Source organism: uncultured Clostridium sp. (assembly GCF_934754925.1).
Taxonomy (GTDB): Bacteria; Bacillota; Clostridia; order Clostridiales; family Clostridiaceae; genus Clostridium.
This window is the reverse complement of the sequence record NZ_CAKVJA010000006.1, coordinates 1-57,671: the sequence shown is the minus strand read 5'-3', so window position 1 is coordinate 57,671 and position 57,671 is coordinate 1. Positions and strand designations below refer to the sequence as shown.

General features: G+C 28.9%; 47 protein-coding genes, 1 tRNA gene and 4 riboswitches (1 of these 52 running past the window's edge). Of the genes, 42 read left to right on the top strand and 6 right to left on the bottom strand.

Annotation, left to right across the window (positions count from 1 at the left end; genetic code table 11):
- Positions 1-569 carry the 3' portion of a mannose-1-phosphate guanylyltransferase gene (locus Q0G30_RS04105; RefSeq protein ID WP_294386894.1) on the top strand. Its footprint begins 502 nt before the window's first position, so 569 of the gene's 1,071 nt are visible here — the last part of the coding sequence; its start codon lies beyond the left edge, outside the window; it ends in the stop codon at positions 567-569.
- A 76-nt stretch (positions 570-645) separates the two neighbouring features.
- Here the strand turns inward: Q0G30_RS04105 and Q0G30_RS04100 are convergent, their stop codons facing one another.
- On the bottom strand, positions 646-2,079 hold the full coding sequence (locus tag Q0G30_RS04100) for a carbon starvation CstA family protein (RefSeq protein ID WP_294386892.1): 1,434 nt from the start codon (positions 2,077-2,079) through the stop codon (positions 646-648).
- A 247-nt stretch (positions 2,080-2,326) separates the two neighbouring features.
- On the opposite strand from Q0G30_RS04100, the gene Q0G30_RS04095 reads away from it, so the two are divergent.
- Both Q0G30_RS04095 and Q0G30_RS04090 read left to right on the top strand, forming a co-directional pair.
- Positions 2,327-4,765, top strand: a complete 2,439-nt coding sequence (locus tag Q0G30_RS04095; protein ID WP_294386889.1) for a heavy metal translocating P-type ATPase — start codon at positions 2,327-2,329, stop codon at positions 4,763-4,765.
- 66 nt (positions 4,766-4,831) lie between these two features.
- Positions 4,832-5,041 (top strand): heavy metal-associated domain-containing protein, encoded by a 210-nt coding sequence (locus Q0G30_RS04090; RefSeq protein WP_294386884.1) that lies wholly within the window; start codon positions 4,832-4,834, stop codon positions 5,039-5,041.
- 48 nt (positions 5,042-5,089) lie between these two features.
- Here the strand turns inward: Q0G30_RS04090 and Q0G30_RS04085 are convergent, their stop codons facing one another.
- Positions 5,090-6,322, bottom strand: a complete 1,233-nt coding sequence (locus Q0G30_RS04085) for a cation:proton antiporter (RefSeq protein ID WP_294386882.1) — start codon at positions 6,320-6,322, stop codon at positions 5,090-5,092.
- Positions 6,323-6,380: 58 nt separating this feature from the next.
- Positions 6,381-6,454, bottom strand: a riboswitch (Fluoride riboswitch).
- Between the two features lie 182 nt (positions 6,455-6,636).
- Between Q0G30_RS04085 and Q0G30_RS04080 the strand changes: the two genes are divergently transcribed.
- The 6 genes from Q0G30_RS04080 to mgtE all read left to right on the top strand — a co-directional run bounded on the left by Q0G30_RS04080 (position 6,637) and on the right by mgtE (position 14,274).
- Positions 6,637-7,821, top strand: a complete 1,185-nt coding sequence (locus Q0G30_RS04080; RefSeq protein ID WP_195469111.1) for a chloride channel protein — start codon at positions 6,637-6,639, stop codon at positions 7,819-7,821.
- 137 nt (positions 7,822-7,958) lie between these two features.
- Positions 7,959-8,489 carry a phosphatase PAP2 family protein gene (locus tag Q0G30_RS04075; RefSeq protein WP_294386880.1) on the top strand — a complete coding sequence of 177 codons (531 nt, stop codon included), beginning with the start codon at positions 7,959-7,961 and terminating at the stop codon, positions 8,487-8,489.
- A gap of 35 nt (positions 8,490-8,524) precedes the next feature.
- Positions 8,525-9,025 (top strand): DedA family protein, encoded by a 501-nt coding sequence (locus Q0G30_RS04070; RefSeq protein WP_294386879.1) that lies wholly within the window; start codon positions 8,525-8,527, stop codon positions 9,023-9,025.
- Between the two features lie 159 nt (positions 9,026-9,184).
- A complete protein-coding gene (locus Q0G30_RS04065; protein ID WP_294386874.1) occupies positions 9,185-11,602 on the top strand; it encodes a L,D-transpeptidase family protein in 2,418 nt (805 codons plus the stop codon).
- 135 nt (positions 11,603-11,737) lie between these two features.
- A riboswitch (purine riboswitch) is annotated at positions 11,738-11,838 on the top strand.
- An 87-nt stretch (positions 11,839-11,925) separates the two neighbouring features.
- The gene (locus tag Q0G30_RS04060) at positions 11,926-12,495 is read left to right on the top strand and encodes a xanthine phosphoribosyltransferase (RefSeq protein ID WP_294386871.1); all 570 of its coding nucleotides are present in this window, start codon (positions 11,926-11,928) and stop codon (positions 12,493-12,495) included.
- A 44-nt stretch (positions 12,496-12,539) separates the two neighbouring features.
- A riboswitch (M-box (ykoK) riboswitch) is annotated at positions 12,540-12,705 on the top strand.
- Between the two features lie 225 nt (positions 12,706-12,930).
- Positions 12,931-14,274 carry a magnesium transporter gene (gene mgtE, locus Q0G30_RS04055; protein ID WP_294386867.1) on the top strand — a complete coding sequence of 448 codons (1,344 nt, stop codon included), beginning with the start codon at positions 12,931-12,933 and terminating at the stop codon, positions 14,272-14,274.
- Positions 14,275-14,384: 110 nt separating this feature from the next.
- Here the strand turns inward: mgtE and Q0G30_RS04050 are convergent, their stop codons facing one another.
- Positions 14,385-14,687 (bottom strand): hypothetical protein, encoded by a 303-nt coding sequence (locus tag Q0G30_RS04050; RefSeq protein ID WP_294386865.1) that lies wholly within the window; start codon positions 14,685-14,687, stop codon positions 14,385-14,387.
- 565 nt (positions 14,688-15,252) lie between these two features.
- Here Q0G30_RS04050 and Q0G30_RS04045 point away from each other — a divergent pair.
- The 19 genes from Q0G30_RS04045 to guaA all read left to right on the top strand — a co-directional run bounded on the left by Q0G30_RS04045 (position 15,253) and on the right by guaA (position 39,109).
- Entirely contained in the window at positions 15,253-17,919 is a 2,667-nt protein-coding gene (locus Q0G30_RS04045; RefSeq protein WP_294386863.1) for a cation-translocating P-type ATPase, read from the top strand.
- A 240-nt stretch (positions 17,920-18,159) separates the two neighbouring features.
- The gene (locus Q0G30_RS04040; protein WP_294386861.1) at positions 18,160-18,528 is read left to right on the top strand and encodes a metalloregulator ArsR/SmtB family transcription factor; all 369 of its coding nucleotides are present in this window, start codon (positions 18,160-18,162) and stop codon (positions 18,526-18,528) included.
- 28 nt (positions 18,529-18,556) lie between these two features.
- Positions 18,557-20,749 carry a heavy metal translocating P-type ATPase gene (locus Q0G30_RS04035; RefSeq protein WP_294386858.1) on the top strand — a complete coding sequence of 731 codons (2,193 nt, stop codon included), beginning with the start codon at positions 18,557-18,559 and terminating at the stop codon, positions 20,747-20,749.
- Positions 20,750-21,150: 401 nt separating this feature from the next.
- Positions 21,151-21,780, top strand: a complete 630-nt coding sequence (locus tag Q0G30_RS04030) for a redox-sensing transcriptional repressor Rex (protein ID WP_294386856.1) — start codon at positions 21,151-21,153, stop codon at positions 21,778-21,780.
- A gap of 312 nt (positions 21,781-22,092) precedes the next feature.
- On the top strand, positions 22,093-22,902 hold the full coding sequence (locus Q0G30_RS04025) for a short-chain-enoyl-CoA hydratase (RefSeq protein WP_294386855.1): 810 nt from the start codon (positions 22,093-22,095) through the stop codon (positions 22,900-22,902).
- 77 nt (positions 22,903-22,979) lie between these two features.
- A complete protein-coding gene (locus Q0G30_RS04020) occupies positions 22,980-24,119 on the top strand; it encodes an acyl-CoA dehydrogenase (protein WP_294386852.1) in 1,140 nt (379 codons plus the stop codon).
- Between the two features lie 15 nt (positions 24,120-24,134).
- Positions 24,135-24,914 carry an electron transfer flavoprotein subunit beta/FixA family protein gene (locus Q0G30_RS04015; protein WP_294386849.1) on the top strand — a complete coding sequence of 260 codons (780 nt, stop codon included), beginning with the start codon at positions 24,135-24,137 and terminating at the stop codon, positions 24,912-24,914.
- A gap of 22 nt (positions 24,915-24,936) precedes the next feature.
- Positions 24,937-25,962, top strand: a complete 1,026-nt coding sequence (locus Q0G30_RS04010; RefSeq protein ID WP_294386847.1) for an electron transfer flavoprotein subunit alpha/FixB family protein — start codon at positions 24,937-24,939, stop codon at positions 25,960-25,962.
- Between the two features lie 133 nt (positions 25,963-26,095).
- Positions 26,096-26,944 carry a 3-hydroxybutyryl-CoA dehydrogenase gene (locus Q0G30_RS04005; RefSeq protein ID WP_294386844.1) on the top strand — a complete coding sequence of 283 codons (849 nt, stop codon included), beginning with the start codon at positions 26,096-26,098 and terminating at the stop codon, positions 26,942-26,944.
- Between the two features lie 220 nt (positions 26,945-27,164).
- Entirely contained in the window at positions 27,165-27,545 is a 381-nt protein-coding gene (locus Q0G30_RS04000) for a PH domain-containing protein (RefSeq protein WP_294386842.1), read from the top strand.
- Positions 27,546-27,582: 37 nt separating this feature from the next.
- Positions 27,583-28,005 carry a C-GCAxxG-C-C family (seleno)protein gene (locus tag Q0G30_RS03995; protein WP_294386841.1) on the top strand — a complete coding sequence of 141 codons (423 nt, stop codon included), beginning with the start codon at positions 27,583-27,585 and terminating at the stop codon, positions 28,003-28,005.
- 295 nt (positions 28,006-28,300) lie between these two features.
- Positions 28,301-29,224 (top strand): DNA glycosylase, encoded by a 924-nt coding sequence (locus Q0G30_RS03990; protein ID WP_294386838.1) that lies wholly within the window; start codon positions 28,301-28,303, stop codon positions 29,222-29,224.
- Positions 29,225-29,411: 187 nt separating this feature from the next.
- A complete protein-coding gene (locus Q0G30_RS03985) occupies positions 29,412-30,479 on the top strand; it encodes a M28 family peptidase (protein WP_294386835.1) in 1,068 nt (355 codons plus the stop codon).
- A 197-nt stretch (positions 30,480-30,676) separates the two neighbouring features.
- Positions 30,677-32,164: a 4Fe-4S dicluster domain-containing protein gene (locus Q0G30_RS03980; protein ID WP_294386832.1), complete on the top strand. Its 1,488-nt coding sequence runs from the start codon at positions 30,677-30,679 to the stop codon at positions 32,162-32,164.
- A gap of 310 nt (positions 32,165-32,474) precedes the next feature.
- Positions 32,475-32,759: a co-chaperone GroES gene (gene groES, locus Q0G30_RS03975; protein WP_294386829.1), complete on the top strand. Its 285-nt coding sequence runs from the start codon at positions 32,475-32,477 to the stop codon at positions 32,757-32,759.
- Between the two features lie 17 nt (positions 32,760-32,776).
- A complete protein-coding gene (gene groL, locus Q0G30_RS03970; protein WP_294386827.1) occupies positions 32,777-34,405 on the top strand; it encodes a chaperonin GroEL in 1,629 nt (542 codons plus the stop codon).
- Between the two features lie 213 nt (positions 34,406-34,618).
- Positions 34,619-35,368: an A24 family peptidase gene (locus tag Q0G30_RS03965; RefSeq protein WP_294386941.1), complete on the top strand. Its 750-nt coding sequence runs from the start codon at positions 34,619-34,621 to the stop codon at positions 35,366-35,368.
- A 313-nt stretch (positions 35,369-35,681) separates the two neighbouring features.
- Positions 35,682-35,779: riboswitch (purine riboswitch) on the top strand.
- A gap of 164 nt (positions 35,780-35,943) precedes the next feature.
- Positions 35,944-37,398, top strand: a complete 1,455-nt coding sequence (gene guaB, locus Q0G30_RS03960) for an IMP dehydrogenase (protein ID WP_294386824.1) — start codon at positions 35,944-35,946, stop codon at positions 37,396-37,398.
- 169 nt (positions 37,399-37,567) lie between these two features.
- On the top strand, positions 37,568-39,109 hold the full coding sequence (guaA, locus tag Q0G30_RS03955) for a glutamine-hydrolyzing GMP synthase (protein ID WP_294386822.1): 1,542 nt from the start codon (positions 37,568-37,570) through the stop codon (positions 39,107-39,109).
- Positions 39,110-39,167: 58 nt separating this feature from the next.
- Here the strand turns inward: guaA and Q0G30_RS03950 are convergent, their stop codons facing one another.
- Positions 39,168-39,365 carry a winged helix-turn-helix transcriptional regulator gene (locus tag Q0G30_RS03950; protein ID WP_366013458.1) on the bottom strand — a complete coding sequence of 66 codons (198 nt, stop codon included), beginning with the start codon at positions 39,363-39,365 and terminating at the stop codon, positions 39,168-39,170.
- A gap of 71 nt (positions 39,366-39,436) precedes the next feature.
- Here Q0G30_RS03950 and Q0G30_RS03945 point away from each other — a divergent pair, with 71 nt between their 5' ends.
- The 9 genes from Q0G30_RS03945 to ligA all read left to right on the top strand — a co-directional run bounded on the left by Q0G30_RS03945 (position 39,437) and on the right by ligA (position 51,694).
- On the top strand, positions 39,437-39,967 hold the full coding sequence (locus Q0G30_RS03945) for a flavodoxin family protein (RefSeq protein WP_294386819.1): 531 nt from the start codon (positions 39,437-39,439) through the stop codon (positions 39,965-39,967).
- A gap of 212 nt (positions 39,968-40,179) precedes the next feature.
- Positions 40,180-41,004, top strand: a complete 825-nt coding sequence (locus Q0G30_RS03940; protein WP_294386816.1) for a M15 family metallopeptidase — start codon at positions 40,180-40,182, stop codon at positions 41,002-41,004.
- A 99-nt stretch (positions 41,005-41,103) separates the two neighbouring features.
- On the top strand, positions 41,104-41,859 hold the full coding sequence (locus Q0G30_RS03935) for a DUF6241 domain-containing protein (protein WP_294386814.1): 756 nt from the start codon (positions 41,104-41,106) through the stop codon (positions 41,857-41,859).
- Positions 41,860-42,067: 208 nt separating this feature from the next.
- Positions 42,068-43,420, top strand: coding sequence for a glucose-6-phosphate isomerase (locus tag Q0G30_RS03930; RefSeq protein WP_294386811.1), 1,353 nt, complete (start codon positions 42,068-42,070; stop codon positions 43,418-43,420).
- Positions 43,421-43,432: 12 nt separating this feature from the next.
- Entirely contained in the window at positions 43,433-43,876 is a 444-nt protein-coding gene (locus tag Q0G30_RS03925; protein ID WP_294386808.1) for a YaiI/YqxD family protein, read from the top strand.
- Positions 43,877-44,028: 152 nt separating this feature from the next.
- Entirely contained in the window at positions 44,029-46,029 is a 2,001-nt protein-coding gene (locus Q0G30_RS03920; RefSeq protein ID WP_294386804.1) for a triple tyrosine motif-containing protein, read from the top strand.
- A gap of 130 nt (positions 46,030-46,159) precedes the next feature.
- The gene (locus Q0G30_RS03915) at positions 46,160-46,876 is read left to right on the top strand and encodes a pseudouridine synthase (protein ID WP_294386802.1); all 717 of its coding nucleotides are present in this window, start codon (positions 46,160-46,162) and stop codon (positions 46,874-46,876) included.
- Between the two features lie 420 nt (positions 46,877-47,296).
- Entirely contained in the window at positions 47,297-49,624 is a 2,328-nt protein-coding gene (gene pcrA, locus Q0G30_RS03910) for a DNA helicase PcrA (protein WP_294386800.1), read from the top strand.
- Positions 49,625-49,708: 84 nt separating this feature from the next.
- Positions 49,709-51,694, top strand: a complete 1,986-nt coding sequence (gene ligA / locus Q0G30_RS03905) for an NAD-dependent DNA ligase LigA (protein WP_294386796.1) — start codon at positions 49,709-49,711, stop codon at positions 51,692-51,694.
- A 52-nt stretch (positions 51,695-51,746) separates the two neighbouring features.
- Here the strand turns inward: ligA and Q0G30_RS03900 are convergent, their stop codons facing one another.
- On the bottom strand, positions 51,747-52,031 hold the full coding sequence (locus Q0G30_RS03900; RefSeq protein ID WP_294386793.1) for a hypothetical protein: 285 nt from the start codon (positions 52,029-52,031) through the stop codon (positions 51,747-51,749).
- Positions 52,032-52,246: 215 nt separating this feature from the next.
- On the opposite strand from Q0G30_RS03900, the gene Q0G30_RS03895 reads away from it, so the two are divergent.
- Positions 52,247-53,740, top strand: coding sequence for an ABC transporter substrate-binding protein (locus Q0G30_RS03895; RefSeq protein WP_294386790.1), 1,494 nt, complete (start codon positions 52,247-52,249; stop codon positions 53,738-53,740).
- 63 nt (positions 53,741-53,803) lie between these two features.
- On the opposite strand, the gene Q0G30_RS03890 is transcribed toward Q0G30_RS03895, so the two are convergent.
- Entirely contained in the window at positions 53,804-55,453 is a 1,650-nt protein-coding gene (locus Q0G30_RS03890) for a hypothetical protein (RefSeq protein WP_294386787.1), read from the bottom strand.
- A 123-nt stretch (positions 55,454-55,576) separates the two neighbouring features.
- On the opposite strand from Q0G30_RS03890, the gene rph reads away from it, so the two are divergent.
- From rph to Q0G30_RS03870, 4 genes are all read left to right on the top strand, one after another.
- Positions 55,577-56,320: a ribonuclease PH gene (rph, locus tag Q0G30_RS03885; protein ID WP_294386785.1), complete on the top strand. Its 744-nt coding sequence runs from the start codon at positions 55,577-55,579 to the stop codon at positions 56,318-56,320.
- Position 56,321: 1 nt separating this feature from the next.
- On the top strand, positions 56,322-56,924 hold the full coding sequence (locus Q0G30_RS03880; protein ID WP_294386780.1) for an XTP/dITP diphosphatase: 603 nt from the start codon (positions 56,322-56,324) through the stop codon (positions 56,922-56,924).
- Between the two features lie 101 nt (positions 56,925-57,025).
- On the top strand, positions 57,026-57,502 hold the full coding sequence (locus tag Q0G30_RS03875; protein WP_294386777.1) for a metallophosphoesterase: 477 nt from the start codon (positions 57,026-57,028) through the stop codon (positions 57,500-57,502).
- Positions 57,503-57,596: 94 nt separating this feature from the next.
- A tRNA-Pro gene (locus tag Q0G30_RS03870) sits at positions 57,597-57,669 on the top strand.
- The last annotated feature ends 2 nt before the right edge of the window (positions 57,670-57,671 follow it).

Below are 57,671 nucleotides of genomic sequence, written 5' to 3'. Positions count from 1 at the left end.
ATAAAATAGCAAGATTCACTGAAAAACCTAATATTGAAGTAGCTAAAGACTTTTTATTAAAGGGGACCTATCTATGGAATTCAGGGATGTTTGTTTTTAGAGCAGATGTTATATTAAGAGAAATTGAAAAGTATTTGCCTAAGATGTATAAGTCATTAATGAATATATATCAACATTTAGGAGAAAATGATGAAGAAGAGGTAATTAGAGAAGAATATGAAAACATCGATGGTATTTCTATAGATTTTGGAGTAATGCAAAGAACTAGGAAAGCATATGTAATTAAAGGAACTTTTCAGTGGGATGACATAGGAAGTTTTACTGCATTAAGCAGATATTTAAGTGAATATAGAAATAACAAGATAAGCAATAATGTCTATATCCAGGATTGTGAAAATTGCTCCATATTTGGAGGAGACGAAAAACTGATTATTGGTTTTGGAGTTAAGGATTTAGTAGTTGTGGATGCAGGTGATGTTATCCTAGTAATGGATAAGGATAAAGATCAGGAAATTAAGCATTTGCTTAATGATATTAATGATAGTCCTGAGTTTGGGGCGTTTATTTAATGAAAAGTTAAAAGTACCAAATTGAGTTTTATATTAAATTCAATTTGGTACCTTTATTTTTTTAGATTATTAATTTTTAATTAGCTTTAGCTTTTATAGCAGGTATAAATGTACGGAATAAGAATAGGCACAAACATATAACTGCAAAAATTATACCTATAGGATATGCAATTCTTGTTGGAAGTTTAAAGCCTTCTTGTGCGTATAAAATATAAGTACAACTTACTGCTGACATAAAGGTTGCAGGAATTACTGCAATTAATGATGAAATTGGTTTATTTATCTTAGCATATTTAGCAAGATATACAGAGCCTGCCCAAAGAACTATCATAGCTAGTGTTTGATTTGACCATGAAAAATATCTCCAAACAACTGAATAATCTATAAGTGAAATTAAATATCCAATTCCAAGTAAAGGAATAGCAAGCATTAATCTCTTAGGAATTTTAGTTTGATCAATTTTAAACCAATCTGATATTGTAAGTCTTGCACTTCTAAAGGCTGTATCTCCTGAAGTAATAGGACATACAATAACACCAAGCATAGCAAGAACTCCACCAACCTTACCTAAAAGGCCAATGGACATATCATATACAGTTGAAGAATTACCTCCACCTGCAGCAAGTAATCCACCAGTTCCCTTATAGAAAGCAATACCAGCAGAAGCCCATATTAGAGCAATTATTCCTTCTGCAACCATAGCACCATAAAATATTTTTCTACCATCTTTTTCAGTTTCTATACATCTTGATATAATAGGTGATTGTGTTGCGTGGAAACCTGAAATAGCACCACAGGCTACTGTAATAAACATTAATGGCCAAATTGGAGCACCATCAGGATGTAGATTTTCAAGTGTAATTTCCATCATTGGATTAGTACCATTATTTAATATTGTTGCACCTGCAATACCTACAGCCATAATAATTAAGCATATACCGAAAATAGGATATAGTTTTCCGATAATCTTATCAATAGGTAATAAAGTAGCAAGAAAATAATAAATTAATACAACAATTGTCCAGAAGGTTACATTCATAAAATTAGGTGTAAGTTTTGCTAATAAACCGGCAGGACCAACCATAAATACAACTCCAACCATAACAAGAAGAATAACTGAAAATACTCTCATTACATTTTTCATTACTTTACCTAGGTAAATACCTACAATTTCAGAGATACTTGCTCCATCATTTCTAACTGATAGCATACCACTTAGAAAATCATGAACGCCACCAGCAAGAAGTGTACCAAAAACAATCCAAAGGTATACTGATGGTCCCCAGATAGCTCCTGATAATGCACCAAATATTGGACCAAGCCCTGCAATATTAAGAAGTTGCACTAAAAATGATCTCCAGGGTTTCATTGGCATATAGTCGACTCCATCCGGATGAACTAATGCAGGTGTCTTTCTGTCAAACTCTGGTCCAAAGATTTTTTCAACAAGTTTGCTATATAGACAATAACCAATTATCAATATAGCTAGACAAACAAAGAAACTGATCATAAAAAGTCCTCCCAAATTAATAAAACGTTTACAATAATTTCTTAATAAATATATATGTAAAAAATACATACTTATGATACGCAATTAAAATAAATATTTTAATTGATAAATAATATCATTAAATAATAAAAAAACTATTGCAAATAATAAAAAAAAGAATATAATAGGTTTATAACCCCACCCAGGGGGGGTGCAACAAATAGTGATAGTATTTAAATAAATATTTTTATTTAAGGGAGTGATAGAGGTGAATAATAAGTTTAAAATAAGCGGTATGACATGTTCTGCTTGTGCTAACAGAATTGAAAAAGTAGTTAGCAAAATGAATGGTGTTAAAGAAGCAAATGTTAATTTTGCAACAGAAACTTTAACAGTTAATTATGATGACCAAGCAGTTACTAAACAAGATATTGAACAAAAGGTTGAAAAAATAGGATATAAAGTAGAAAAAAATATTCAATCACATACTTACAAAATAGAAGGAATGACATGCTCGGCTTGTGCAAATAGAGTTGAAAAAGTTACAAAGAAAATGCCCGGTATTGAAAATGCAGTAGTTAATTTTGCAACAGAAAAACTTTCAGTAAGTTATGATGCAGATGCTGTAAGCTTTGGAGATATAAAAGCAAAGGTTGAGAAGGCAGGATATAAATTAATAAGAGAAGAAGAGCAGAAAATAGAAGAAAAGAAAAAGAACTTAGATGAAAAAGGAAAGTTATTGTGGAGATTAATATTATCATTAATATTTTCAGTACCTCTTTTAACAATAACAATGGGTCATATGGTTGGTATGCCATTACCTAAGATTATTGATCCAATGATGAATCCACTTAATTTTGCAATAATTCAATTAGTGTTAACAATACCAGTTATGATAATTGGATATAAGTTTTACTATATTGGATATAAAAATTTATTTAAATTAAGTCCTAATATGGATTCTTTAATTGCAATAGGAACAAGTGCAGCCTTTATTTATAGTTTATATGGAACATATAAAATTTATACAGGTGATGGTTCTTATGCTATGAGTCTATATTATGAAGCAGCTGTTACAATACTTGCTTTAATAACTTTAGGTAAGTATCTAGAAGCAATTTCTAAGGGAAAAACATCTCAAGCAATTAAAAAGCTTATGGGATTAGCACCAAAGACAGCTACTATTGTAAGAGATGGAAAAGAGTTAGTTATTCCTATAGATGAAGTTATTGTTGGAGATATAGTTATAGTTAAGCCAGGGGAAAAGTTACCTGTTGATGGTGAAGTTATAGAAGGGGCTACTGCTGTTGATGAAGCTATGCTTACAGGTGAAAGTATTCCGGTTGAAAAGACAATTGGAAGCAAGGTAATAGGAGCGAGTATTAATAAAACTGGATTTATTAAATATAAAGCTACTAAGGTTGGTAAAGACACTGCATTATCTCAAATTATTAAGTTAGTTGAAGATGCTCAAGGGTCAAAGGCCCCTATTGCAAAGATGGCAGATATTATTGCATCATACTTTGTGCCAATAGTAATTGGTCTTGCAATACTTGCTAGTATCGGATGGTTAATTGCTGGTGAGAGTGGAGTATTTGCATTAACAATATTTATTTCAGTTTTAGTTATAGCTTGTCCATGTGCTTTAGGGTTAGCAACACCTACAGCAATTATGGTTGGAACAGGAAAAGGCGCAGAATATGGAGTATTAATTAAAGGGGGAGAAGCTTTAGAAGTTACTCACCAAATTGATACTATTGTATTTGATAAGACTGGTACTATTACAGAAGGTAAACCAGTAGTAACAGATATTATTACTAGTACAATATTAGAAGATGAATTACTATCTATAGCAGCAAGTAGTGAAAAAGGTTCAGAGCACCCTTTAGGTGAAGCAATAGTAAAAAGTGCAGAGGAAAGAAATATTCAATTTAAAGAAATATCTAATTTTAAAGCTATTCCAGGCCATGGTATTCAAGTTGAAATAGAAGGTAAGACTATTTTACTTGGAAATAAAAAATTAATGAGTGAAAACTCTATTGAAGTTGGAGAGTTAGGTGTTAAGTCAGATAAATTGGCAAATGAGGGTAAAACACCTATGTATATTGCAATAAATAATAAATTAGAAGGTATTATTGCAGTTGCGGATACAGTTAAACCAAGTAGTAAAGAAGCAATCGAAAATCTTCATAAGATGGGAATAAAGGTTGCTATGATTACGGGAGATAATAAGAAAACTGCTGATGCTATTGCAAAGCAAGTTGGAATAGATATTGTTCTTGCAGAAGTATTACCTGAAGACAAAGCAAATGAAGTTAAAAAGCTTCAAGGGAAGGGTAACAAGGTTGCGATGGTTGGAGATGGAATAAATGATGCTCCAGCATTAGCACAAGCTGATATTGGTATTGCAATTGGAACAGGTACTGATGTAGCTATTGAATCAGCTAATATAGTACTTATGAAAGGTGATTTAAGAGATGTTACTACAGCTATTAAATTAAGTAAAGCAACTATTAGAAATATAAAACAAAATCTATTCTGGGCATTTGGATATAATGTATTAGGTATTCCAGTAGCCATGGGAGTACTTCATATATTTGGAGGACCATTATTAAATCCAATGATAGGTGCAGCTGCAATGAGCTTAAGTTCAGTTTCGGTTTTAACAAATGCATTAAGATTAAGAAAGTTTAATCCCAATAAATAAGTATAAATAGTTATTAATAATATTAAAATAAGGATATCTTGAAGATGATGAAAGTGAGGAGATTTTATGAAAAAGAAAATATTAATTGAAGGAATGAGTTGTAAAAATTGTGTTGCTCATGTAACTGAAGCTTTAGAAGAATTAAATGATGCAACAGGAATTGAAGTTAATTTAGAAGGAAACTATGCTGTTGTAGAAACAAGTGAATCAGATGATTCAATAAAAGAAAAAATTGAAGATATGGGATATGACGTAATTAAAATAGAAAATATATAGAAAAGGAAAAGAACTGATATAGGTTAAATATCAGTTCTTTTTAATTGATTATACAGCTAAATCTTCGTTGATGTTTTCTTGATTTAAAAATCTAGATGATGAAAGTTTAATACCAATAGCACCAATAGGGGCAGTTATTAATACACTTAAAATAGCAATAGCCTGCATTATTTCACCACCAATAACACCCATTTGAAGAGGGATACCAGCTTTAGCGGATTGAACAGTTGCTTTAGGTAAGTAAGCTATAATACAAAAAATTCTTTCTTTAAAAGATAAGTCAGTCCCAATTAAGGAAATAGCAACACCTATTGATCTAATGGTTAAAGATATAATAAGCATTAATATTCCTATCCATAAATATTCTCCAACAAGAGAGGGATTAATAGCCATACCAACAAAGGCGAATAGATAAATTTTTCCGTATTTCCAAACAACATTTATTCCATCTTGAATTTTAAGAGCTAGATCATCTAAAAAGGCTCTTAAGAAAAATCCATAAATCATTATAGTTAATAAAGAATTAAAAGTTTTTAAGTGAAAAGTATTTTCTATTAATCTAATACATAAACAAATTATAAATGTAATAATAACTCTTAAAGCATTAAATTTAATAGATTTTAATAATTTTTTAGTTAAAAATGCAAGTACCCATCCTATAAATATACTACTAATAATAGTAAGAGGAATTGAAAAAAGCTCACTAGCAATAGAAATATATTGTCCGTTATTGCTAGCCATATAAATTCCTAAAAAAGTTGTAAATAAAGTAATTGCAACAGTATCATCTGCAGAAGCACCAACTAAAAGCATTTGAGGAATTGCCTTATCTTGTCCAACTTTTCTTTTAATTAAATCAACCATTGATGGTACTAAAACAGCTGGACTTACAGCAGCTATTATAAATCCTAGTATTGCACCTTGGATAAAAGTAAAATTAAGAAATATCATTGATAAAAAAGCAATTGTTAATCCCTCTAGGGTTGCAGGTATTATACTTAATAAGATAGCAGGCCTACCTATTTGTTTCATTTGATTTATACTTATTCCTAATCCACCTATAAATAATACTGTTACTAAGGCAATGTCTTTGATATATGGAGAGATATTCAAAGTTGATTGTGGAATAAGATTCAAAAATGAAGGACCAACAAACATTCCAAGTAAAATCATACCTATAAGAGATGGTAATTTTATAAGTTCTACTAATTTTCCACTGTAATTAGCTAATATTCCTATTAATATTAAGCTAACTATAATTACTAAAAGTTTAATTAACATAAATAATCCTCCTAAAATAAAGTGACAGTAAAAAAAGCTAATGATTTCTACAACAAAAAAAGTTGTAGAAGTCATTAGCTTATTAAGCGGTTTTGATAAGTATCAAGGGAGTACTTCATTCCCTGTTTTTTGATTTTATCATAAGTAACTATATATTTCAATAAAGCCATTATTGGAAAACGATACAATATGTGTTCCAAAGGGTGAAATTATAATTAATTTTAATGAGTAAAATTTAAAAAGTATTCTATTTATAGGTATTATTTTTGTATTTAGGGAAATTTAATAAGTAATAGGTAAAAGGAGTGATATAGATGAAAAGTAAGACAATACTGAAATTGGTACTGATTTCTATAATAATAGGTAGCATTTCAGGGGTGTTTATAGGGATATTTTTAATACTTTTAGAAAATTCAGTAACTCTTAATTTGAAGTATGGATCTTTGATATTTATACTTCCTTTATCTGGTATGATAATGACTTTTCTTTATAGTAAATATGGTGGTAATTCTCAAAAGGGTAATAATATAATTATTGAAAATATAAATGGAAGCAAAGAAGAAATTAAATTTATTATGGCGCCATTAGTTTTTTTAGGAACTGTATTAACTCATCTTTTTGGTGGATCTGTAGGGAGAGAGGGAACAGGGGTTCAAATAGGAGGAACTATAGGAAATTCATTGTCTAAAGCTTTAAAAACTTCGGAAGAGGAAAAGAAAATATTATTAATAAGTGGTGTAGCTGCTGGATTTTCATCTGTTTTTGGAACACCTCTTACAGGAACAATATTTGCAATAGAAGTTTCAAAAGTAGGTAGTTTAAGCTATAACTCAATGATTCCAGCAATAACATCGGCTATTATAGGAAATTCAGTTGTTAAGCTTTTAGGCGTTAAACATACTCATTATAAAATACCACCAGTAGAGTCTATTAATCTAATTAATACTGCAAAAGTTATTATATTAGCAATTTGTTTTGGATTGGCTAGTAGATTATTTGTGTATATGACACAGTGGTTTAAGGAAAAGCTAATAAAATATTGTAAAAATCAATATTTAAAAATATTTGTAGGTGGTAGTTTGATGGTTATAGCTACATTAATTATAGGAAATAATCTGTATAATAACTTAAGTTTGGGATTGTTAAGTGATGCTTTTGATGGAAATGTGCCTTATTTAGCATTTATTATTAAGCTCATGTTAACCACTTTGTGTTTAGGAGCTGGATATCAAGGAGGAGAAGTTACACCATTATTTGTTATAGGTGCTACATTAGGAGCCACTTTATCACATATACTTGGTTTACCATTTGCATTTTCAGCAGCATTAGGTCTTGTTGGAGTTTTTTCTGGAGCAACAAATGCACCTATTGCGTGTTTTATGATGTATTTAGAGCTTTTTGGAGCAAATAATATTATATTTGCAATGCTTGTTTGTATGATAGCAGTTTTTATCTCAGGACATAAGGGGATTTATACATCGCAATTGTGGAACGAATAAAACACAAACAAATAATTCCAATATCAGTAAATCATACTTAAGATTTACTGATATTTTTTATTGGATGAATAAATGCATATAGCTTATATGTCATGGAAAGAATATAAACAAACTATATTATTGAAGGTGAGTGGGCAATGATAGAGATTTTAAAAAAGATAGATAATACAATTTTAAGGTGGATAAATATAAAATTTAGAAATAAGGCCTTTGATAAGACAATGCCTATTATAACTTCAGTAGGAAATTTGGGGATAATATGGATTGTTATATCTGTTTTATTAATGACAAAAAAGGATTATAGAGTATTAGGGCAAACAATACTTATAGCTCTTGTAATTACTACTATTATAGGTGAAGGGATAATAAAGAATATTATAAAAAGAAAAAGACCATTTTATGATGATGATAAAAAAGAGCTTTTAATATCAAGACCAATTACATATTCATTTCCTTCAGGACATACTGCTTCATCTTTTGCTGTTGCAACTGTTTTTATTAAAACTGATAACGCAGCTTCTTTAGAGATAATGTTATTAGCTTGTTTAATTGCTTTTTCAAGAATATATTTAGGTGTACATTATCCTTCAGATGTTATTGGTGGTGTAATAATAGGAACTTTATGTGGATTAATAACTGTTATGATATTTATGAATAAATTTTATTGAATATAAGTAAATCTATAGAGGAGAGTATAAGATTAGTGGATATAAATAGTATGATTCAATATATAGGTAAGTATGGGTATATATTTTTAGCAATAATAGTTTTTTTAGAATATTTAAATTTACCAGGAATGCCAGCAGGAATAATAATGCCAGCTGCAGGAATATTGGTGAAATCAGATGGATTAAACTTTATATATACTCTTATAATATCAGTAATTGCCGGATTATTGGGAAGTTTTATTTTATATATATTAGGGCATTATTGTGGAAAACCAATTTTAAATAAGTTACAAAATAAATTTCCTAAATTAAAAAAATCTATAGATAAAACATATAAGTATATAGAACGGTATGGAAGCACAGGAATCCTTGTAGCAAGGGTTATACCAGTTGCAAGAACTTTAATATCTTTAATTGCGGGTACATTTAATATTGGATTTATAAAATTTGCTTTATATTCAGTTATAGGAATTACTATATGGAATTTTGCATTTATTTATGCGGGGTATGCTTTTGGATATTTATTCTTAAAATAAAAATAAGTAATAATAAATTTTAAATTTATATATGAAATAACAGATTTTTATGTTAAAATTGTAATAAATTAACAAAAAGATAATATTATAATGAAAGATGCAGAAATAAAAAAGAGTAATGAGTTAACTAATTAGATGTTAATGATATGGGAGGAAAGTATGAACTTTAAGGTATTAAATGGGGATATTTATTTCTCAGATGAATTTGTTAAGCTAAACGATATAAGAGCTGAATTCTTAAAATTAGCTTTTAATTCAGTTTCGACATTTACTGAAGAATGCACTAATAAATTTAATAGTATTGAGCAATTACTAAAAGATGGGGAAAGCTTTGGATATGAGTATTTAAATAGTTATATTTTAAGAGCTATAGATATTCTTAATGAATTTGGAATTAAAGAAATTGATACAGATACATTTAACAAGAAATACTATTTAAATAGTTATTGTACATGGGAAAATACTTTAGAGAAAATAAAGAATGATAATAACAAAGAAGCTATAAATAATAGTGTAGAAGATATAACATATGCTAAGTTAAATATTAATTCTGAGTTAATAAAAAGGCCTTTTAAGTTGAAAGAGAAAAATATAGTTTTAGATAATGAGAAAATTGAAGGCGGTATTTCTATAGAAATAATAGATAAATTAGTTAACTCTATGGTAGAAAGTATATTTAATATTAATTTTGCAGTAATAGATGCTTTAAACTACAATAATATAGATTCTATATCTTCATATAATAATATTAAAGATATAAATAAATCAAATAATTTAATTAAAAAGTTATTAGAAAATAAAATTTCAAAAGATGAAGAAATAAATACTATAAAAGAGATAATAAAGTTAAATCCATATAATGAAAATATATATAAAGCGTTATTGTATAAGTATGGAGATAAGGATAATCAATTAGAAGAATTAGGTGAATTTTTAGGGTATGATAATATTCATGAATATAAACATAAGTTATTAGATAAATATTATAGGGGATTACCTAATTCTACAAAAGAAGATATAAATAAAGCTAAAGAGGGTGTAGTATTATTATCAAATAAACTTGGTATTAAAGAATACTCAGAATATATGGATGAACTTAATAAAATGATGGAAGATCAAGTTAAAATAGAAAATTCTATAAAGGCTAAAGAGATAGATAAAACTGCAGAGATATCAACAGTAGAAGTAAATGAAAAGATTAGAAAGGATAAAAAGGACAATAAAAAGGTTTGGATATCAACAGGAATTATAGTAGGTAGTTTATTAGCAGTATATTTGATAATGACAGTATATTTTAGTAATCATTTTTTCTTTAGAACATATATAAATGGAATTAATGTTACTGGAAGAAGTAATAAATCAGCACAAGAGTTAATGACAGAAAAGGCTAGTGATTATGTTTTAACAATTAATGGAAGATATGATGATACTGAGCAGTTAAATGGAAACGATATTAATTTAAAATATGATTTTAATGATGGAATAAATAAATTATTAGAAGAACAAAATCCATTTACATGGATTAAATCTATATTTTCTAGTAATAAATATACAATAACTGATGGTATTTCATATGATGATGAATTATTAAAGCAGATTTTAGGAAATCTTAATTGTCTTAATGAATCGAATGTAAAAGAACCTATAAATGCATCCATTAATTATACAGGGGATGGATATGAGATTGTAAAAGAGGACAAGGGTAATAAGCTAAATTATGATAAGTTTTATTCAATGGTGTTAACTAATATTCAGAATATAAATGATGTCTTAGATTTAGATAAAGAAGGATGTTATGAAGAGCCTAAGTATACTAGTAAAACAGATGTTGTTGTACAAGCTAAAAATACTATTGATAAATATATGTCATCAAAAATTACCTATAATGTATCAGGAGATGAAATTGTTATAGATTCAAGTTTGATAAACACATGGATTAATATAGATGAAGATTTTAATGTTACACTTAATGAAGATGCTATTAAAGAGTATGTAAATCAACTAGGGGATATTTACGATAATATAGGAAGCACTAGAACATTTACTAGATGGTCAGGTGAAGTTATAAAGGTTAGTACTACACCAGGAATATATTATATAGATAGAGATACAACTATTTCACAAATAGTTGAAGCAATAAGTAATGGTAGTGAAACAACTAAGGATTTATCATTTAAAACACCAACTGCTACAGATGACTATGTGATAAATACTTTTGTTGAAGTTGATTTAACTAATCAAACTGTTGTTTATTATAAAAATGGTAAATTAATTACTCAAGGAAATGTAGTTACAGGAAATGTTAGTGCAGGACATGCAACTCCTTCAGGTGTATATAGATTAGATTGGAAGGCTAAGGATTTTGTGCTAAGAGGGGATGGGTATGCTTCACCAGTTAGTTTTTGGATGCCATTTAATGGTGGAATAGGTCTGCATGATGCAAGTTGGAGAAGTAGCTTTGGAGGAAGTATATATAAAACTAATGGGTCTCATGGATGTGTTAATATGCCATATAGTGTAGCACAGGCAATTTATAATAATATAGAAGATAAGACTACAATAATTTGTAGATATTAATAATAACTTCGCAATACATTTAATAGTGTTATTGCGAAGTTATTATTATTTTAATATGAATAAATATAAAATTAAATTTGGAATATATAAATAAAATATGTATTTACAATATGAATGTTCGTGGTATAATACCAATAAGTGAATTTGTAAAAATCTCGTATAAAATCGGTAATTGGTCCGAAAGTTTCTACCTACTGACCGTAAATCAGTAGACTACGAGGAGTTGAAACTATATATTTTTTTATGTATAAGTAATGTCGGCACCTCAATTTATATGAGGTGTTTATTTTTTTATAGATATGTTTATAAGGGAGAGAAAGATAATGGATATTTTAAAAGAACGTATATTACAAGAGGGTAAAGCATTAAGTGAAACTGTATTAAAGGTGGATTCTTTTTTAAATCATGGTGTAGATGCAAGGTTAATGTATGATATAGGAACTTATTTTAAAGAATATTATAAAAATCATGGAGTAACTAAGATATTTACTATTGAAAGTTCAGGAATAGCACCAACAGTAATGACTGCAATGCAAATGGAATTACCTATGGTTACTTTAAAAAAGCAAAACTCTAAAATCCTAAATGGAGATGTATATCAAACGACAGTACATTCATTTACAAAGGGTTCTGATTATGAATTAACATTATCAAAAAAATATATTTCTCCAGATGATAATATATTAGTAATAGATGATTTTTTAGCTAATGGAGAAGCTGCTTTAGGAGCTATAAGATTAATTGAGGAAGCTGGAGCTAAGGTTGCAGGTGTAGGAATAGTAATAGAAAAATCATTCCAACCAGGAAGAGCTATTTTAGATGAAAAAGGATATGATGTTTATTCTTTAGCTAGAGTTAGTAAATTAGGAAAAGGAATTATAGAATTTATTTAATTGACAAATATTAATTATAAGCATAGTATAATTAATGTGAAAAATAAATAATTTGTTAGGTGAGGCTCCTATAAAGAAAAATGCTGCTGCCCAGAAAAATCTAGAGATTCCAATGGGTCAACAGAAATCATCGCAAAGGTGATTTTTAACGTAGCTGACTATATATATTTAGTCTACGCTTTATAGTGCTAAAGCTCTACAATTTAAGAAGTAAGGTAATAATAGGACTTTTTGTTGTAGAGACAAAAAGTCTTTTTTATTTTTAATTTAATCACAATAAGGAGATGGTATTCGATGGACTCGTATCTGAGTAAAAAATTAATTGGTGAAAAAATTAAATATAAGATATGTAGGAAATTAGTCATTGATACCATTAATTTATTAAGATTTTAATAAAATGACTTTTCCTATGTATATAAAATAGGGGGAAAGGTCATGAAATTAAATATGAGTAAAGAAGAATTAAAAAGGTTCCTATTGCATGCACCACAATCAAGTATAATTAAATATTATGAGAATATACATCCAGTTGATATTCTTGATGTATTACGTGAATATCCAGAAGATAAAAGTGATATTTTATGTAGATTACCAGAGGAATTAATTGCAGATATTATTGATGAAGCTGAAAATAAAGAGAAATATGATATTTTAATGGAGTTTTCTGAAAATAAGCAAAAAAATATTATAGAAGAAATGTCATCAGATGAATTAACAGATTTGCTTGGTATGTTGGATGAAGAACAAGCTAATAAAATATTAGAAAAAATGACAGATGAAGATGCAAGAAAGGTTCGTCAATTATTAAGTTATGATCCCGATACTGCAGCAGGTATAATGGCAACAGAGTTTGTTTCACTTAAAGAAAATATGACAATTGAACAAACATTAAAGTATTTACAAAAATACGGTGAAGAAAATGAAAATATATATGATTTATATGTAGTAGATAATTTTGATAAGCTTAAGGGAGTAGTTTCATTAAAGGAGTTAGTAACAACAAGCTTTGAAACTAGAATTTCAGATATTGTTCATACGAAAGTTGAAGGAATATTGTTTAATACTGACCAAGAAGAAGTTGGACATAGATTTGAGAAATATGGATATTTAACTATGCCAGTAGTTGATAATTCTAATAGATTACTTGGTGTTGTAACAGTAGATGACGCAATGCAAGTTTTAAGAGATGAAACAACAGAAGATATTCATCGTTTAGGAGGAGTAGATGAAGGAGAAAAGGTTGATGGAAAATTAAGTGAATCAGTAAAAAGTAGATTACCTTGGTTAATAGTAAATTTATTTACTGCAATTTTAGCATCAGCAGTTGTTGGAGCATTTGAAGGAACTATTCAAGCCGTTGTATCATTAGCAACATTTATGCCTATTGTTACAGGTATGGGCGGAAATGCTGGTACACAAACTTTAACTATTATAGTTAGAGGATTGGCATTAGGAGAATTGAACTTTAAAAATATGAAAAGGGTATTTTTAAAAGAAGTGGGAGTCGGATTAGTAACTGGAATAGCTATAGGAGCTATAATTGGAGTATTAGGTTTCTTATGGGAGAGAAATTTTGTATTTGGAATAATAATTGGTATAGCGATGATTTTAAATATGATAGTAGCTACAATTACGGGTTATTTAGTACCAGTAGTATTAAAGAAGTTTAAGGTAGATCCAGCTTTAGCATCATCTATATTTGTAACAACATTTACTGATGTTTTAGGATTTTTCTTCTTCTTAGGGTTAGCAACTCTTCTAATACAATATCTTTTATGATGATATTTAAGTCGGTTTTATACCGACTTTATTTATAAGTAAAAACGCAGGGATATCTAAATCCATGCGTTTTTATAAAAATTGAATATACTATAAATTTGTATTTGATATTAATAAATAAAACTATAAATTTTATTGTATCTTTCTAAATTTTCATTTAAAGGAGTTTCAGGTTTAACATTAATAAATCTTTCTACAAGGCAACAAGCTAAATTTTTATCAGCTGTATGAAGTACACCATTAATTTCAACTAAAGGACGATTATATTTATCAAACCCTTTTAAAGAAACGGAAAAACCATTGTCAATTAAGTATTTTAAAACTTTGCCTAGAAATTCATCTGTATCAATTATATTTTTATCGCTTATATATACATCAAAGCAATTATCATTGTGTTTATAAATACCCTCCATATTAACCCCTCGCTTATCCAAATATAAATAAATTTTTAATATATATAAATATATATTTCTATAAGCAGTTAATAATTCCTTTAAACGTTTACTAAAAATAATAAATTTTTTATATAAGTTAAAAAAACAGGAGCACTAGCAGACTACCCCTGTTTTAAACCTATTTTTGCCTGGTAGGTCTATGTATTAATTATACCATAAAAATACAAATAATAAAATAAGGTATATATATGATTTTGAGAAAAATATAAATTTTTATGAGATATTACAATAAAAAAAAGAAAATTGAAATAAAAAGAAATATGTATAATAATTGACAAAAACTATTAATTAGAATATAATATTTTTATAAAAAAGAATATCTCTATTAAAGGGGAGTAGTATAAAATATAACATCAACAATCGCGGCTTATGCCTGGTGTTATATACCATTTAGGTTACGAGACTTTTAATATAATCCTTAAGTTACTGTTACTTAAGTTTGAGGATTATATTAAGGGTCTCTTTTTTTATTAATTAATAAAAGTTAACCCCAAAATTTATCATTAAAAATAAGGAGGACTTTATGGAAAAGTATTTTTCTAAAACTACAGAAGAGGCATTAAATTATCTTAAAGTATCAAAAGAAGGATTAAGTACTAGACAAGCAAAGGAAAATTTATCTACCTATGGATTTAATGAATTAAATCAAAAAAAGAATAAAAGTGTAGTTCAAGTGTTCTTTAGCCAATTTAAGGATTTACTAATATTTATTTTGATTGCAGCTGGAATAATATCTATGTTAAGTGATAATGTAGAGAGTACTATTGTTATATTTAGTGTAATAATTTTAAATGCAGTACTAGGAACAATTCAGCACTTTAAAGCAGAACAATCCTTAGACTCATTAAAAGCGTTGTCAGCACCATGTGCAAAAGTAATAAGAGATGGTAAGAAGATAGAAATACAATCAAGAGATGTTGTTCCAGGTGATATTTTAGCTCTAGAGGCTGGTGATTTAATTACAGCTGATGGTAGAGTAATTGAAAGTTATTCATTACAAGTAAATGAAAGTTCTCTTACTGGAGAATCTTTAAGTGTAGATAAAATTACTGATAAGATAGATAGTGAAGAAGTTGCTTTAGGAGATCAAAAGAATATGGTGTTTTCAGGTTCTTTAGTAACTTATGGCAGGGCTTTAGTGGTTGTAACAAATACAGGTATGAAAACTGAAATAGGTAAAATAGCTACTCTTATGGAAGAAACACAAGAAAAGAAAACACCTTTACAAGTTAGTTTAGATGATTTTAGTAAAAAGCTAGCTATTATAATATTAGTTATATGTACAATTGTATTTGGATTATTTCTATATAGAAAAATGCCAGTTCTTGATTCGTTGATGTTTGCAGTTGCTTTAGCTGTTGCAGCTATTCCAGAAGCGTTAAGTTCTATAGTTACTATTGTCTTAGCACTAGGAACTCAAAAGATGGCAAAAGAAAATGCAATTATTAAAAAGCTTAGAGCTGTTGAGGGGTTAGGTTCAGTTTCTATAATATGTTCAGATAAAACAGGTACTTTAACTCAGAATAAAATGACAGTTAGAAAAATATATGTTGATGGAAAGTTAATTAATGGATCTGAAATTTCATTAGATAATAAAGTTGAAGAATATCTAATTAAAAATTCTATTTTATGTAATGACTCAACTTCAAAAGATGGAAAGGAGATTGGGGATCCAACAGAAGTAGCATTAGTAAACTTAGGACATGAAATTTTAATAAATGAAGTAGAATTAAGAAGTAAATATGAAAGATTAGCAGAAATTCCATTTGATTCAGATAGAAAACTTATGAGTACACTGCATAAAATTGATAGCAAAAATATCATGTTTACTAAAGGTGCTTTGGACGTTATATTAGATAGAGTTAAGTTTATAATGACTTCAGATGGAGTAAGGGAATTAACAGAAAATGATAAAAATGAAATATTAGATGTAAATAGAAGATTATCAGAGTCTGGTTTAAGAGTATTATGTTTTGCATATAAAGAGTTAAATGAGATTAAAGAATTAAATTTAAATGATGAATATAATTATATTTTTATAGGATTAATTTCAATGATTGATCCCCCAAGAGAAGAAAGTAAACAAGCTGTTGCAGATTGTATAATGGCAGGTATAAAACCAATAATGATTACTGGAGACCATAAAATAACAGCATCAGCTATAGCTAAAGAAATAGGAATCTTAAGAGAGGGAGATAAGGCAATTGAAGGATTAGAAATAGATAAAATGTCAGATGAAGAATTAAAAGAAAATATTGAACATATATCTGTTTATGCAAGAGTATCTCCAGAGCATAAAATTAGAATTGTAAGAGCGTGGCAAGAAAAGGGACAAATAGTTGCAATGACAGGTGACGGTGTAAATGATGCTCCAGCATTGAAACAAGCAGATATAGGTATAGCTATGGGCATCACAGGTACAGAAGTTTCTAAAGATGCAGCTTCTGTAATTTTAACAGATGATAATTTTGCAACAATAGTAAAGTCAGTTGCTAATGGTAGAAGTATTTATAGTAATATAAAGAGTTCTATAAGATTCTTATTATCAGGCAATACTTCAGGAATAATAGCAGTCTTATATTCTTCAATTATGGCATTGCCAATGCCTTTTGCAGCAGTTCATTTATTATTTATAAATCTTTTAACAGATAGTTTACCTGCAATAGCAATAGGGATGGAAAAGTCTAGTAGAGACTTATTGAAAGATAAACCAAGAGGAAAGAATGAATCTATTTTAAATAAGGATTTTTTATTGGGATTAGGAGTAGAAGGGGTATTAATTGCTATATTCACAATAATCGCTTTTTATTTAGGAAATCCTATGAAAACTCCTTTAACAGCTTCAACTATGGCTTTTGCAACACTTTGTTTAGCTAGGTTATTTCATGGATTTAACTGTAGAGGTAAAGGATCAATATTTAAATTAGGTGTATTTTCTAATAAGTATGTTTGGTATGCTTTCGGAATAGGATTAGTTTTATTAAATGCAGTATTATTTGTTCCAGGACTTCAAGTGTTATTTGAGGTAGAAAATTTAATGGTAAGTCAATATGTACAAATATATGTATTAGCATTTATACCAACATTAATAATTCAAATATTTAAGGTTATAAATGAGATAGTAGAAAGTAAGAAATTAAAAAGAAATGTTTCAAGGGATTCTAATAATGAATTAAAAAATATAGCATAATAAAATAAGTTTAAATAATTAAGTACCTAAATTAGTTTTAAGCAAATTACTAATTTAGGTGCTTTTTTTTATGTAAAATATATAAGAATTATTTGGAAAAAATAATGTTGACTAATTTAGTAGGATAAGCATATAATAATAATATAAACATATGAACAATTATTCATATGTTTATATATAATAATAAATATAAATATTACTTTAAATACAAATACTATTTATTATAGGAGTGAATATATTATGAAAAATAATGTTGATAACAATATTGAAAGTTGCTCATGTAATGTTATACATGGGGAAATAGTTAGTGAAGTGAAAGAGAAATTACCAAAGGACGAAACTTTATATGATTTAGCAGAACTGTTTAAGGTTTTTGGAGATAGTACAAGAATAAAAATACTTTGTGCATTATTTGAATCAGAAATGTGTGTTTGTGATTTAGCAGTTTTATTAAATGTTAGCCAGTCAGCAATTTCTCATCAGCTAAGGGTTTTAAAGGCCGCTAGGCTTGTTAAATTTAGACGTTCAGGAAAGATAATTTATTATTCATTAGAGGATGAACATATCAAGCATATATTTGATGAAGGATTAAAACATATCACTGAATAAATATGAAAAAATAAAGGGGGAATCTTGTATGGAATTTAAATTAGTTTTAAGTGGGTTAAATTGTGCTAATTGTGCTAGCAAAATAGAAGCTAAAGTTAATAAAATAAATGGAATAAAAAATGCCTCATTAAATTTCTCCACAACAGTATTGACAGTAGAAATTCATGAAGAAAGAGAAAAAAACAGTATAGTAAATGAAATTAAGTTAATAGTTAAAAAGTTAGAACCACATGTTAAAGTCATTGAAAAATTAGATAATAAAGTTATAGATTCTAATAAGGCAAAATGTACTAGTAGTTGTTGTAGTAATAGTAAGTATGAAAATCATGAAGAAGAACATCATGGTCATACTCATGAAATTAAGGAAAATAATAATGGATTTCTAGGATATGTTAAAGATAATTTGTTATTAATAATTGGAGCTATAGTTTATGTTATTGCATTAGCTTATAAAAGTAATGAAAATTTATTATCATTTATGCTATTTGGAATAAGTTATTTAATAATAGGTGGAGAAGTAATATTAAGTGCTATTAAGAATATTCTCAGAGGAGAAATTTTTGATGAAAATTTCTTAATGAGTATTGCTACAATAGGTGCATTCTTTATTGGAGAATATCCAGAAGCTGTTGCAGTTATGTTGTTCTATCAAATAGGAGAAGTATTTCAAGGGTATGCTGTAAATAAATCAAGAAAATCAATATCTTCTCTTATGGATATAAGAGCTGATTATGCAAATGTTTTAAGGGATGGTAAGGAGGTTAAAGTATCACCAGAAGAAGTATTTATAGGAGAATCTATTATTGTTAAGCCAGGAGAAAGAGTACCTTTAGATGGAATTATTTTAGAAGGAACAAGTTTCATAGATACATCTGCGTTGACGGGAGAATCAGTACCACGTGAAGTTACAATTGGAAATGAAATATTATCAGGTTCAATAAATAATAATGGTGTTTTAAAAGTAAAGGTATATAAGGAGTTTAGAGAATCAACAGTTGCTAGAATTTTAGAATTAGTAGAAAATGCATCAAATAAAAAGGCTCCAACAGAAAAGTTTATAACTAAATTTGCAAAGGTTTATACTCCAATAGTAGTTGCAATTGCAGTGTTAGTAGCTATAATACCACCTATTATAATTAAAGATGCTACCTTTTCAGAGTGGATTTATAAAGCGCTCTCTATATTAGTTGTATCTTGTCCGTGTGCTTTAGTTGTTTCAATTCCATTAGGATTTTTCTCAGGAATAGGAGCTGCTTCTAAAAAAGGTATTTTAGTTAAGGGAGGAAATTATTTAGAGGCTCTTAAAGATAGTGAGGTAGTAGTATTTGATAAGACTGGATCGCTAACAAAAGGAGTTTTTGAAGTTACTGAAATAAATGCTAAAAATATAACTAAAGATGAATTGCTAGAAATTACTGCTATGGGAGAAATACATTCAAATCATCCAATTGCAGTATCAATAGCAAAGGCCTATGGAAAAGATATTAATAAAGATGAAATAAAAGATTATAAAGAAATTTCAGGCCATGGAATAGAAGTAACTATAAGAGAAGATGATGTTTTACTTGGGAATAGTAAATTGATGGAAATGAATAATATAAATTATGATAATATAGATTCTATTGGAACAATAGTTCATGTTGCTATTAATGGTGAGTATAAAGGAAATATAGTTATTTCAGATGAAATAAAGGAAAACGTAAAAGAAGCCTTATCTGAATTAAAGGATGTTGGAATAAAGAACACTATAATGCTTACAGGTGACAATAAAAATGTTGCGGATAAAGTAGCAAAAGATATAGGAATAGATGAGGTATATTCAGAGCTTTTACCAGGAGATAAGGTAAGTAAGATAGAAGATATACTAAGCAAGAAAAATTCAAAGGGAAAAGTATTATTTGTTGGTGATGGAATAAATGATGCACCTGTTTTAGCAAGGGCTGATATAGGGGTTGCTATGGGAGGAATAGGATCAGATGCAGCAATAGAAGCAGCTGATGTTGTTTTAATGAAAGACAAAATTGAAGAAATATCAGAAGCTATAAGAGTATCTAGGAGAACTAATAAAATTTTATGGCAAAATATAATATTTTCATTAGGTGTTAAAGTAATAGTAATGTTTTTGGTTGTATTAGGTTTAACAAATATGTGGGCTGCAGTTTTTGCTGATGTTGGAGTAACATTAATAGCTGTTTTAAATTCAATGAGAATAATTCGATAAATATTGACAAAGAATATCACCTTGTTTATAATAAGATAAGTCGAGAACATTTTAGGCGTAAGGGTATAGCATACAAGGTCACTTTGATGCTTGTATACAAGTCAAATAGTCCATAATATTTGACTTTGCTTCTATACGAGACTTATGTATAACTGATCTGCTAAGTTATACATAAGTCTCTATTTTTTAAATAAGTAAAAATATTTGCAAACCTTTAAAAATTTTCATAGAAAAAAGTTAATAAAATTAAATAAATAGGAAAAACTAAATTTGGGAATTATATAAAAAAGTTTTACTTATATATTAAATTCTAGAAAAAAAACAAAAAGTATGTTATTATATTATCAAAGTTGGATTATAATAGAAATATTATTGAAGTGTATTAAGGAGATTCATATACTATGGAGAAAAAGAAGAATGTTTCTATGGCAGTAATTAAAAGATTACCAAAGTACCATAGATATTTGAAAGAGTTAATGAGAAATGATGTAGATAGAATTTCATCTAAAGAGTTAGGTGAGAAAATTGGATTTACAGCATCTCAAATAAGACAAGATTTAAATAATTTTGGTGACTTTGGGCAGCAAGGATACGGATATAATGTAAAAGAATTATATAAACAAATAAGTTTGATTTTAGGACTAGATAAGGAATATACAGGAGTAATAATTGGTGCAGGTAATTTAGGGCAGGCAATTGCTAATTATAATAGATTTTCAGAGTTAGGTTTATCTATTGAGTGCATTTTTGATGCTAATCCAAAGCTTGTAGGAATGAGAATAAGAGATATTGAAATTAGAGATATAGATACTTTATCTGAATTTTTACAAGAAAATAGAGTAGATATTGGAATTATATGTGTTCCAAGAATTAATGCACAAAAGGTTAGTGATATGTTAGTTAAAGGTGGAATAAAAGGCATTTGGAACTTTGCACCTGTAGATTTAGTTGTGCCTGAAGATGTTAAGGTAGAAAATGTTCATCTGTCAGAAAGTTTATTAACTTTAGTATATTTAATGAAAGATAATTAAAATAGTTGTTGCTTATGCAACAACTATTTTTTACTTTGTTAATAAGTATGCAATAGAAAAGAAAGATGAAAAATAGAAAAAGAAAATATGCTATAAGAAAAATATTTGAAAAAATGTAAATTATATACTAAAAAAGAAAATATTGATTGCAAATGATAAATTTAGATATTATAATTGTAAGTGGGTTATAATTATTCAGAATCTTCTAACCAAAGAAAAGGATATATAAGAGTTTTTTTGATAAGCTTTGTTAATTATCTAACAATAAATCGGGTATTTATGTTATTTATGGGTATAAGAGGAGGAGAATTTATGGAGATTAAAAATGTTATTTTAGAAGAAGAGTTAAAAAATGTAGCTCTTGAAAAAGAAGGGAATTTAGCAATTATAACAATAAACAGACCAAAAGCATTAAATGCTTTAAACTCAGATACTTTAAGAGAATTAGATTTAGCTATTACAAATATTGAGAGAGACAATAATGTTTATTGTGTAATACTTACAGGTGCCGGAGAAAAATCTTTTGTTGCTGGAGCTGATATAGCTGAAATGAAAGATTTAGACTCTAAGGGTGGAGAAGAGTTTGGTCTTTTAGGTAATAAAGTATTCAGAAAATTAGAAAAATTAGACAAGCCAGTTATAGCTGCAATTTCAGGATTTGCCTTAGGTGGCGGATGCGAACTTGCTATGGCATGTGACATAAGAATAGCTTCAGAAAAGGCAAAATTTGCTCAACCAGAAGCTGGTCTTGGAATTACACCAGGTTTTGGAGGAACTCAAAGATTACCTAGAATAGTTGGTTTAGGTAAAGCTAAGGAGTTAATTTATACTTGTGGAATGATTAATGCTGAAGAAGCCTTAAGAATCGGATTAGTTAATAAAGTTGTACCATTAGAAAACTTAATGGAAGAAACTAAGAAGATGGCATTGACTATTTGTGCTAATGCACCAATAGCTGTTAAGCTTTGTAAAGATGCTATTAATAGAGGAATGCAAGTAGATATAGATAAAGCTATTGAAATTGAAGCAGAGAATTTTGGAAAGTGTTTTGATTCTGAAGATCAAGTTGAAGGAATGACTGCATTTTTAGAAAGAAGATCAAAGAATTTCCAAAATAAATAGTTATTTAATTAAATTTAAATATATAAGCAAGTGTATTACACACGTAAATGAGGGTATTTCAGGGAGGTAAAAAAGCAATGAATTTTGGATTAACTAGAGAACAAGAGTTAGTGAGACAAATGGTAAGAGAATTTGCAGTTAACGAAGTAAAACCTATAGCTGCGGAAATAGATGAAACAGAAAGATTTCCAATGGAGAATGTGAAGAAGATGGCTGAATTAGGAATGATGGGAATACCATTTCCTAAGGAATTAGGTGGCGCTGGTGGAGATGTATTATCATATATCGTCGCTGTTGAAGAATTATCAAAGGTTTGCGGAACAACAGGTGTTATTGTTTCTGCTCATACTTCACTTTGTGCTTCGTTAATATATGAAAATGGAACTCCAGCACAAAAGGAAAAATATTTAGTGCCACTTGCTAAGGGTGAAAAAATTGGTGCTTTCGGTTTAACTGAACCAGGTGCAGGTACAGATGCTGCAGGACAACAAACTACAGCTGTGTTAGATGGAGATAATTATATTTTAAACGGTTCTAAAATATTTATAACAAATGGTGGAGTTGCAGATACTTTCATAGTATTTGCCATGACTGATAAGTCACAAGGTACTAGAGGAATATCTGCTTTTATAGTTGAAAAAGATTTCCCTGGATTCTCAATTGGTAAGAAGGAAGATAAGTTAGGAATTAGAGCATCTTCTACAACTGAGCTTATATTTGAAAATTGTATAGTTCCAAAAGAAAATTTAATCGGAAAAGAAGGTAAGGGATTTGGTATAGCAATGAAAACTCTTGATGGAGGAAGAATTGGTATAGCTGCTCAAGCTTTAGGAATTGCAGAAGGAGCTTATGAAGAAGCTGTTAAATATATGAAGGAAAGAAAGCAATTTGGTAGACCTTTATCAGCATTCCAAGGGTTACAATGGATGATTGCAGAAATGGAAACAAAAATTGAGGCTGCTAAGCTATTAGTATATAAAGCTGCATGGCTTAAACAAAATAAGATGCCATATTCAGTAGATGCTGCTAAGGCAAAATTATTTGCGGCTGAAGTTGCTATGGATGTAACAACTAAGGCTGTTCAAATTCATGGTGGATATGGATATACTAAGGAATATCCAGTTGAAAGAATGATGAGAGATGCCAAGATAACTGAAATCTATGAAGGAACTTCTGAAGTTCAAAAGATGGTTATTGCAGGCGCTGCATTAAGATAAGAGGAGGCTTTAATAATGAAGATAGTAGTTTGTTTAAAACAAGTACCAGATACAACTGTTGTAAAAATTGATCCAAAAACAGGAACTCTTATAAGAGATGGTGTTCCTTCAATAATAAATCCAGAAGATAAGCATGCTTTAGAAGCAGCATTACAATTAAAAGATAATTATGGGGCACACGTGACTGTAATTAGTATGGGACCTCTTCAAGCAAAAAATGCATTAAGAGAAGCTTTATGCATGGGAGCTGATGAAGCTATTCTTTTAACTGATAGGGCATTTGGAGGAGCTGATACATTAGCAACTTCAAAAACAATTGCAGCAGCAATTAAAAATTTAGAATACGATATAATCTTCGGTGGAAGACAAGCTATCGATGGAGATACTGCACAAGTTGGACCAGAAATAGCTGAACATTTAAATGTACCACAAGTAACTTATGTACAAGGTGTAGAAGTTAATGAAGATGGTTTAGTAGTTAATAGAGCATTAGAAGATGGATATGAATTAATTAAAGTTCAAACGCCAGTACTTTTAACTGCAATTGAAGAATTAAATCACCCAAGATATATGAATGTTCAATATATCTTCGATACTGCAGAAAAAGAAGTTAAGGTTATGACTGCAGCAGATCTTGATGTACCAGTTGAAGAGTTAGGATTAAAGGGTTCTCCAACTAAGGTTAAGAAATCTATGACTAAAGAAGCTAAGGGAGCAGGTGAAATTGTTAAAGAATCAGCTCCAGAAGCAGTAGCATATGTATTAGGAAAATTAAAAGAGAAGCACTACATCTAGGATAATAGGAGGGAATTTTGAGATGAATATATCAGAATATAATGGCGTTTGGGTATTCGCTGAACAAAGAAATGGTGAATTACAAAAGGTTTCTCTAGAAATATTAGGAGAAGGTAGAAGATTAGCAGATGAATTAGGAGTTAATCTTACTGCTGTGTTATTAGGAAATAATGTAGCTTGTTTAGCAGATACTTTAGGTGAGCATGGTGCTGATGAAGTATTAGTAGCTGAGCATGAAGAGTTAGAAAATTATACAACAGATGGATATACAAAGGTTCTTTGTGATTTAGCAAATGAAAGAAAACCAGGAATATTATTTATTGGTGCTACTTTTATAGGTAGAGATTTAGGTCCAAGAGTTGCGGCTAGACTTTCAACAGGATTAACTGCAGATTGTACATCTTTAGCAGTAGATATTACTAATGGTGATTTACTTGCTACAAGACCTGCATTTGGTGGTAACTTAATGGCAACAATTGCTTGTCCAAATCACAGACCACAAATGGCTACTGTAAGACCAGGGGTATTCTCAAAGTTAACTGAAAAGAAAGAAAATTATAGTATAGAAAATGTTAATGTTAATTTAGAAGCATCAGATATTAGAACTACAGTTTTAGAAGTAGTTAAAGCTAATAAAGATATTGTTGATATAGGAGAAGCTAAAGTTATAGTTGCTGGTGGTAGAGGGGTTGGAAGTAAAGAAAACTTCGGATTATTACAAGAGTTAGCAACTGCTTTAGGTGGTGTTGTTGGTGCATCAAGAGGTGCTGTAGATAAGGGATGGATAGAGAGAGATTATCAAGTTGGACAAACTGGTAAAACTGTAAGACCAACAATTTATATTGCTTGTGGTATTTCAGGAGCAATTCAACATGTTGCTGGTATGCAAGAATCAGATATGATAATAGCTATTAATAAAGATGAAGCTGCTCCAATTATGAAGGTTGCAGACTATGCAATAGTTGGAGATTTAAATAAAGTTATACCAGAAATGATAAATAGAATTAAAGAAATGAATGAAGTAGCAATAGAGTTAGTTAACTGTTAAAAAATGTATGTTCCTCCGGGGTCAATCCAATATTTGGATTGCCCCCGGAGAAAGAGATAAATAGAGAAGATTAGCAAGTATTTAAGGGTTAATATTTATAATTTATTATTATTTGTAAAGGGGAGAGGTTATTATGGAAAAGATTTTTGTTTTAGGTGCAGGAACTATGGGTGCAGGTATAGTTCAAGCTTTTGCTCAAAAGGGATATGAAGTAATAGTTAGAGATATTAAAGATGAATTTGTTGAAAGAGGACTTGCTGGAATTAATAAAAGTTTATCTAAATTAGTTTCTAAGGGAAAAATGACAGATGAAACTAAGGAAGATATATTATCTAGAATTTCAGGAACTACTGATATGAATTTAGCTGCAGATTGCGACTTAGTTGTTGAAGCTGCAATTGAAAACATGAAAATTAAAAAAGAAATATTTGCTGAGTTAGATAAGATTTGTAAACCAGAAACCATTTTAGCTTCAAATACTTCTTCTTTATCAATAACAGAGGTTGCTTCAGCAACTAGTAGACCAGAAAAGGTTATAGGAATGCATTTCTTTAATCCAGCTCCAGTAATGAAGCTTGTTGAAATTATAAGAGGTATGGCTACTTCACAAGAAACTTTCGATGCTGTTAAGGAATTATCTTTAGCAATTGGTAAAGAACCAGTAGAAGTTGCAGAAGCACCAGGATTTGTAGTTAATAGAATACTTATCCCAATGATTAACGAAGCTTCATTTATTCTTCAAGAAGGAATTGCATCAGTTGAAGACATAGATACAGCTATGAAATTTGGTGCAAATCATCCTATGGGACCTTTAGCATTAGGAGACTTAGTTGGATTAGATGTTTGTTTAGCTATTATGGATGTTTTATATAATGAAACAGGAGATACTAAATATAGAGCTAGTAGTACTTTAAGAAAGTATGTTAGAGCAGGATGGTTAGGTAGAAAAACTGGAAGAGGATTCTACAATTATAATGCTTAATTGAATATAATGATTAATTGAAATTTTAAAAAATAAACTTAAATAAGCTTTGCCATTAAAAAATATGTGAACTTTAATATATTTAAAAAGAATAAAACTAAAAATGCGTTTTAATTTAGGTAAAAGAGGTAACTACTGACGAGTAGTTGCCTCTTTTTATTTGTGTTATAATAACTATAAAATTTTATAATACTTATATGTATTAAGGAGGAAATTGGTTATGAAAGAGGATAATAAGAGAGTGTTTAATTTTTATGGAGAAATAGAAATACCACAGTCATTAATGGCTTTTGTAGGTAGAAATGAACGAGCTTTATTTGCAGTAAAAACTGTTAGAGATGCAGCATTATTTACAGACAAAAAAGTATTAATATGTGACAAGCAAGGAATTACAGGAAAGAAAACTGAGTATTATGCAATACCTTATAATAAGATAGTAACTTATGCAATAGAAACAGCTGGACATTTTGATATTGATTCTGAAATTAAGTTGTTTTTAACAGGAGGAATAGAAATAGAAATGAACTTCTTAAGGGGTAAAAATATGGATCAACTTCTTGGAAGAGTATTTAATGTTATAAATGAATATGCAACTTTATAAGTAAATAATTGTTTATTTAGAGGGAGAGACTAATTAAATGTTATTAGAAACTACAATGAAATATTATGATAAAAAATACGATTTAAATTGTGCTGAATGTATTCTTGTAGCTGTAAATGAAGAGTATGATTTAAATATTTCTAAGGAAACGTTAATGACTATGTCAGCCTTTGGAGGTGGCATGGCAATAGGAAGCACTTGTGGTGCAGCAACAGGGGCAATAGCTGCATTAGGAATAATGTTTACTAAGGAACGAGGGCATAATAGTCCACATGTAAGAGAGATGACTTCAAAATTTTTAAATGAATTTAATTATAGAATGAATACTTTAGAATGTATTAATTTAAAAGAAAAGTATTATGAAGATGCAATACGATGTTCTAAAATTATGAGAGTATCGGCTGAAGTGCTAGGGAACATAATTGAAGAATATAAAGGTATATATTCAATTAATAGATAAAAAGAGTTCAATAATTATTATGAACATAATAGTATAATTTAGACTTATTAGATCTATTAAATATGTTTTTAAATAAGCCATTATAGTTACTGCTACTGAAACTATAATGGCTTATTTTATAATAAATTTTAAAGTTTATATTATTAAAACATTGAAAAAGAAGGTTATTTAATATAGCATAAAAGATATAAATTGTTAATTAATAATATTTATCTTTAGAATATAAAGATAAAAGTTTTGAAACAATAGAAGTATAAATGAAAAAAGTCAGTTAGTGTCATAATGAGGTGAAAAAATGAATTATACAAATATAATAGAAAAAGAAAATTCAATAATACTAGAGAATGTTAAAGACTTTAATATAAAACAAATATTAGAATGTGGGCAATGTTTTAGATGGGAAAAAATCACTGATACAAATTACATAATTGTTGCATATAGAAGAGTCATAGAAGTGATTCAAGAAGGAAATAAAGTAACAATTCTTAATACTAATATGAAAGACTTTGATGAAATATGGAAAGATTACTTTGATTTAAATGTAAATTATGAAGAGGTAAAGGAAGAATTATCAAAAGATGAGCTTTTAAAGAAAAGTGTTGAATTTGGTTACGGTATAAGAATATTAAATCAAGATCCTTTTGAAATGTTAATAAGTTTTATAATATCAGCAAGAAATAGTATTCCTTCAATAATGAAGACTATTAAAAAGATATCTGAAAGATGGGGAGATAAGATTCAATATAAGGAAAATATCTATTATGCATTTCCAACTCCTGAACAATTAAAACAAGCAACTTTAGAAGAAATAAAAGAAACAGGAGCATCTTTTAGAAGTAAATACATAATAGATACTATATCAAAGGTTAATGCTGCTATTGAAGCTAAAAATAATGGAACTCTAAATGAAGAGTTACAACAATTCGATTTAGAATATATAAAGTCATTACCTGTTGATGAGTGTCATAAGGCCCTTCAAAACTTTATGGGGGTAGGGGCTAAGGTTGCTGATTGTATAATGTTATTTTCAATGGGTAAACATTCAGCTTTTCCAGTTGATGTATGGATAAAAAGAGCAATGATTCATTTTTACTTAGCACCAGATGTGTCATTAAATAAAATAAGAGTCTTTGGTAGAGAAAAGTTTGGAGAGCTTGCAGGGTTAGCTCAACAATATTTATTCTATTATGCAAGAGAAAATAATATTAAAGTAGAATAGTTACATTAAAAAAATAGTTATAAAAATAATTTTAATGTTAATTTATAAGGAATATACACAATAATAAGTTATAATGTCTTATTATTGTGTATTATTTTTTTATAAATTAAAAGTAAGAATATATTTGATATAAGATGGGGAATATAAAGGGAAAAGAGTAGAATTTAATATATTAAGGGAGATTATTATGAAAATAAAAAATAAATTAATATCTATTATATCAAGTGTATTAGTTTTAAATTTACTTTTAACTGGATGCAGTGGTGTAGTAGATAAGGATGTATCTAGTAAAGGTATAATTACTTATGAAGAACAGTTAATTGGTGAAGCTGGTAAGAATCCTGAAAAATTAGATATAGAAAGTATAATGGGAGAACTTACATCTGATGAATATTTATCTAGGGTTGTAGGAACAGATGAAAATACTAGATCAGCAGAATTTATAAAAAACTATTTTGAAGCTGTAGGTCTAGAACCATTTAATAACGGTAGTTTTTATCATGAGGTTTATTTAAACAAGGAAATGAGATCTATATTTAATCCTAATGAAGAAAATGATAATGTTGTAAATAATATTCTTGGTGTAATAAAAGGTAAAGATAGCACTAAAGCAGTTGTGATTTCAGCACATTTTGACCATGTGACTGTGAGAGAAAGAGTAGAAGAGACATCTAGTAGTAATCAATCTTCAAAGATAAAAGTAAAAAAGATTCAAGGTGCTATCGATAACGCTTCAGGGGTGTCAGTATTACTTGAATCAGCCAAAGATTTAGCTAAGTATTATAAGAATAAGAAACCAGAACATGATATAGTTTTTGCAGCTTTCAATGCAGAAGAACTAGGTTTAATAGGTAGTTCGAAATTTGTAGAGGATTTTAAGGAAAATTACGAAGATTGGTATAATATAAATATTGATTGTATAGGTATAAAAGGTGATGAAGGTTTAGCTGTTAAAAATACAAGTCCATTATGCGAAGAATTATATAATGATTTTATAGAAGTGTTAGATGAAGATAATGTTTATTATGAAATGGTACCATATGCTAGAAATGAAGAAGGTATAATTGTAGGTAGTAGTGATCATATGTCATTTAGAAGAGGTGATGACGCGGCTTTAGTTATTGGTCAAGATGGAATAGTTGGTATTGTTCATAGTGAAGAAGATAATATGTCTATAGTTGACTTTGAATCTATAGAAAGCATTAAGGATGCTCTAGTTGATTTTATAATAAAGAGCGATAATAAAATTTATTAAAGATTTAGAGTTAAAAACCTTATGAATTTATATTTCATAAGGTTTTTTATATATAATTTACTATACTATTAAAAAAATATTTCTTATAATGCAAAAATATCTAGATAAATAAAACATTTTAAAGGTATGAAAATATAGTTAAATATGTAAAAATATTGTATAATTAAAATGGGTATACAATGGAGGGGAGTGGTGATATGTTCAAGTTTGAAACTCAGCTTAAAAAATTAAAGCATGAGGTATTAACAGAAGTTGCAAGACTTGCTAAAGAGGATAATATTAATTTAGAAAGTATTGAAAAAGTTCCGTATGAGGTTATTAAGGGCGATGTAGCACAATATAGATGTTGTGTTTATAAGGAAAGAGCTATAGTTTTAGAAAGAGCTAAGCTTGCAGCTGGATATTTAGCTAATGGTGATAATGCTGAAGAGTCATTAATAGATATTAGACCAGATGAGCAAATAATTTATGTAATAGAAGCAGCTTGTGACAGATGTCCTATAAATAAATTTAATGTAACAGATTCATGTAGAAATTGTATTGCACATAGATGTAAAGAAGCGTGTAATTTTGGAGCCATAACAATTGTTAATGGACGAGCATATATAAATCAGGAATTATGTAAAGAATGTGGGGGATGCAAAAAAGCATGTCCTTATGATGCCATATCTGAAGTTATGAGGCCATGTAAAAGATCCTGTCCAACTGGGGCTTTAGACATAAATCCAAATGATAGAAGGGCTATGATTAAAGAAGAAATTTGCGTTAATTGTGGTTCTTGTATGAGAGCATGTCCCTTTGGAGCTATTTCAGATAAGAGTTTAATAGTTCCAGTGGCTAAGAGATTAGGAAGAAAGAGAAAGATGTATGCAGTAGTTGCACCAGCTATAACAGGGCAGTTTGGACCAACTATGAATTATGGAAGAGTTAGAAATGCTATTAAGGCGCTTGGATTCGAGGATATGATAGAAGCTGCTTTAGGAGCTGATGCAGTTACTGTTCATGAAGCTAATGAATTTGTAGAAAGAATGAAAGATGGAGATAAATACATGACAAATTCATGTTGCCCAGGTTTCTTAAATTTTATTGAAAAAATTAATCCTACCGAAAAAGATAGAATTTCTGGAACAGTTTCTCCAATGGTTGCTACTGCAAGATTTATAAAGAAAAATGATCCTGAGGCAAAAGTTGTATTTATAGGACCTTGTACAGCAAAGAAGGGTGAAGCTGTTAGAGTTGGAATAGCTGATGCTGTTGATTATGTATTAACTTTTGAAGAATTACTTGCTTTGTTTGAAGCTTTTGATGTTAATCCATTTGAATGTGAAGAGGAAAATGTTAATGATGCATCTATATTTGGAAGAGGTTTTGGTGCAGCTGGTGGATTAACAGCAGCTATTAAAAATTATGTGCAAGATACAGGTGTAGAGGTTGAATTTAAGCCAGTTCAAGTGTCTGGATTAGATTGTAAAAAAACTATGATGCTTGCTAAAATAGGTAAATTACCAGGAAACTTTATTGAGGGCATGATGTGTGAAGGTGGGTGTATTAACGGAGCAGGAACAATAGTGCCACCGCTTAGAGCAAAAGCAGCGTTTAATAAAATAAATAATGAAACAACTATTAAGGCAGTTCTTAAAAATGAAACTCTTAATAAGTTTGATGATATTAATTTAGAAAGATAAAAAAGTTTTATATAGAAAAGTGGAAATTTAAGAAATTATAATTAGCTATGGGTTTATAAATTTAAAATTAAATTCATAGCTTTTATATATGTAAAAAATATTATTTCATAGTATAGAGTTATTAGAAAAATAATGGAAATCAAAGTAAATTGAAAATAAATTAGAATAATTAGTAATATTTGACCTTAGTAGGGTAATAATATAGAAAGTAATTGTTGAAAGATTACAAGTAAAATTATATTATAAATATAAAGGTATTAGCACTCTTATTGAGTGAGTGCTAATGATGAAAATATAGGAGGGTTTATTTATGAATATAAAGCCATTAGGTGATAGAGTAGTAATACAAAAATTAGAAGCTGAAACAACTACAAAGAGTGGAATACTTTTAACAGGAACAGCAAAGGAGCAACCACAAGAAGCAAAGGTCGTTGCAATAGGTCCAGGAGCAATGGTAGAAGGTAAAAGAGTTCCTATGGATGTACAGGTTGGAAATAAGGTATTATATTCTAAATATGCAGGAACAGACGTAAAGGTTGACGGTGAAGAATATATAATTTTAAAACAAGACGATATATTAGCAATAGTAGAATAGTTGGGAGGTAAAAGATTATGGCAAAAATGATTCAATTTGGTGAAGAAGCTAGAAGAGCAATGCAAGTTGGTGTTGATAAATTAGCAGATACAGTTAAGGTTACTTTAGGACCTAAGGGGAGAAATGTAGTTTTAGATAAGAAATTTGGTTCACCACTTATAACTAATGATGGTGTTTCAATTGCAAGAGAAATAGAATTAGAAGATCCATATGAAAATATGGGAGCTCAATTAGTAAAGGAAGTTGCAACAAAAACTAATGATGTTGCAGGTGATGGTACTACTACAGCTACTCTTTTAGCTCAGGCGATTATAAGAGAGGGTTTAAAAAATGTAACAGCTGGTGCAAATCCAATGTTACTTAGAAATGGTATAAGAACAGCTGTTGATACAGCAGTTAAAGAAATATTAGAAATATCTAAACCAGTTAGCGGAAAAGAAGATATAGCTAGAGTTGCAGCTATTTCAGCAGCTGATTATGAAATAGGTCAACTTATTTCAGATGCTATGGAAAAGGTAGGTAACGAGGGAGTTATTACTGTTGAAGAATCTAAATCAATGGGTACTGAATTAGATGTTGTTGAAGGTATGCAATTTGATAGAGGATATGTTTCTGCTTACATGGTAACAGATACAGAAAAAATGGAAGCTGTATTAGATAATCCACTTATCTTAATAACTGATAAGAAGATTACAAACATACAAGAAATATTACCTGTATTAGAGCAAATCGTTCAAGCAGGTAAGAAGTTATTAATAATTGCTGAAGATATTGAAGGGGAAGCAATGGCTACATTAGTAGTTAATAAATTAAGAGGAACATTTAATTGTGTTGCTGTTAAAGCTCCTGGATTTGGTGATAGAAGAAAAGAAATGCTTCAAGATATAGCTATTTTAACAGGTGGTCAAGTAATTTCTGAAGAATTAGGAAGAGATTTAAAAGAAACTACTTTAGATATGCTAGGTCAAGCAGAAAGTGTTAAAATAACTAAAGATAATACTACTATTGTAAATGGTAGAGGTGATAGCAATGCTATTAAGGAAAGAGTTAATCAAATAAAAAGTCAAATAGAAGAAACTACTTCTGAATTTGATAAAGAAAAATTACAAGAAAGATTAGCTAAACTTTCTGGTGGAGTAGCAGTAATAAAAGTTGGAGCTGCTACAGAAACAGAACTTAAGGAAAGAAAGCTTAGAATTGAAGATGCTTTAGCTGCTACTAAGGCTGCAGTTGAAGAAGGTATAGTACCAGGTGGTGGAACTGCTTATGTTAATGCAATTAACAAAGTTGCAGAATTAAAGTCAGACGTTGCTGATACACAAGTTGGTATAAATATCATAGTTAGAGCATTAGAAGAACCAATGAGACAAATAGCTACTAATGCAGGAGTTGAAGGTTCTGTAATTATAGAAAAAATTAAAAATTCTGAAGCTGGAATGGGATATGATGCATTACATGATGAGTATGTAAATATGCTTAAGGTTGGAATAGTTGACCCAACTAAGGTTACAAGAAGTGCACTTCAAAATGCAGCATCTGTAGCATCAACTTTCTTAACAACAGAAGCGGCTGTTGTTGATATTCCACAAAAAGAAGCCCCAATGCCAGGGGCACCAGGAATGGGCGGAATGGATGGAATGTACTAATTAGATACAAAAATAAATAGGTTTTATAATTGTATATAAATAAGGAGAATTCAAATATGAATTCTCCTTATTTAATTATAAGAATTAAAGTTATATATAACAAATTATAGAAAATAAATACATATAATGGTATAATAACTAAACTGAGAATTAGTTAATTTAAATTAAAAATATTAATAATTAATCAAGATTTTATTATATTAAGGAGTAATAATTAAAATGGTTTTAGTAGTATTATTAGGATTAATTATAGGAAGTTTTTTGAATGTATGTATATATATTCTTCTTAGGGAGGAAACAATATCCTTTCCAAAATCGTTATGCTCAAGTTGTGGATATAATTTAAAGTTTAAGGATTTGATACCTATTTTTAGTTATGTATTTTCAGGTGGTAGATGTAGTAAATGTAAGGGAAAATTGTCTATAAAATATCCGATAGTTGAAGCTCTAAATGCATGTTTTTATTTATTGATTTATATTAAATTTGGATTTACTTTAGAGTGTTTTAAATTTTGCTTATTTGCTTCTTTGTTAATAGTAATAGCTTTTATCGATCTTGAAACTAAATACGTCTATAATTCAACAGTAATATTTGGTGTAGTTACAGGCGTATTATTTCTTACCTTAGAGTGTATAGAAACTAAATTAATACCTTGGGATTATATAGTTGGTGGATTTATTGGATTTGGAGTTATATATATTATAGTTATTTTGACAAGGGGCATGGGTGAAGGTGATATTGATATTGCATTAATTTGTGGGTTATTTTTAGGCATTAAAGGTATTATAGTTACTTTATTTATAGCTATAATTTTGGGTGGTATTGTAGCAGGATTAATTTTAATTTTTAAGCTTAAGGATAAGAAGGCAGAAATAGCATTTGGACCTTACTTAGCCATTGGTGGAATAATAGCATGTCTTTATGGAAGTTCAATTATAGAAATGTATTTAAAAAGTTTTTAATATTGATTTAACTTGAATAATAAAGATAATTATGTAGAATGCTTAGAATAGGTTTTAAAATAAGTATAATATTAAAAATATATTTAACTTTAAAAATATATTAATAAGAAAGTCTTAGATTTAATTATAAAATAGAAATTATCATAAATTAAATATTAATATTAATATTAATTAGATATAAGACAATTAATAATTAATATATATATTAAATATAATTTATTATATATATAAATAAATTATTAATATTCTATTCATTAAGATTCATGTATTGACAAGCTATATTGTATAAACTATAATAATAAAAAAACAAAAAAATACGAATAATAAAACAACTCATATAAACCCTGAATATGGCAGGGTGTTTCTACTGAAAACCTTAAATTTTCATCTATGAGTGAATTTGATATATTTGCATAAACACGAATAATGTGCAAAGTAAAAGCATATTAATGTTCACTTATAGATAGCGGACTTAATATGCTTATTTTTATTTAGTAAAATCTAGGATAACTAAATAAGAATAGCTTTTATAAGATACATAAAGACATAAATAATAATGATAGGAGAGATTAAGTATGGCAAGAATATTAAAAACAGCTTACACATTTGATGATGTATTATTAGTACCAAACAAATCGGAAGTTTTACCACATCAAGTTAGTTTAAAAACTCAATTAACAAAAACAATAACATTAAATATTCCGTTGATGAGTGCAAGTATGGATACAGTTACTGAATCGAAAATGGCTATAGCTATGGCCAGAGAAGGTGGAATCGGAATTATTCATAAAAATATGCCAATAGAAGATCAAGCAAGAGAAGTTGATAGAGTTAAAAGACAAGAAAATGGAGTAATAACAGATCCAATATTCTTAAATGAAGACCATACTGTAAGAGAGGCATTAGAATTAATGGCTCAATATAGAATCTCAGGGGTTCCGGTAACAAGAGGAACTAAATTAGTTGGTATAATAACTAATAGGGATATAGTTTTTGAAACTAACTATGATAAAGAGGTTTCGGATGTTATGACAAAGAGTCCTTTAGTAACAGCTCCGGAGGGAACTACTTTAGATGAGGCGTTAGAAATATTAAAAACTCATAAAATAGAAAAGTTACCTTTAGTTGATAAAGAAAATAATCTAAAAGGACTTATAACAATAAAAGATATAGAAAAAGTTAGAGCATATCCAAATGCAGCAAAGGATTCAAGAGGAAGACTTCTTTGTGGGGCATCAGTTGGGATAACTAATGATATGATGGAGAGAGTTGATGCTTTAGTTAAAGCTCAAGTTGATGTTATTACACTAGATACAGCACATGGTCATTCAAAGGGTGTTATTGAAGGTGTTAAGAAGATAAAAGCTAAGTATCCTGAACTTCAAATAATTGCTGGTAATGTTGCAACTGCAGAAGCTACAAGGGATTTAGCAGAAGCTGGGGCTGATTGTGTTAAGGTTGGTATTGGACCAGGATCTATCTGTACAACAAGAATAGTTGCAGGGGTAGGTGTGCCTCAATTAACTGCGGTAATGGATTGCGCTGAAGAAGGAAGAAAATATGGGGTTCCTGTAATTGCTGATGGTGGATTAAAATATTCAGGAGATATAGTTAAGGCTTTAGCTGGTGGAGCATGTGCATGTATGATGGGATCAATGCTTGCAGGATGTGAAGAAGCCCCAGGTGAAATGGAAATATATCAAGGAAGAAGCTATAAAGTTTATAGAGGAATGGGATCTTTAGGAGCTATGGAAAAAGGTTCATCTGATAGATATTTCCAAAATGGAACTAAGAAGTTTGTTCCAGAAGGCGTTGAGGGTAGAGTTGCATATAAGGGTGTAGTAGCAGATACTTTATATCAATTAATCGGTGGAATAAGATCAGGTATGGGATATCTTGGAGCTGAAACTTTAGAAAATTTATATGAAAATGCAGGATTTGTTGTTCAAACTGCATCAGGAATAAGAGAAAGTCATCCACATGATATAAATATCACAAAAGAAGCACCAAACTATAGTGTTAGAGAGTAATTTGTAGTTAAGGAATAATTTAAAATAGATAATAGTGAAGGTAAGTTAAAAAGAAAATTTAATTTCCCGCTATTATCTATTATATATAAATAAAGAAATATAATTCTATTTTTGTTGAAAAATGTATAATTTTACGAGATAATTAAAGAAAAACATTAGGAGGATTCTAATGAATAAAGAATTAGTATTAGTACTTGACTTTGGGGGCCAATATAATCAATTAATTGCAAGAAGAGTTAGAGAGTGTAATGTATATTGTGAGGTTCATCCTTATAATTTAAGTGTTGAAAAGATAAAAGAAATGAATCCAAAGGGAATTATCTTCACAGGTGGACCAAACAGTGTGTATGGTGAAAATTCTCCTTTATGTGATAAAGAAGTATTTGAATTAGGAATACCTGTACTTGGTATTTGTTATGGTTCACAACTTATGGCACATGTTCTTGGAGGAAGTGTTGCAACTGCTCCAGTAAGTGAATATGGTAAAACTGTAGTAAAAGTTGATAATGAATCAAAATTATTTGCTGATGTACATGAAACGACTATTTGTTGGATGAGTCATACTGATTACATAGAAAAATCTCCAGAAGGATTTAAAATAATAGGTAATACTCCAGTTTGTCCAGTAGCAGCTATGGAATGTGAAGAAAAGAACCTTTATGCAGTTCAATTCCATCCAGAAGTTATGCATACTGTAGAAGGAACTAAGATGTTATCAAACTTTGTTTATAACATTTGTAAATGTTCAGGAGATTGGAAAATGGATTCATTTGTTGAAAAGACAATTGAAGAAATAAGAGAAAAAGTAGGAAATGGTAAAGCATTATGTGCATTATCAGGTGGAGTTGATTCATCTGTTGCAGCAGTACTTTTATCAAAGGCTATTGGTAAGCAATTAACTTGTGTATTTGTTGATCATGGTTTACTTAGAAAAGATGAAGGTGACGAAGTAGAAGCTATATTTGGACCAGAGGGACAATATGATTTAAACTTCATAAGAGTAAATGCTCAAGAAAGATTCTATGAAAAATTAGCAGGAGTAGAAGACCCAGAAACTAAGAGAAAAATTATAGGTGAAGAATTTATAAGAGTATTTGAAGAAGAAGCTAAGAAAATTGGTGCTGTAGACTTCTTAGTTCAAGGCACAATTTATCCAGATATAATTGAAAGTGGATTAGGAGAATCTGCAGTCATTAAATCTCACCATAATGTTGGAGGACTTCCTGACTACGTTGATTTTAAAGAGATAATCGAGCCATTGAGATTATTATTTAAAGATGAGGTTAGAAAAGCTGGATTAGAGCTTGGAATACCAGAAAAATTAGTGTATAGACAGCCATTCCCAGGACCAGGACTTGGTATTAGAATAATTGGTGAAGTAACTGCTGAAAAGGTAAGAATAGTTCAAGATGCAGATGCAATTTACAGAGAAGAAATTGCTAAGGCGGGATTAGATAAATCTATAGGACAATACTTTGCGGCTTTAACTAATATGAGATCAGTTGGGGTTATGGGTGATGAAAGAACTTATGATTATGCAATTGCTTTAAGAGCAGTAACTACAAGTGATTTCATGACAGCAGAATCTGCTGACCTTCCATGGGAAGTACTTGGAAAAGTAACAACTAGAATAGTAAATGAGGTTAATGGTGTAAATAGAGTATTCTATGATTGCACTGGTAAACCACCAGCTACTATTGAATTTGAATAATATAAAAACAGTGGGAACCATTTATTTTAATGGTGTCCCACTATTTTTATATAGAAGTTTATTTTGGTTCCCATCCTTCAGGAATATGCTCGTGACCCCACTTACATAGTGCAGACATAATAGGAATAAGAGAATATCCTAATTCAGTAATAGAATACTCAACTTTTGGTGGAACTTGTGGATATTCTTTACTATGAATTAATCCATAAGCTTCAAGTTCTTCTCCTTTTGGATAGTATCTAACATATAAGTGCATACTATCAATTTTATATAATTTAATAGTATAATAATTTACAAGTAAAAAAGTAATTATTATGAGGTGTTAATATGAAGATTACAATATTAAATGGAAGTCCTAGAGCAAATGGTAATACAGAAATCATGGCAAAAGAATTTGAAAAAGGTGCAAAAGAAGCAGGTCATGAAGTTACATTAATTAACTTGGCAGGTAAGAAGGTAACAGGATGTCTTGGATGCCAATATTGTTTCTCTCACAATGGAGAATGTGTGCAAAAAGACGATATGGCAGATATATTACAGGTCTTAGATAAAACAGATTTAGTAGTATTTGCATCTCCTATTTATTGGTTTGATATTACAGCCCAATTAAAATGTGTGATTGATCGTATGTATGCTAGAGGAAAGATTGGATTTAACTTTACAAAGACAGCGTTATTATTAGATTCTGGTGCAAATGGTGTGTATGAAGCAGCATTAGCTCAGTATAAAGCAATGTGTTCTTACCTTAAATGGGAAAGCGTTGGAGAAATCTGTATACCTAATATGACTCAAAAGGGTAGTATGAATACATCTGCAATGCTTCAAAATGTTTATGAACTTGGTAAATCACTTGAATAATAGATAATAAAACTCTTACTGATTTTATGAAGTTATAAATGTGTTATTATGGGGATATAAATAATAATTAATATAAAGGTATAGTAGTTTAATAATAACTGGAAAAATATGTATTTAAGTGTTATAATACATATTGAATATTATTAAAGAGATGATATATGTAGAGTTATTAAATAAATTATATAGTTATAAATTATATTAAGGAGAATACTATGAACAATATTTTTAAAAGGTGGGGAGCTGCTTTAGTAGTTGGGATAACTACACTTGGAATTGGGGTAGGGTGTTTAATAAATAGCAGACAGAATGCATTAGGGAAAGATAATTATGGTGTCAATGCAAATAGTAGTGAAGTTTTATTAGGCAATTCAAAAAAGGGAATTTTACAATATGGAGATATAGAAGGTAATTACAAGGAAATAGAAAAACTAGAAAGTTTATTGAATAATGAATATTTTATTTTAATTAATAAAGATAATAAATTACCTGAAAATTTTGTTCCAAGTAATTTAAAAAAGTCTGAAGCAAAGTTTTTAGATTATGTTGAAGATGATAATTTAGAAATTGCTACAGCGGATGCAGCAAAGAAAATGTTTGATGCAGCTATGAAGGATGGAATTTTATTAGTAGGGGTATCTGGGTATAGGAGTTATAGTGTTCAAAAGGGATTATATGATACTAGAATAGAGAAAAATGGAGAGAAAAAAACACGTGCATATACAGCAGAGCCAGGTGCTTCAGAACATCAAAGTGGACTAGCTATAGATATTTTATGTGATGAGTATTCAATTTTAGATGAGGGATTTGAAGATACGGATGCATTTAGATGGCTTAATGAGAATTGTTATAAATATGGTTTTATATTGAGATATTTAAAAGGCAAGGAAGATATTACAGGATATAATTATGAGCCTTGGCATTTTAGATATATTAATAATGAAGAAGTTGCTGAATATATAATGAATAGAGGATTAACTTTTGAGGAATATATAAATGAGATAGAAAATAGAATTAAAGATTTAAAGAATTTAAAATAAAGTTAAAAATTATCGCAAATAAATGTTTTTATAAACCATAAATGTAATAATATGGTATAATTATTGTATAACTAGATGTTAATTGGGAGGGATGCATTTATGGGGAAAAGTGTTAGAGAAAGATTAAATGAAACTATTAGGCGTGATAAACTAGAGATTAATGAGTATAGCAACAAGAGTAAACAGGGCGATATTGTAGAAAATAAAGCCGAAGAAGAGATAAAGTCACAAGAAGTAATACAAGATAATAGTGATATTACAAAGATGTTAGATGATAATGAGATTATAAAAGGATTAGTAGAGGGTAGTACTAAACTTAAGGATGATTTACCAGAGGAAGATGAGGATCTTGAAGAGGAAAATCTTAATGGGAAAAAATTAGCTGTAATACTTATAGTATTAATAATATCACTTTCAACAATATTAGTATTATGGAGTAATGGATATGAGATTGTTAATTTTGCATTTAATAAAGTAAGTGAAATTAATGAGAGTAAAGAAATAGAGAAAAAAAATGAAATTATAGAAAGTGAAAGTGTTGCTGTATCATCTATGGATTTAACTGAATGTTATGAAAAGGTCCATTATATGGCTAATACTATAATAATAGCAGATGATGGTCAGGTATGGGGGCAAAGCGAAATCAGTAGAGATTCCGTTAATGAAATGATTAATGAATTAAAGGGCCAAGACGATTATCTATCAGATGAATTAAAAAAATGGTTAAGCTTGGATTTTTCAAATGGTGTTGAAGTTCATAATTATGTATGGAATAAACTTGATGGAAATATAGGAAAAGCTAAAGAATTAGACGAAGAAAAAATTCAACAAGTAATTAAAATAATGAAAGAATAATTTATATTTAGATATTTTAAGTTATTGCATAAAGTTACAGAAATAAACATAGTTTTAATAAAATATAGGGTTAGGTATTAAAAAATGTTAACTACTATTAATTAATGACAAAAAATAAGTGAATTAAATATTGTTAAAATTGTTAGTGTAAGAAAAATTATGATATAATAAAGATTGTTAAAATCCCATATTATTTGGAGGTATGAAAATGAAAAATGGTTTAAGTTTAGATTTATCAAAAGTTCAACCATATGCATCTTTATGTGAATTAGATAAGATGGAAGGGATGGTTAAATGGGCTCACGATACAATTCATGAAGGTACAGGAGCTGGTAATGACTTTTTAGGATGGGTTGATCTACCAGTTAATTATGACAAAGAAGAATTTGCAAGAATACAAGCTGCAGCTAAAAAAATTCAATCAAACTCAGATGTTTTAGTTGTTATAGGTATAGGTGGTTCATACCTTGGAGCAAGAGCTGCTATAGAAATGTTAACAAACAACTTCTATAATATGTTACCAAATAACAAGAGAAAGACTCCAAAGGTATTCTTTGTTGGAAATAACATAAGTTCAACATATATAACAGAATTATTTGAAGCTATCGAAGGGTTAGATATATCTGTTAATGTTATATCTAAATCAGGTACTACAACTGAACCTGCAATCGCATTTAGATTATTCAAGGACTTCATGGAAAAGAAATATGGAGTTGAAGGGGCAAAAGAAAGAATATTTGCTACTACAGATAAAGAAAGAGGAGCTTTAAAAGGTTTAGCTGACCAAATGGGTTATGAAACTTTTGTTGTTCCAGATAATGTTGGAGGAAGATTCTCTGTTTTAACAGCTGTTGGATTATTACCAATTGCAGCTGCTGGAATAAACATTGAAGAAATAATGCAAGGTGCTGCTGATGCAAGAGAAATTTACTCTAATCCTTCATTAAAAGAAAATGCTTGTTATCAATATGCTGCTATGAGAAATGCTTTATATAACAAAGGTAAGGCAGTAGAAGTATTAGTTAACTATGAGCCATCTTTACACTATTTCAATGAATGGTGGAAACAATTATATGGAGAATCAGAAGGTAAGGATCAAAAGGGTATATTCCCAGCAGCAGTTGATTTCTCAACTGACTTACATTCAATGGGACAATTCATCCAAGATGGTAATAGAATAATGTTTGAAACAGTTCTTAATGTAGAAAAGGCTACTAAGGAAATAATTATAGAAGCTTCTGAAAATGATGCAGATGGATTAAACTTCTTAGCAGGAAAAACTGTTGATTTTGTTAATAAGAAAGCATTCCAAGGAACTTTATTAGCTCACAATGATGGTGGAGTACCAAACATGGTATTAAATATTCCAGAATTAAATCCATACTACTTTGGACAATTAGTTTACTTCTTCGAAAAGGCTTGTGGAATAAGTGGATACTTATTAGGGGTAAATCCATTTGACCAACCAGGAGTTGAAGCATACAAGAAGAACATGTTTGCTTTACTTGGTAAGCCAGGATATGAAGAGTTAAAAGCTGAATTAGAATCAAGATTAAAATAATTAGTTTACAAAATGAAAATTATAGTTGATGGAGATGCCTGTCCTGGTATCTCCATTATTACAAAGATAGCAAAAGAGTATGGTTTGGATGTTATAATTTATTGTGATATTAATCATTACATAACAGTAGATTATGGAGAAGTTAGAGTTGTTGATAGTGGATTTCAAAGTGTAGATATGAAAGTAGTAAATGAATGCACTACTGGAGATATAATAATTTCTCAGGATTATGGAGTTGCAGCTATTTGTCTAGGAAAAAAGGCGGATGTAATTAGCCCGAAGGGATATATATATACAAATGAAAATATTACAGCAATGTTAGAACAAAGGCATTTATCTCAGAGGATAAGAAGGGGTGGAGGAAAAACCCCTAATACTAAGAAAAGAACTATTGAAGATGATAATAGATTGGAAAAAAATTTATCATATTTGTTGAAAAATAAAAATATAGAATAAACTGTAGAAAAATATCTATAGTTTGTTCTTTTTTTTATATATATTAGACAAATTTCAGTTTTTATTTTAAAAAGGAAATAGTATAATTGAAATAGAAAATTATGTAAACAATAATGAACTTAAGTATATAGCATATGGTGAGGTGGATAGAGATGAAAGAGGTTTTAATTGATTTTGACAATAAAAGCCCTGCTGATTTAAACAAAAATATAAATATTGCGGCATTTTTAACTGAAAACGATGATGTTGAATATAAGTTTATGGAAGGTATTGAGGGGATATGGAAGCCTATACAAGACTTTTCAAAAAGTAATATTTGTACATGGAAACCTACTAAACCAGGGAAATATATGATAATGGTTCAGGGAAAATCAACTAATTGTAAGAATGCATATGACTATCTTGGTAGATCAGAATATGAAATAATAGAAAATTCTAATTTGATTATGAATGTTGAAATAAATAAAAATAAGATAAGTGTTGGAGAAAAGTTACATATTAATGTTGTTACAAATCAAGAATTAGTATTGTATAGATTTTGGATAAAAGGTGAAAAGGATTGGGAAATTTTAAGGGATTATACTACAGAAAATGAATTTGTTTTTACAGCTACAAAAGCTGGTAATATGGAAATATTAATAGAATGTAAAAGAGTAGATTCTGAAAGAAATGTGGATGATTTTAAGACTGTAAAGTTTGAAGTTAAGGAGTTAGAGAAAATAGAAATAACAAACTTTTTATGTTTGACTAATAATATATTGGTTAATGAGGAACTGATTTTTAAAGTAGAAACGAATTGTGAAAAAGATAGGTCTCTATTATATAAATTTTTAAAAATAAACAAAGAGGGAAAAGTTACATGTATTCAAGATTTCTCTTCTAAGAGTATGGTTACTTTTAAGGAAAAATCACCAGGGGAGTACAAGCTGCTATGCTATGTAAGAGATATGTTCTCTGTTAATTCATTTGATGATAGAGCTGTTATTGTTTATAATGTAAATCCATATAATGAAGTAAAAATAAGGTCCTTTAAAGGTGACATTAAATCGCCACAAGCTGTTGGAGTGGAAGTGAATTTGTTAGCATTAGTAGATGGCGGCAGGGAATTAATATATAGATATATTATAGAAGGGCCTGTATCAGAAGATAGCGGTTATATAAGGGGAAATGAATTTACATGGGAGCCGAGAAATGAGGGTAAATATAATATAACTCTTAAAGTTAAAGATATTTCATTTGAAGGAGATTATGAAGATACAACATCTATTCAATATGAAATTTATAATAAAGGTGAAAAACCAGTTAGAATAGTTGATGTTAAGTGTGATAAAGGAAGAAGATGTATAATAGGTGAAACTATAAATATTAAGGTTAAAGCTGACGGAGGAATTAAGCCATTATATAAATTTACAATATATAAGGATGGTATAGAAAAAGAAAAGATAGATTATGGAGCAAATAATTGGGTTAACTTTATACCAACAGAGGCTGGAGAATATGAAGTTGATATTAAAATAAAAGACGAATTTTCTTCAAAAAGCTGTGATGCATCTACATCCTTATTTATTGAGGCAAAGAATTATGTAGCAGCAGATATTGATTATATTTTATTAAACAGTAAAGAAACATATTTAGTGGGAGACACAATTAATGTTGAAGTAATTACTAAAAATACAAAAGAAACTTTAACTAAATTTGTAACTAAAATAAATGGATATGAGATAGAGAATACTGATTTTATAGATAAGAAATCAATAAAGATAAAACCAAAATGCCCTGGGAAATATACTTTTATAATATATGCAAAAAACGTTAAATCAACTGAAGAATATGATAGTAAAAAGGAAGTTTCTGTTTATGTTCATGAAGTTATGCCTGTAAATTCAACTAAACTACAAATATTATCTAATGAATTTAAAATAGGAAATGAAGTTACTTTTGAAGCTACATCTAAAGGTGGAAAAGAAGTTTGTTATGAATTTTATATTATGATAAATGGTGAGTGGACTTTAGCACAAGGATATAGTAGAAAAAATTATTATACATTTGTTCCATTTAAGAATGGACGCTATAGGGTACTAGTTTTAGACAAAAGCTTTCATAAGAATGTCTCTTATGAAGACTACAATATAGTAGAGTTTGAAATCAATTAATTTCCATAAAATGTATTGACCTCCGGGGAAGAGACAATATATGGAATTCTCGGAGGGTATATTTTAAATTCTTGCAATTGGGAGATATTAATAATAGAATAAGCTATATAAAAGTTTTACGAGGTGTTTTATGGAAAGACTAGATAAGGTACTATCTAATTTAGGTTATGGTACAAGAAAAGAACTTAAGAAAATTTGCAGAAGTGGATTAGTTGAGGTTAATGGAGAAATAGCCAAAGATAGTGGAATGCAAGTAGATCCTGAGAATGATAAAATTATTATTAATGGGGAAGAAATTTTCTATAGAAAGTTTATTTACCTAATGATGAACAAACCAGATGGTGTAGTATCAGCTACTTATGATAATAGAGATGAAACTGTAATTGACCTATTAGAGGTTGAGCATCAAGTCTTTGAACCATTTCCAGTAGGTAGATTAGATAAGGATACAGTAGGATTATTATTATTAACTAATGATGGAGAATTAAATCATAGATTAATATCTCCAAAGTGGAAAGTTGATAAAGTTTATTATGCAAAAATAGATAAAAAAGTTACAGATGAAGATATAGCTAAATTTAAAGCTGGAATAACATTAGATGATGGATACCTTTGTAAAGAAGCAAAACTTGAAATATTAAATTCAACTGATGATGGTTCAGAGGTTATGATTACTATTCAAGAAGGAAAATTCCATCAAGTTAAAAGAATGTTTGAAGCTGTAGGTAAGAAAGTTACATATTTAAAGAGAACTGAATTTGGTACATTGCCTTTAGATGAAGATTTGGAGGAAGGCGAATATAGAGAACTTACGGATGAGGAATTAGCTATATTAAAGAGTTTTTAACGAAAGAAAACAAAAAGCGATAGAAAAACATCCATATGTATAAAAATAGCAAGATATTTTTCAAAAATCCCTTGCAATATAAAACTTTCTTTACTATAATATTAATGCAAGGATAAATAAAAGGAATTAAATAGCCCCCTTTTTATTTATTGCTTATTGCTGAAGCGCAACCTGGCCCCAAGGGTTGCGTTTTTTTGCGTCTAAAAATAGTTAAGTAAATGATTTCAAGATGTTTTTATATTTATTAAATTTTGAAAAATATATAAAGTTTGTTAGGGTAATCTCTATTATAATACGTTTTTTAAATTTAATTAATTATGGTAATAATATATACTAACTATGTTATAATAATTTTTATATAGATTGTATGTTCGATTAAAAGATATACTTTAGTCGTGAAAATGAAGGGAGGATGTTCTTTTGGATTTAAAATCTTTACTAAATAAAGAACAATATGAAGGTGCAGTAACTGTAGAGGGACCTGTACTTATTTTAGCAGGAGCAGGTTCAGGTAAAACTAGGGTTTTAACGCATAGAATGGCTTATATGATAGAAGATTTAAAGATTTTTCCTTATAAAATATTAGCAATAACATTTACAAATAAAGCAGCTAAAGAGATGCAGGAAAGGGTTCAAGCACTTATAGGGGATAAGGCTAATGATATGTGGATATCTACATTTCACTCAACTTGTGTAAGAATATTGAGAAGAGAAATAGAGAAGCTTGGATATAAAAAGAATTTCACGATATATGATGGAACAGATCAAAAGACACTTATTAAAGAGTGTATAAAAATTCTTAATATAAATGATAAGGAAATAACTGAACAGGAAATAATGGGTAAGATAAGCAAAGCAAAGGATAATATGCAAAGTGCAGATTCTTACTATAGAGAGCATGAATCTAACTTTAGAGAAAAGAAGATTGCTGAAGTTTATAAAATGTATCAAAAAAGGTTAAAAGAAAATAATGCCTTAGACTTTGATGATTTAATTTGTAAGACAGTAGAATTATTTAAAAAGAATCCAGAAACATTAGAATTTTATCAAAGAAAATTCCAATATATTATGGTAGATGAGTATCAAGATACTAATGGAGCTCAATATGAGCTTGTAACATTACTTGCAGCAAAGCATAGAAATATTTGTGTTGTAGGGGATGATGACCAGTGCATTTATCAATGGCGTGGTGCTGATATTAAAAATATCCTTGGCTTTGAGAAGGATTATCCAGATGCAAAAGTAATAAAGCTTGAGCAAAATTATCGTTCAAAAGCTAATATATTAAATGCAGCTAATGTTGTTATAGTAAATAATTCAAATAGAAAAAGTAAGGTTCTAAGAACAGAACAAGATTCTGGTAATAAGGTTAAAGTATATAGAGCATATTCAGATGGAGATGAAGGTACATTCGTAGCTAATCAAATAGAAAAAATAAAGAAAGAGCAAAATAAACAATATAAAGATTTTGCTATACTTTACAGAACTAATGCTCAGTCACGTATATTTGAAGAAAGTTTAAGAAGGTCAGCAATAGCTTATAAGATTGTTGGAGGAACTAAGTTCTATGATAGAAAAGAAATTAAGGATATGTTAAGTTATTTAAAAGTTCTAGTTAATCCTTCTGATAGTATAGCATTAAGAAGAATAATAAATGTTCCTAAAAGGGGAATTGGAGATGCAACTATTCAAAAGGTTCTAGATTTTGCAGAGGCTTATGAATTACCTTTATGGGATGCATTGTCAGAAGTTAGAACTATTCCAACATTAACTGCAAGAAATTGTGCAGGTATTGAAAAGTTCATGGAGCTTATGGAAAATCTAATGATGATATCAGAAACTGTACCAGTATCACATTTAATTGAGACGATTTTAGAAGATACTGGCTATATTAAGGAACTTGAAGCTTCAAAACAAATTGAAGATAAGAGTAGAATAGAAAACTTAAAAGAACTTGTATCTGATGCTGTGGATTTTGAAAAAAATTATGAAAAGGAAAAGGCTGCAGGATCAAGTGAATTTGATATAAATAAAACACAATTAGAAGCCTACTTAGAAAAAGTCTCTCTTGTTCAAGATACAGATAAACTTGAGGATGAAGAAGATGAAAATGGTAGCGTTGTTTTAATGACTATTCATAGTGCAAAGGGATTAGAATTTCCAGTAGTATTTATGGTTGGAATGGAAAATGGAATATTCCCAGGGCAAGCATCATTTAATAGTGATGCTGAAATGGAGGAATCAAGAAGACTTTGCTATGTTGGTATAACTAGGGCGAAGGAAACTTTATTTATGACTTCTGCTGAAGTTAGAAGAGTATTTGGTAGAACAGTTGCTTATCCTCAATCAGACTTTATTTCAGAAATTAAGCCTGAACTTAGAGAGTATGTTACAATGACTGGTGATAGTAAAGATGTAACAACGGCTTCCGGTGCTAGAACAGTAAATGGTAGGTTTAAACCATCTTACAGTAATCCACATAGTTTAAGAAGTAATTATGGAACTTTCGAAAATAGAAATTTTGGTGGAGGAAATACTGCAAGTTTAGCATTGAATAAAAATACAACAGCAGCTACAATGACTAGCACAGAAGCTACTATTGGAAGAAAAGTAAAGCATGACAAATTTGGTGAGGGAACAATAGTTGCAGTATCAGATGTAAATGGAGATAAAAAATTAACAATAGCATTTAATCAACAAGGAGTAAAAATGCTAATGTTATCAATGGCAAAGCTAGAACTTTTATAAGAGTTATAAGTGATAAGTGGTAGGCTTAAGGTTAAACTCTTAGCTTATCACTTTTAATTTGTAGATTAAGAAAGGGAGATTTAAATGGATAAAAAGATTCGTGTGGAAGAACTAGTTGAACTTTTAAATAAATATGCCTATGAATACTATTCTTTAGACAATCCATCGGTATCTGATAAAGAATATGATATTAAGTATGATGAATTAAAAGCTTTAGAAGATGAGACAGGATACATATTACCTTATTCACCAACACAAAGAGTAGGGGATGTAGTTCTTCAAGGTTTTAATAAATACACTCATAAAGGAAGACTTTGGAGTTTAGATAAGGCTCAAAGTTTTGATGAAATAAGAGATTGGCATAATAGAAATGTTAAGTTTGTAAATGACATGAATTCTAGGGGAGAAAATTTACCTGAACTTAGATATGTTATAACGAAGAAATTTGATGGGCTAACTATTAACTTAACATATAATGAAGAGGGAATTCTTCAAACAGCAGCAACAAGAGGAAATGGTGAAACTGGAGAGGAAGTAACAGCTCAAGTTAAGACAATAAAGGAAATTCCATTAAAGACTTCAAGAGGTGATTTATTTGAAGTTCATGGTGAAGCAATAATGACTGTTGAAGCTTTTGATAAATATAATGCTACATCAGAAACACCTCTTAAAAACTTAAGAAATGGTGCGGCTGGAGCTTTAAGAAATTTAAATGTTAAAGAAACAGCTAGAAGGGGACTTTCTGCATTCTTTTACGATGTGGGTTACAAGGAAGGCAAAAACTTTAAAACTTATGAAGAAATGCTTAACTTCATAAAAGAAAAGGGACTTCCAATGGATGATTATATAAGATATGCAACTAATCTAGAAGATGTAGAAAAATATATAAATGAAATTAAGGATATGAGATTTGATTTAAATTATGACATTGATGGAGTTGTAATCGCAATAGATGATATAAGAACTAGAGAACTTTTAGGCTATACAGTTAAGTTCCCTAAATGGGCAATTGCATTTAAATTTGAGGCTCAAGAAGCTACAACAAAACTTTTAGATGTTGAATGGAATGTTGGTAGAAGTGGTAGAGTTGGTCCAACAGCAATACTTGAACCAGTTGAACTTGCAGGGGTTACAGTTAAGAGGGCAACACTTAATAATATGGATGATATTAAGAGAAAAGGTGTAATGATAGGTGCAGATGTATTTATCAGAAGATCTAATGATGTTATTCCAGAAATTATGGGAGTTGTTGAATCAAGCTTAGAAAATGCTATTGAAATTAGGGTGCCAGAGACTTGCCCAGCTTGTGGAAGTCATTTAATTTTAAATGGAGCTCACTACTTCTGTGAGAATACATTATCATGTAAACCACAAATGGTAAAAAGTATAGTTCATTTTGCTTGTAGGGATGCAATGAATATTGAAGGGTTTTCTGAAAAAACAGCAGAACAGTTATTTGAAAAACTTGATATAAGATCAATTGCTGATTTATATAAGTTAAATTATGAGGAATTATTAACTTTAGATAAATTTGGACCAAAGAAGGCACAAAATTTATTAGATTCTATAGAAAGAAGTAAAACACCTGAATTATATAGATTTATATATGCATTAGGTATTCCTAATGTTGGTGTTAAAACAGCTAAGGATTTAGTTAATAAATTTAAATCAATAGATGGATTAAAGAATGCCACTTTTGATGAATTAGTATCTGTACAAGATGTTGGTGATATAGTAGCCAAATGTGTTTTAGAATTTTTCCATGAAGAAAAGGTATTAGATACTATAGATGAGTTATTAAAGCTTGGAGTAAATCCTTCATTTGAGGAGCAAGTTATAGTAGAAAGTTCATTTAATGGTAAAACTGTAGTAGTCACAGGAACTTTAAAAAATTACTCTAGAGGCGATATAAAGGCTAAACTTGAAGCGTTAGGTGCTAAGGTTTCTGGAAGTGTAAGCAAAAAGACGGATTATGTTATAGCTGGAGAAGAAGCAGGATCTAAATTGACTAAGGCTCAAGACTTAGGTGTTACTGTATTAACAGAAGAAGAATTTGAAAAAATGATTTAATATATTTAATAAAAAGGTAGTTATAAGTTTTAAAAATTATAACTACCTTTTTTTACTTTATATTATCGTCAAATTTTATAATATTATCTTCTTCATTAGGTATTAAATCATCCATTAAAAAATTTGTATCTAAAGAAGGTTCATCTTTATTTAATGTTTTTTCAAGTGATGAAATACTTTTATTTATTTTTTCAAGTAAAAAAATTTGAATTCGCTGATTCTTAGCCATTTTAAGAAATGCTATGAAAGACCATATTCCAATAAACATAAAGCAAATCATAAAAATAATAGCCACTGATTGGAAAATTATCTGAACTACTTGCATTGCAGTTGTCATATCTTAGTACCTCCATAAATTTGTAAAAAGAAACTCACCCTTTTATACGATGAGTAAATTAGATTAATCAAATATGAAATTTTGAATCTTACTTAAAAGATTATATCATAAATTGGAAATAATGCTATAAAAAATATTAACTTATGTTTAAAAAGATTAATTCTTAATAATTATGTCTATAATTATAAAAAAGTATGTAGAAAGGAGAAATTAATTTGAAAAAAATAATATTAACTATTTCTATTTCTATTGTAACTATAATTATTTTATTGAGCTTTATAGATAGAACTCCTCAACAAACGTCAGGTAATACTGCTGATATTGTTTATTCGATAAATAATATACCAACAAATTTAAAATCTATAGGAGATTTAGATAAAAGACAACAAGATATAGTTTGTGCAACTAGTAAGGGACTAGTAGAGCTTGATTTTGAAGGAAATATAAAACCTTCATTAGCAGAAAGTTATGAAGTGAATGATAATGGATTAGAATATATTTTTAAAATAAGAGATGATATATATTGGAGCAACGGGAATAAGATAACACCAGAAGATATTGTATCTTTTTTTAGAGAAATAATTACAGAAGATAATGAAATATCAGCATTGTTAAATGTTTTTGGAGTAAAGGAATACTTAGAAAGCGATAAAAGCTTCAATGAGACAGTTGCAATTACTTATGATGAAAATAATATAAAAATAAGATTAAATTCAAAAGATGATGGATTTATAGAAGAATTAACAAAACCACAATATAGATTAAGAAAAGATGTTTTGTTTTGGGAAGAGATAGCTTTAAATTATAAAAATATTCCTTATTCAGGAGATTATTATATTTATGATATAAATGAAGATCAGATTACTTTAAAAAGAAGTGATATGGCTAGTGAGGAATTAGCACAAACAATACATTTAGTTAAGGATGATAGTGAGGATCTAGCATTAGCAGCATTTGAAATAGGAGATAGAGATATTGTAATTAATCCACCTAAAAGTCAGTTAGAAAGATTAAAAAAGGAAGGCAAATTAGTTGAGGTTTCATCGGACGAAGCATTATATTTAGCTTTTAATATAAATAATTCCAATTTTTCTAATGAGGTAAAAAATGAAATTTACAGGTTAGTAAATGAGGCTATAGAAGAATACCAAAATCAAAATAATATATTAGTTGAACTAGCAGAATGTAGTTATTTTAGAGAGGATAAAGAAGATTTAACTAAGCTTCAAAGCAGAAATGTTATGGTAAATACTGAAAAAGATATAACTATGCCTTCTAAGATAGTTTTAGTGGCTAAGGAAAGTTTGGAAAATAAGGATATAACTAATTATATCTATAATTGGTTTAAGAATAACACTGATATTACAATTGTAGTTAACTTATTATCAGAAGAAGATATGAATTTAATTAGTGAAAAAAATTATTATGATATTGCATTGGTTAATGCTTATGCGAAATTAGATGATGATGAACAACTTTTAAATACTATTTCTAGTTTTCTTCCAAAGGAACAAAGAGAAATGATAAATAATTCAAATTCAAAAGCTGAGAAGGAAGAGTTGTTTGCAGAAATAGAAGAAGATTTATTTAATAATTATAGGATATTGCCATTGTTATTTTATAATGACACAATAGCTGTTAATAGTGCTATTGATAATTGTATATTAGATGGAAATGGTAATATAGATTTTGAAAGTATAAAAAGATAAAAGGAATAATCAAGGAACTATGTAGATTTCTTGATTATCCCTTTATTTTATATTGGATAATAATTAATTCTTATCAGATTCTATAGTATCTTCCCTAGAAGCATCTAAACCTTGTACGGGCATTTCTTTAACAGTTTCATTGACTATTACCTCTTCAGGAATAATATCAATAACTTCTACAGAGGAATCAACTGGATTTTTAATGGTTTCTTCAGTTTCAATGGATACATCAGAAGTTGTGTCTATGTTTCTAATTGATTCTTCCTGTAATGGACTAATATCAGTAACGGTAGTTGATTTATCATCTAATAAGCCTAATTCATCCATATATTCATCTTTGAAAAAATGAATAAGTAAAAAGAAATTTAAAAAATTTCTATAACTATCAAATGTATTTTTACTAACAGAAAATGAATCTTTACGCTTATTATAAGTTATATATTTATTAAAAATAGGAGCATTGCCGGTGCTCTCAGGAGTAGGTATATTAGGCATCCTAAAGTAAGTTTCATCAACCATATCATTAGAATTTAAAGTAAATCCACGATATCTTTCATAATCATCTAAGGTTGGAGCTTCGGGCCAACTTGTTATTAGGCCAGAATTAATAACAAATTTTTTATATATTGTAGATATCATAACTTTATATTCATTAGAAGTACTAATTATATTTTGATAAATAATAAATGCTAGAATATAAAATGTAATATCAAAACAAGAATATTTAATTTCTTTTTTTGAAGAAAGTTTATAAAAAGCACCTTTTTCTTCATCATATAATGTATATAATCTATTTATAATTTCGGTTGTTTTTTCTGAGAAAGTTAATATTTTTGTATGTTTATAAGATAAGGTTAAAACTATAGAGCATAATGATGCAGTGTCTAAGGAATCAATGTAATAATCCTTCTCATCAAATTTACACATAGCATAGTCAGCAAGATCTATAATTAAATCCTTTAATTCATCGTTATTATTATCATTATAGTTATATAGAATGTTTAAAGATAATAAAACTTTACATATCTCGTCTAATGAGCAATCATAAATTTGATCTTTGAAGTCACAAAACATTTTTAAAATTTGATTTGAAAATTCCTTATATAGCTCAGAAGATTCATCATTAAGGTTTTTTATAGAATACAAATAATATGCAAGCATCATAAAGGCTTGATCCGAAAATTTGAATTTTTTATCTTTATCAACTAAATTAAAATTCTTAGAATTATTTTCTAATAAATTTTTTTTGTCTGCAAATACACCTTCACTATTTCTTAAGTGGGTTGAATAAAAATCAAGTTGATCCTTGGTTAAGTTTTTATATATTTCATTTATTGAATATATATTTTTGTCTATATTTTCAAAGTTTCTATAGTAATCTAATAATTCTAATAGACATAATGACATTAATGCATTAGTACTTGGGTTAATTTCCTTTTTAAAAGTTTCTTCATCAAATCCGTTTGAATTTTTGCTATGAATAAAGGTCGGAGAAGCCTTTCTATACACACATAATAGTGGAGAAAAATTACTATTTGTGGTAATATCAATTGAGGAAGATAATTTATTATACTTTTTTATTTGAGAGACTAAACCACATCTTGAGTTTAGTACAATAGTTTTTACTGCTTCTTTAGATAAATAAAAAAGTTGTCCGTTAATTTCCTTTTCGGAAAGGCTGTTCATCCTAAAAAATGGCCCAATATATCTCAAATTTTTCACCTCTTAATTAATCCTTATATTAATATTATGAGTAGAGTGAGAATTTGTTGCATTATTTTTAAAAAAAGGAGAAATTTATATATATAAGTAAGCATTAAAATGGAGGAATTATAAATGAGAAGTGACGGAAGAAAAAATGACCAAGTTAGACATGCAAAAATAACTAGAAATTATATAAAACATGCAGAGGGATCAGTTTTAATTGAAGTTGGGGATACTAAGGTAATTTGTACTGCATCAATAGAAGAGAAAGTTCCTCCCTTTTTAAAAGGTACTGGAGAAGGGTGGATAACAGCAGAATATAATATGCTTCCACGTTCTACTTCAACAAGAAAACCTAGAGATATATCAAGATTAAAGATTGATGGTAGAACTATGGAAATACAAAGATTAATAGGTAGAGCATTAAGATCAGTTGTAGATTTAAAAGCATTAGGAGAAAAAACTATTTGGATAGATTGTGATGTAATTCAAGCAGATGGTGGAACAAGAACTACATCTATTTGTGGTGCTTTTGTTGCATTAGTTGATGCTATGAATAAGCTTCATAAACAAAGACCTTTTAAAGTATATCCTATTAGAAAGTTTTTATGTGCAACTAGTGTAGGTATTGTTGGAGAAGAAAAATTACTTGATTTATGTTATGAAGAGGATTCAACAGCAAGAGTTGATATGAATGTTATTGGAACTGATGAGGGAGAATTCGTAGAAATTCAAGGTACAGGAGAAGAGGCTCCATTTAATAGAAAAGAATTAAATGAATTATTAGATTTAGCGGAAAAGGGAATAAAACAAATGATTCAATTACAAAAGGAGAGCTTAAAAATGGATTCTCTATGGATTGGAACAGGAGAGTAGTATGAGAAAAATAGTTTTAGCTAGTAATAATATAAAAAAAATAAAAGAATTAAAAGAAATACTTAAAGATTATCCTTATGAGATTTATTCATTAAAGGATATGAATATTGATATAGAAGTTGAAGAAGATGGTTTAACTTTTGAAGAGAATGCTAAAAAGAAAGCTGTAGAAACACATCAATATTTATTAAATAAAGGTGAAAAAGGTTTTATAGTTTTATCAGATGATTCAGGATTAGAGGTAGATTGTTTAAATGGAGCACCGGGCATATATTCAGCTAGATATGCCGGGGAACATGGAAATGATTATAACAATAATATTAAGTTGTTAAAAGAAATGAAACACCTTAAGGGTGACGATAGAAGAGCTAGATTTGTTTGTGTAATAGCAGTAGTATTTGAAGATGGTAGTATTAAGAGTGTAAGGGGAGAAGTTGAAGGAACTATTATAGAAGAGTTAAAAACAGAAGGTGGATTTGGTTATGATCCATTATTTTTCTATAAAGGATTCAATAAAACTTTTGGAGAGGCAACACCAGAAGAAAAAAATGAAATATCTCATAGAGGAAATGCTCTTAAGAAACTTAAAGAAATATTAATTTAATAAAAATTGTAATTTAAAAAGGTGTGCATTACATAAAATTTTATATTTTACTGTAGTGCACAATTTATATTATTAATTAATTAATGAAAGGATGGATTATAATGCTTATTGCAGTTATAAGTGATTCTCATGGTAATAGAAATAGTATAAGCAAAATAAAGAAAAAAATAAGTAATGCACAAGTACTTATTTTTTTAGGGGATGGAGAAAATGACTTAAATGAAATCACAGAAGGATTTAGTGGAGAAGTATATGCTGTTAGAGGAAATTGTGATTTTGATGGCAAATATCCAGAAGAAAGAATAATAGAAATTCAAGGGAAGAAAATCTTTATATGCCATGGACATAAATATGGTGTTAAGTATGGATATAATTCCATTTATTATAGAGGAAAAGAAGTAGGAGCAGACATAGTTTTATTCGGTCATTCTCATTTACCTATTATTGAAGAATATGATGGATTAATATTGATGAACCCAGGAAGTGTTTCTCATGGAATGGGTAAGATTGATAAGACATTAGGGTATATTGATTTAATTGATAATAAGGAACCAATAGTATATATAAAGGAATTATAAAATAAATTTAAAAAAAATAAAAAAAAGTATTGACGTATTAAAAATCATCATGTAGAATAATCATTGTCGCTGCGAGATGTAGCAATGTGATTACCGGGGTGTGGCGCAGATGGGAGCGCGCGTGGTTTGGGACCATGAGGTCGCAGGTTCGATCCCTGTCACCCCGACC

Coding starts and splice junctions, on each gene's coding strand:
- Q0G30_RS04100 (WP_294386892.1), bottom strand. CDS start 2,079: ATGATCAGTTTCTTTGTTTGTCTAGCTATATTGATAATTGGTTATTGT.
- Q0G30_RS04090 (WP_294386884.1), top strand. CDS start 4,832: ATGAAAAAGAAAATATTAATTGAAGGAATGAGTTGTAAAAATTGTGTT.
- Q0G30_RS04085 (WP_294386882.1), bottom strand. CDS start 6,322: ATGTTAATTAAACTTTTAGTAATTATAGTTAGCTTAATATTAATAGGA.
- Q0G30_RS04080 (WP_195469111.1), top strand. CDS start 6,637: ATGAAAAGTAAGACAATACTGAAATTGGTACTGATTTCTATAATAATA.
- Q0G30_RS04075 (WP_294386880.1), top strand. CDS start 7,959: ATGATAGAGATTTTAAAAAAGATAGATAATACAATTTTAAGGTGGATA.
- Q0G30_RS04065 (WP_294386874.1), top strand. CDS start 9,185: ATGAACTTTAAGGTATTAAATGGGGATATTTATTTCTCAGATGAATTT.
- Q0G30_RS04060 (WP_294386871.1), top strand. CDS start 11,926: ATGGATATTTTAAAAGAACGTATATTACAAGAGGGTAAAGCATTAAGT.
- mgtE (WP_294386867.1), top strand. CDS start 12,931: ATGAAATTAAATATGAGTAAAGAAGAATTAAAAAGGTTCCTATTGCAT.
- Q0G30_RS04050 (WP_294386865.1), bottom strand. CDS start 14,687: ATGGAGGGTATTTATAAACACAATGATAATTGCTTTGATGTATATATA.
- Q0G30_RS04045 (WP_294386863.1), top strand. CDS start 15,253: ATGGAAAAGTATTTTTCTAAAACTACAGAAGAGGCATTAAATTATCTT.
- Q0G30_RS04040 (WP_294386861.1), top strand. CDS start 18,160: ATGAAAAATAATGTTGATAACAATATTGAAAGTTGCTCATGTAATGTT.
- Q0G30_RS04035 (WP_294386858.1), top strand. CDS start 18,557: ATGGAATTTAAATTAGTTTTAAGTGGGTTAAATTGTGCTAATTGTGCT.
- Q0G30_RS04030 (WP_294386856.1), top strand. CDS start 21,151: ATGGAGAAAAAGAAGAATGTTTCTATGGCAGTAATTAAAAGATTACCA.
- Q0G30_RS04025 (WP_294386855.1), top strand. CDS start 22,093: ATGGAGATTAAAAATGTTATTTTAGAAGAAGAGTTAAAAAATGTAGCT.
- Q0G30_RS04020 (WP_294386852.1), top strand. CDS start 22,980: ATGAATTTTGGATTAACTAGAGAACAAGAGTTAGTGAGACAAATGGTA.
- Q0G30_RS04015 (WP_294386849.1), top strand. CDS start 24,135: ATGAAGATAGTAGTTTGTTTAAAACAAGTACCAGATACAACTGTTGTA.
- Q0G30_RS04010 (WP_294386847.1), top strand. CDS start 24,937: ATGAATATATCAGAATATAATGGCGTTTGGGTATTCGCTGAACAAAGA.
- Q0G30_RS04005 (WP_294386844.1), top strand. CDS start 26,096: ATGGAAAAGATTTTTGTTTTAGGTGCAGGAACTATGGGTGCAGGTATA.
- Q0G30_RS04000 (WP_294386842.1), top strand. CDS start 27,165: ATGAAAGAGGATAATAAGAGAGTGTTTAATTTTTATGGAGAAATAGAA.
- Q0G30_RS03995 (WP_294386841.1), top strand. CDS start 27,583: ATGTTATTAGAAACTACAATGAAATATTATGATAAAAAATACGATTTA.
- Q0G30_RS03990 (WP_294386838.1), top strand. CDS start 28,301: ATGAATTATACAAATATAATAGAAAAAGAAAATTCAATAATACTAGAG.
- Q0G30_RS03985 (WP_294386835.1), top strand. CDS start 29,412: ATGAAAATAAAAAATAAATTAATATCTATTATATCAAGTGTATTAGTT.
- Q0G30_RS03980 (WP_294386832.1), top strand. CDS start 30,677: ATGTTCAAGTTTGAAACTCAGCTTAAAAAATTAAAGCATGAGGTATTA.
- groES (WP_294386829.1), top strand. CDS start 32,475: ATGAATATAAAGCCATTAGGTGATAGAGTAGTAATACAAAAATTAGAA.
- groL (WP_294386827.1), top strand. CDS start 32,777: ATGGCAAAAATGATTCAATTTGGTGAAGAAGCTAGAAGAGCAATGCAA.
- guaB (WP_294386824.1), top strand. CDS start 35,944: ATGGCAAGAATATTAAAAACAGCTTACACATTTGATGATGTATTATTA.
- guaA (WP_294386822.1), top strand. CDS start 37,568: ATGAATAAAGAATTAGTATTAGTACTTGACTTTGGGGGCCAATATAAT.
- Q0G30_RS03950 (WP_366013458.1), bottom strand. CDS start 39,365: ATGCACTTATATGTTAGATACTATCCAAAAGGAGAAGAACTTGAAGCT.
- Q0G30_RS03945 (WP_294386819.1), top strand. CDS start 39,437: ATGAAGATTACAATATTAAATGGAAGTCCTAGAGCAAATGGTAATACA.
- Q0G30_RS03940 (WP_294386816.1), top strand. CDS start 40,180: ATGAACAATATTTTTAAAAGGTGGGGAGCTGCTTTAGTAGTTGGGATA.
- Q0G30_RS03935 (WP_294386814.1), top strand. CDS start 41,104: ATGGGGAAAAGTGTTAGAGAAAGATTAAATGAAACTATTAGGCGTGAT.
- Q0G30_RS03930 (WP_294386811.1), top strand. CDS start 42,068: ATGAAAAATGGTTTAAGTTTAGATTTATCAAAAGTTCAACCATATGCA.
- Q0G30_RS03925 (WP_294386808.1), top strand. CDS start 43,433: ATGAAAATTATAGTTGATGGAGATGCCTGTCCTGGTATCTCCATTATT.
- Q0G30_RS03920 (WP_294386804.1), top strand. CDS start 44,029: ATGAAAGAGGTTTTAATTGATTTTGACAATAAAAGCCCTGCTGATTTA.
- Q0G30_RS03915 (WP_294386802.1), top strand. CDS start 46,160: ATGGAAAGACTAGATAAGGTACTATCTAATTTAGGTTATGGTACAAGA.
- ligA (WP_294386796.1), top strand. CDS start 49,709: ATGGATAAAAAGATTCGTGTGGAAGAACTAGTTGAACTTTTAAATAAA.
- Q0G30_RS03900 (WP_294386793.1), bottom strand. CDS start 52,031: ATGACAACTGCAATGCAAGTAGTTCAGATAATTTTCCAATCAGTGGCT.
- rph (WP_294386785.1), top strand. CDS start 55,577: ATGAGAAGTGACGGAAGAAAAAATGACCAAGTTAGACATGCAAAAATA.
- Q0G30_RS03880 (WP_294386780.1), top strand. CDS start 56,322: ATGAGAAAAATAGTTTTAGCTAGTAATAATATAAAAAAAATAAAAGAA.
- Q0G30_RS03875 (WP_294386777.1), top strand. CDS start 57,026: ATGCTTATTGCAGTTATAAGTGATTCTCATGGTAATAGAAATAGTATA.